General features: G+C 65.3%; 46 protein-coding genes and 1 other RNA gene. 21 read left to right on the top strand and 26 right to left on the bottom strand.

What is annotated here, in order from left to right:
• Together CBW50_RS29440 and CBW50_RS18640 are read left to right on the top strand one after the other, a co-directional pair.
• Positions 1-673 (top strand): hypothetical protein (locus tag CBW50_RS29440; RefSeq protein WP_216356374.1); only part of this gene is annotated, 673 nt, incomplete at its 5' end.
• Positions 674-846: 173 nt separating this feature from the next.
• Positions 847-1176 (top strand): hypothetical protein, encoded by a 330-nt coding sequence (locus CBW50_RS18640; protein ID WP_139842563.1) that lies wholly within the window; start codon positions 847-849, stop codon positions 1174-1176.
• A 69-nt stretch (positions 1177-1245) separates the two neighbouring features.
• Here CBW50_RS18640 and CBW50_RS18635 read toward each other — a convergent pair whose 3' ends face one another.
• The 5 genes from CBW50_RS18635 to CBW50_RS30210 form a co-directional block, all read right to left on the bottom strand.
• Positions 1246-3309: a GGDEF domain-containing protein gene (locus CBW50_RS18635; protein ID WP_367301829.1), complete on the bottom strand. Its 2064-nt coding sequence runs from the start codon at positions 3307-3309 to the stop codon at positions 1246-1248.
• 165 nt (positions 3310-3474) lie between these two features.
• Positions 3475-5175 carry a methyl-accepting chemotaxis protein gene (locus CBW50_RS18630; RefSeq protein ID WP_086146936.1) on the bottom strand — a complete coding sequence of 567 codons (1701 nt, stop codon included), beginning with the start codon at positions 5173-5175 and terminating at the stop codon, positions 3475-3477.
• A 126-nt stretch (positions 5176-5301) separates the two neighbouring features.
• On the bottom strand, positions 5302-7113 hold the full coding sequence (locus CBW50_RS18625; RefSeq protein WP_086146935.1) for an ABC transporter transmembrane domain-containing protein: 1812 nt from the start codon (positions 7111-7113) through the stop codon (positions 5302-5304).
• Positions 7103-8854, bottom strand: coding sequence for an ABC transporter transmembrane domain-containing protein (locus CBW50_RS18620; protein WP_086146934.1), 1752 nt, complete (start codon positions 8852-8854; stop codon positions 7103-7105). The genes CBW50_RS18625 and CBW50_RS18620 overlap by 11 nt, the downstream gene beginning before the upstream one ends.
• Before the next feature lie 164 nt (positions 8855-9018).
• On the bottom strand, positions 9019-9858 hold the full coding sequence (locus CBW50_RS30210; protein WP_086146933.1) for a phasin family protein: 840 nt from the start codon (positions 9856-9858) through the stop codon (positions 9019-9021).
• 384 nt (positions 9859-10242) lie between these two features.
• On the opposite strand from CBW50_RS30210, the gene CBW50_RS18610 reads away from it, so the two are divergent.
• From CBW50_RS18610 to CBW50_RS18585, 6 genes are all read left to right on the top strand, one after another.
• Positions 10243-11517 (top strand): amidohydrolase family protein, encoded by a 1275-nt coding sequence (locus CBW50_RS18610; RefSeq protein ID WP_086146932.1) that lies wholly within the window; start codon positions 10243-10245, stop codon positions 11515-11517.
• 36 nt (positions 11518-11553) lie between these two features.
• Positions 11554-12072, top strand: a complete 519-nt coding sequence (locus tag CBW50_RS18605) for a GNAT family N-acetyltransferase (protein WP_086146931.1) — start codon at positions 11554-11556, stop codon at positions 12070-12072.
• An 8-nt stretch (positions 12073-12080) separates the two neighbouring features.
• A complete protein-coding gene (locus tag CBW50_RS18600; RefSeq protein ID WP_226935392.1) occupies positions 12081-12626 on the top strand; it encodes a GNAT family N-acetyltransferase in 546 nt (181 codons plus the stop codon).
• A gap of 130 nt (positions 12627-12756) precedes the next feature.
• Positions 12757-14232 carry a xylulokinase gene (xylB, locus tag CBW50_RS18595; protein ID WP_086146929.1) on the top strand — a complete coding sequence of 492 codons (1476 nt, stop codon included), beginning with the start codon at positions 12757-12759 and terminating at the stop codon, positions 14230-14232.
• A gap of 220 nt (positions 14233-14452) precedes the next feature.
• Entirely contained in the window at positions 14453-16081 is a 1629-nt protein-coding gene (locus CBW50_RS18590; RefSeq protein WP_086146928.1) for a methyl-accepting chemotaxis protein, read from the top strand.
• A gap of 168 nt (positions 16082-16249) precedes the next feature.
• Positions 16250-18058, top strand: coding sequence for an EAL domain-containing protein (locus CBW50_RS18585; protein ID WP_086146927.1), 1809 nt, complete (start codon positions 16250-16252; stop codon positions 18056-18058).
• Position 18059: 1 nt separating this feature from the next.
• On the opposite strand, the gene CBW50_RS18580 is transcribed toward CBW50_RS18585, so the two are convergent.
• The 8 genes from CBW50_RS18580 to CBW50_RS18545 all read right to left on the bottom strand — a co-directional run bounded on the left by CBW50_RS18580 (position 18060) and on the right by CBW50_RS18545 (position 28104).
• Positions 18060-18425, bottom strand: coding sequence for a DUF3325 domain-containing protein (locus CBW50_RS18580; RefSeq protein WP_086146926.1), 366 nt, complete (start codon positions 18423-18425; stop codon positions 18060-18062).
• Positions 18425-20044, bottom strand: coding sequence for a PepSY domain-containing protein (locus CBW50_RS18575; protein WP_086146925.1), 1620 nt, complete (start codon positions 20042-20044; stop codon positions 18425-18427). The genes CBW50_RS18580 and CBW50_RS18575 overlap by 1 nt, the downstream gene beginning before the upstream one ends.
• The gene (locus CBW50_RS18570) at positions 20041-20379 is read right to left on the bottom strand and encodes a DUF3649 domain-containing protein (RefSeq protein WP_086146924.1); all 339 of its coding nucleotides are present in this window, start codon (positions 20377-20379) and stop codon (positions 20041-20043) included. Before CBW50_RS18570 ends, CBW50_RS18575 begins: the two co-directional genes overlap by 4 nt.
• A 2-nt stretch (positions 20380-20381) precedes the next feature.
• On the bottom strand, positions 20382-21128 hold the full coding sequence (locus tag CBW50_RS18565; protein WP_086146923.1) for a DUF4198 domain-containing protein: 747 nt from the start codon (positions 21126-21128) through the stop codon (positions 20382-20384).
• A 372-nt stretch (positions 21129-21500) separates the two neighbouring features.
• The gene (locus tag CBW50_RS18560; protein ID WP_086146922.1) at positions 21501-23891 is read right to left on the bottom strand and encodes a TonB-dependent receptor; all 2391 of its coding nucleotides are present in this window, start codon (positions 23889-23891) and stop codon (positions 21501-21503) included.
• A gap of 51 nt (positions 23892-23942) precedes the next feature.
• Positions 23943-26366, bottom strand: coding sequence for a TonB-dependent receptor (locus CBW50_RS18555; protein ID WP_086146921.1), 2424 nt, complete (start codon positions 26364-26366; stop codon positions 23943-23945).
• Between the two features lie 56 nt (positions 26367-26422).
• Positions 26423-27553 (bottom strand): FecR domain-containing protein, encoded by a 1131-nt coding sequence (locus CBW50_RS18550; RefSeq protein ID WP_216356373.1) that lies wholly within the window; start codon positions 27551-27553, stop codon positions 26423-26425.
• A gap of 8 nt (positions 27554-27561) precedes the next feature.
• Entirely contained in the window at positions 27562-28104 is a 543-nt protein-coding gene (locus tag CBW50_RS18545) for a sigma-70 family RNA polymerase sigma factor (protein ID WP_086146919.1), read from the bottom strand.
• A gap of 129 nt (positions 28105-28233) precedes the next feature.
• Here CBW50_RS18545 and CBW50_RS18540 point away from each other — a divergent pair, with 129 nt between their 5' ends.
• On the top strand, positions 28234-29865 hold the full coding sequence (locus tag CBW50_RS18540; RefSeq protein ID WP_086146918.1) for an alpha-D-glucose phosphate-specific phosphoglucomutase: 1632 nt from the start codon (positions 28234-28236) through the stop codon (positions 29863-29865).
• A gap of 53 nt (positions 29866-29918) precedes the next feature.
• Here CBW50_RS18540 and CBW50_RS18535 read toward each other — a convergent pair whose 3' ends face one another.
• Both CBW50_RS18535 and CBW50_RS18530 read right to left on the bottom strand, forming a co-directional pair.
• Positions 29919-31457 (bottom strand): oligopeptide:H+ symporter, encoded by a 1539-nt coding sequence (locus tag CBW50_RS18535; RefSeq protein WP_172404807.1) that lies wholly within the window; start codon positions 31455-31457, stop codon positions 29919-29921.
• A gap of 118 nt (positions 31458-31575) precedes the next feature.
• The gene (locus tag CBW50_RS18530) at positions 31576-32133 is read right to left on the bottom strand and encodes a GNAT family N-acetyltransferase (RefSeq protein ID WP_086146916.1); all 558 of its coding nucleotides are present in this window, start codon (positions 32131-32133) and stop codon (positions 31576-31578) included.
• 99 nt (positions 32134-32232) lie between these two features.
• Between CBW50_RS18530 and CBW50_RS18525 the strand changes: the two genes are divergently transcribed.
• Complete coding sequence (locus CBW50_RS18525) at positions 32233-32796, top strand: PadR family transcriptional regulator (RefSeq protein ID WP_226935390.1); 564 nt, start codon at positions 32233-32235, stop codon at positions 32794-32796.
• Between the two features lie 44 nt (positions 32797-32840).
• Positions 32841-34031 (top strand): MFS transporter, encoded by a 1191-nt coding sequence (locus CBW50_RS18520; protein WP_226935486.1) that lies wholly within the window; start codon positions 32841-32843, stop codon positions 34029-34031.
• Positions 34032-34035: 4 nt separating this feature from the next.
• Here the strand turns inward: CBW50_RS18520 and CBW50_RS18515 are convergent, their stop codons facing one another.
• From CBW50_RS18515 to groES, 3 genes are all read right to left on the bottom strand, one after another.
• Positions 34036-34548, bottom strand: coding sequence for a hypothetical protein (locus CBW50_RS18515; RefSeq protein WP_226935388.1), 513 nt, complete (start codon positions 34546-34548; stop codon positions 34036-34038).
• Positions 34549-34769: 221 nt separating this feature from the next.
• A complete protein-coding gene (gene groL, locus CBW50_RS18510; RefSeq protein WP_086146914.1) occupies positions 34770-36419 on the bottom strand; it encodes a chaperonin GroEL in 1650 nt (549 codons plus the stop codon).
• 50 nt (positions 36420-36469) lie between these two features.
• Positions 36470-36760, bottom strand: a complete 291-nt coding sequence (gene groES, locus CBW50_RS18505) for a co-chaperone GroES (RefSeq protein ID WP_010400979.1) — start codon at positions 36758-36760, stop codon at positions 36470-36472.
• Positions 36761-37285: 525 nt separating this feature from the next.
• On the opposite strand from groES, the gene CBW50_RS18500 reads away from it, so the two are divergent.
• The 5 genes from CBW50_RS18500 (at position 37286) to CBW50_RS18480 (ending at position 39696) form a co-directional block, all read left to right on the top strand.
• Entirely contained in the window at positions 37286-38032 is a 747-nt protein-coding gene (locus CBW50_RS18500) for a hypothetical protein (RefSeq protein WP_139842562.1), read from the top strand.
• A gap of 156 nt (positions 38033-38188) precedes the next feature.
• Positions 38189-38452: a DUF904 domain-containing protein gene (locus tag CBW50_RS18495; protein ID WP_086146912.1), complete on the top strand. Its 264-nt coding sequence runs from the start codon at positions 38189-38191 to the stop codon at positions 38450-38452.
• Positions 38452-38763, top strand: coding sequence for a cell division protein ZapA (locus CBW50_RS18490; protein ID WP_034747344.1), 312 nt, complete (start codon positions 38452-38454; stop codon positions 38761-38763). Before CBW50_RS18495 ends, CBW50_RS18490 begins: the two co-directional genes overlap by 1 nt.
• Before the next feature lie 201 nt (positions 38764-38964).
• Positions 38965-39142: non-coding RNA, 6S RNA (gene ssrS / locus CBW50_RS18485), on the top strand.
• Positions 39143-39231: 89 nt separating this feature from the next.
• Positions 39232-39696 carry an EVE domain-containing protein gene (locus CBW50_RS18480; protein WP_086146911.1) on the top strand — a complete coding sequence of 155 codons (465 nt, stop codon included), beginning with the start codon at positions 39232-39234 and terminating at the stop codon, positions 39694-39696.
• A 7-nt stretch (positions 39697-39703) separates the two neighbouring features.
• Here the strand turns inward: CBW50_RS18480 and lgt are convergent, their stop codons facing one another.
• The gene (gene lgt, locus CBW50_RS18475; protein ID WP_086146910.1) at positions 39704-40528 is read right to left on the bottom strand and encodes a prolipoprotein diacylglyceryl transferase; all 825 of its coding nucleotides are present in this window, start codon (positions 40526-40528) and stop codon (positions 39704-39706) included.
• Positions 40529-40591: 63 nt separating this feature from the next.
• Positions 40592-41518, bottom strand: a complete 927-nt coding sequence (locus CBW50_RS18470; RefSeq protein ID WP_086146939.1) for a LysR family transcriptional regulator — start codon at positions 41516-41518, stop codon at positions 40592-40594.
• A gap of 173 nt (positions 41519-41691) precedes the next feature.
• Here CBW50_RS18470 and ilvD point away from each other — a divergent pair, with 173 nt between their 5' ends.
• Positions 41692-43557, top strand: a complete 1866-nt coding sequence (gene ilvD / locus CBW50_RS18465) for a dihydroxy-acid dehydratase (protein ID WP_086146909.1) — start codon at positions 41692-41694, stop codon at positions 43555-43557.
• 220 nt (positions 43558-43777) lie between these two features.
• Positions 43778-44089, top strand: a complete 312-nt coding sequence (locus CBW50_RS18460) for a c-type cytochrome (protein WP_076567973.1) — start codon at positions 43778-43780, stop codon at positions 44087-44089.
• Between the two features lie 29 nt (positions 44090-44118).
• On the opposite strand, the gene CBW50_RS18455 is transcribed toward CBW50_RS18460, so the two are convergent.
• Entirely contained in the window at positions 44119-45135 is a 1017-nt protein-coding gene (locus CBW50_RS18455; RefSeq protein ID WP_086146938.1) for an NAD-dependent epimerase/dehydratase family protein, read from the bottom strand.
• Positions 45136-45226: 91 nt separating this feature from the next.
• Between CBW50_RS18455 and CBW50_RS18450 the strand changes: the two genes are divergently transcribed.
• A complete protein-coding gene (locus CBW50_RS18450; protein ID WP_086146908.1) occupies positions 45227-46129 on the top strand; it encodes a LysR family transcriptional regulator in 903 nt (300 codons plus the stop codon).
• Here the strand turns inward: CBW50_RS18450 and CBW50_RS18445 are convergent.
• The 5 genes from CBW50_RS18445 to folD form a co-directional block, all read right to left on the bottom strand.
• Entirely contained in the window at positions 46122-47264 is a 1143-nt protein-coding gene (locus tag CBW50_RS18445) for a branched-chain amino acid ABC transporter substrate-binding protein (protein WP_086146907.1), read from the bottom strand. The two genes, CBW50_RS18450 and CBW50_RS18445, sit on opposite strands and share 8 nt — an antisense overlap.
• Positions 47265-47571: 307 nt before the next feature.
• Complete coding sequence (locus tag CBW50_RS18440; RefSeq protein WP_086146906.1) at positions 47572-47946, bottom strand: hypothetical protein; 375 nt, start codon at positions 47944-47946, stop codon at positions 47572-47574.
• Positions 47943-48368 carry a DNA polymerase III subunit chi gene (locus tag CBW50_RS18435; protein ID WP_086146905.1) on the bottom strand — a complete coding sequence of 142 codons (426 nt, stop codon included), beginning with the start codon at positions 48366-48368 and terminating at the stop codon, positions 47943-47945. Before CBW50_RS18435 ends, CBW50_RS18440 begins: the two co-directional genes overlap by 4 nt.
• A gap of 8 nt (positions 48369-48376) precedes the next feature.
• Complete coding sequence (locus CBW50_RS18430; RefSeq protein WP_172404806.1) at positions 48377-50458, bottom strand: M3 family metallopeptidase; 2082 nt, start codon at positions 50456-50458, stop codon at positions 48377-48379.
• A 36-nt stretch (positions 50459-50494) separates the two neighbouring features.
• Positions 50495-51340 carry a bifunctional methylenetetrahydrofolate dehydrogenase/methenyltetrahydrofolate cyclohydrolase FolD gene (folD, locus tag CBW50_RS18425; RefSeq protein WP_086146903.1) on the bottom strand — a complete coding sequence of 282 codons (846 nt, stop codon included), beginning with the start codon at positions 51338-51340 and terminating at the stop codon, positions 50495-50497.
• 745 nt (positions 51341-52085) lie between these two features.
• On the opposite strand from folD, the gene aceE reads away from it, so the two are divergent.
• Complete coding sequence (gene aceE, locus CBW50_RS18420; protein WP_086146902.1) at positions 52086-54782, top strand: pyruvate dehydrogenase (acetyl-transferring), homodimeric type; 2697 nt, start codon at positions 52086-52088, stop codon at positions 54780-54782.
• Between the two features lie 94 nt (positions 54783-54876).
• Positions 54877-55509, top strand: a 633-nt coding sequence (locus CBW50_RS18415) for a biotin/lipoyl-containing protein (RefSeq protein ID WP_301178816.1), incomplete at its 3' end; no start/stop codon positions are given.

Raw genomic sequence — 55509 nt, 5'->3', positions numbered from 1 at the left:
CGCGCCGCCGCCAGCGCCAGCCAAGGCGCCGCCCGCGAAGCCGGCCGTCAGGGGCTCGGTGCCGCCGCCGCGTCCGCCCGTGCGCTTGCGCACGTGGATCGCCGCGGCCGTGGTGCTGACCGGCATCTGGTTTTATAACAAGCCGGCCGATAAGCCGGCCAGCGTGGCGGAACAGGTCGAGGCCGCCACTGCGCTGGCGGCGCAATGCGACCTGGACGGGGCGCGCAGCGCGCTGGCCGTGCTGAAAAGCGCCAGGGCGCCCGCCGCGCAGATCAAACGCTTGCAGGCGAACATTACCAAATCCGCCGCCGCGTGCGAGCGGCAACAGCAGCGGGCGCAGGCCTGGCTGGCGCTGCAAGGCAGCGTCAACCAGGCGCTCGACGCGGGTGAGCCTGACCTGGCCGCCACGCGCCTGGCCGCGCACGTCAAGCGCTGGGGCGACGACGCGGACAGCCTGGAACTCGATGCCAGGGTGAAAGTGGCGCAAGCGGGCGCCCGGCTCGACGCTGCCGACGCTTGCCTGGCCAAGGGGGAGCGTATCTGCCTGGAAAGCAACCTGATCGCCGCCGAGCGCTACAAGCGGCCGGAACTGGCGGCGCGTACGCAGGCGCTGCGCGCGGCGTTGTCGCAATTGCTCGAACGTTCGCTGCTCGACGCCGCGCCGGGCCAGTAGCGTACAGCAACATTGGCCACCGTGAAAGGCGCCATGACGATGTCAAGATACTATTGCTTACAACTACGCCACAAAAGCCTGTTTTTATGTGCGTTAGCGCACGCTGGAAAATTTTAGGCAGGTGTATATTGCGAACTGATCTGTGTCTTTTGATAACAATGAAAGGGAATATCATGAAAGTAAGCAAAAATTGGGTGACTGTGTGCGCCGCCGGGATGATGGTCGTGGCACTGGCTGCCTGCCAGAAGAAGAGCGATGTCGCCGCCGGTCCTGCGGAACAGGCGGGCCAGAAGATCGATGCGGCTGCCGCCAAGGCTGAAGCCGACATCAAGGCCGCCGCGACCAAGGCCGACGATGCCATGAGCAAGGCTGCTGCCGACACGGGTGCCAAGATGGACCAGGTTGCCGCTGACGCCGACAAGAAAATGAGCGAAGCGGCCGATGCGGTCGGTAAAAAAGTGGAAAAAGCGGGCGAAAAGATGCAGGACGCCGCGCACAAGTAATCACCGCGATACAGGCACGGGCCGGTTTCGCCGGCCCGTCCCGCCGCCGCCGGCGACATGCGCGCTCTGTCAGCTGGCGGTGGCCGTACCGCAGGCGCCCTTGGCGCCATCTGCCGCCGCTGCCGGCGCGCTCCCCGCATGGCCCTTCCCATCGGCCGCACCCAGTACCACGCTCAAGTCGACATAGCCGTCGCGCCACGCCCGCTCCAGGTCCTGCTCCACCGCTTCGAGGGTCGTGCGTTCCACATGCCGGAAGCCGCGCAAGCCATAGGCCCGGTTGCGTCCGTGCGCCTTGGCCAGGTACAGCGCCATGTCGATCAGGTTGACGCTGCGCTCCCACGTCAGAGGCAGGCCCAGCGGCGCCAGCGGATACGGCGCGAAGCCGACGGAGACGTGCACGCCGATGGCTTGTCCCTGGTAGGCAATGCTTTGCGCGGCCACGCCATTGAGGATGCGCAAGGCGATGTCGTCGAGCCCGTCGCGCGCGACGGCTGGCAGGAAGGCGAGGAATTCCTCGCCGCCCCAGCGCACGATCATGTCTGTTTCGCGCAACACGTCGTGCAAGGTTTCGGCGATCGTCGTCAGTACCAGGTCGCCCGCCGCATGGCCGTAACGGTCATTGATATGCTTGAAATGGTCGACGTCGAGCAGGAACAGGGCGCCCACCACCTCGCTCCCGGCCGGGGGATGCACGGGCTTGCCCGCATGGCTGCGCATGAATTCCTGGAAATGCCTGCGGTTGTACAGGGCCGTCAGGGGGTCGCGCGAACTCTGGCGCTTGAGTTCCTGGTTCTTCACCTTCAGTTGCACGTTGGCATGGCGCACTTTGCGATACAGCAAGCCGACGATGGCCGAGCCCATGGCCAGCACCAGCGCCAGCAGCCACCACACGCGCTGCTGCAGGCGGCGGTTGTCGATCTCCGTGCTCTTGAGCTGATTCTCGCGGCTCAGCAGCTCGATCTGCCGCTGTTTCTTTTCCGCCTCATACTTTTCCTGCAATTCATACACGGCCTTTTGCCGCTGCTTCTCGAACAGCTGGTTGGAAATGCCCCGTTCGCGGTGGTAGGCCGTCACGGCGCCGCGCAGGTCGCCCGCCTTTTCCAGCGCCAGGCCGTATTCCAGCAGCACGGCCTGCATATCCGGCTGGTTGGCAGTGCGCTCGTAGTAATCGAGACCCGTGGCCACGCTTTGCTTGCCTTCCTGCAGCCGTCCCTGGCCGATCAGCGCCTGGCCGATGTTCAGGCGCGCCGTCGCCTCCACCTGCGCGTTGTTGACCAGGCGCGCCGCCGTGATGGCTTCATTCGCGTAGCGCAGGGTGCGCGCATAGTCGCCCTGTTTCAGATAGCTGTCCGACAGGTTGACCAGGGTGGTGGCCACCATGCCGCGCGCGCCCAGCTGGCGCTCCAGCGCCAGCGCCGCCAGCAGGGCGCGCTGGCCCCGCTGCGGCTGCTGCGCGTCGAGCGCCAGGCCGTATTCCGTATTCTTGGCCTGCGCCATGCGGCCCGGCGACTCCAGCGTCGCGGAGACGGCCAGCAACTCGTCGAGCACCTCGAAGCCCTTGTCGTATTCGCGCATCTGCGTGTACAGCTGGGTAAGGGCATTCAGGGCGGCGGCCAGGCTGGAGGGGGAATTGCTCTGGCGCGCCAGGTCGACGGCCGCCTGCAGCTTGGACAACGCAAACGGGAAATTGCCTTCCTCGGCCCAGGATTGCCCCGCGCTGATGGTGGCCTGCACGCGCACGGGCAGGTCCTCCGTGCGGTTGGCGATGCGTTCCGCTTCAAAGGCCAGCAGGTGCGAGGCGCGGCGCTCGTTCATGGCGAACGTGATGTAGGCCTTGTTGAGCATGCCCTTTGCCAGCGCCACGTCGCTGTTCTGCTGGCGCGCGTAGGCGATCAGCTCCTCGGCCAGCTGCATGGCGATGTCGTTCTGCCCCAGGCGCATGCGGGCGTTGCTCAGCTGGGTGAGGAATTCCGCGCGTACCAGCAGGGACGCGCCGCGCGCCTGCGTTTCCACCTCCTGCAGGCGCAGCAGGGCGCGTTCCGGCACGAAGCGGCCATCTTCGCGCACGGCGGCGATGCGCTGTTCCAGATTGTCTTCCTGGGCGCGCGCGCCAGGCGCCAGCAGGCAGGCCAATACCAGCAGCCACTGCGCCCTTCGCCATGATGCCCGTTTCTGTCTGCCTGCCAACGTCCCGCCCCCGCAATGACCACGCTTGTCTGCAGCGATTATATGATGTTGCAATCAAGAAATATCATGGCACACACAGAAATTTGCGAAAGTGCACACTTTGGCTGCGGATCAGCGCCGGGTCAGGGCCGCCGGTGCTGGCGCGCTGCCTTTCAGGCGGAAGATGGCGACCGCCCCGATCAGGGCTTGCGCCTGTTCCTGCAGGCTCTCGGCGGCGGCGGCCGCCTGCTCGACGAGGGCGGCGTTCTGTTGCGTGATGTTGTCCATCTGCGTGACCGCCTGGTTGACCTCGCTGATCCCGGCGCTCTGCTCATGGCTGGCGCTGGTGATCTCGCTCATGATGGCCGCCACCTTCTGGATCGATCCCACCACCAGCGCCATGGTGCGTCCCGCCTCGTCGACGAGCTTGCTGCCGGCGTCGACCCGTTCCACGGAGGCGCCGATCAGGGTCTTGATTTCCTGGGCGGCCGCAGCGCTGCGGTGGGCCAGGCTGCGCACCTCGCCGGCGACGACGGCGAAGCCGCGCCCCTGTTCTCCCGCCCGCGCCGCCTCGACGGCCGCGTTCAGGGCCAGGATGTTGGTCTGGAAGGCGATGCCGTCGATGACGCCGATGATGTCGGCGATCTGGCTGGAACTTTCCTTGATGGCGCCCATCGTGCTGACCACCTGGGCGACGACGGCGCCGCCCTGCACGGCGACGGCCGAGGCGGTGGCGGCCAGCTGGTTCGCCTCGCCGGCGTTGCTGGCGTTTTGCCGCACGGTGGCCGTCAGCGTTTCCATCGAACTGGCCGTCTCTTCGAGGGAACTGGCTTGCGCTTCAGTACGCGCCGACAGGTCGGCATTGCCCAGCGCAATTTCGTGCGTGGCCACCGACATTTCGCCGGTGCTGCTGCGGATGTCGCCTATGAGCCCCGTCAGGTTGGCGTTAATGGTGTTCATCGCGTGCAGCAGCACGCCGATTTCGTCGGCCCTTTCGATGACGGCGTCAATGCTCAGGTCGCCGCCGGCGATCAGCTGCGCCGTGGCGATCGCCTGGTCCAGGCTGCGCTTGATGTGGCGGTACACGAGGAACAGGCACAGCAGCGAGACCATGACCGACACCAGCAGCACGCCGACCGTGACGGAATAGGCGGCCATGGTGCCGCTCATCGCCGTCTGCACGGCCGCGCTCGTGCGCTGGTCCAGCAGCGTGAGGAATTCATTTACCGGCTGCATGATCCTGGCCTTGTTGCTGTGGTAGGCGGCGTCGTGCATGATGGCGCGCGCCATTTCCAGGTCCGGCGGGCCGGTCCTGGTGAAGTTGCCGCTGCCGTCGTCGAAGCGGCCCTTGACGGCGTTCATGGCGATCACCTCGGTCTTGACCAGGCCGTCCGAATTGGCTTGCGCTTCGCGCAGCTTGGCGAATTCCTGCTCGCTGAAGCCGGCCTTGCGCATCAGTTCGGCCAGGGGCACGGCGGGTCCCGTCGACGCCGGCACGGGCACGCCTGCCGCCACGAAGTCCCAGTAGATGCGCTCGTAGTGGGCGGGGCGCGGCTTCTTGCCGTTGCGGATGTCGAGGATGTCCAGGTATTGCTGCTCGTACCTGGCGTCGCCGGTGACGACGTAGGTGCGGGCCAGCCGGGTCAGGTCGTCCGAGCTTTGCCGCAGTTCGTCGGCCAGCAGGTAGGACTGGTAGCGCGTTTCAGTGACGCGGTTCGCCTCGGCCTGCTTGCCCGCCACGCGGAACAGCGCCCACAGGCTGATGACGGAGAGCGCCAGGCTGAGCAGAAAAATGGCGGTGAAGATATTCCTGATCGACAGTTTGCTGCGCATGGCGTCCCCCGCAAGTGTAGTTGGGGCCGTCGGCGCTGCCCGCCAGATGAATATACTCCCGTCTGTACGGCATTTTTAATGCCGCACAGAAAAAAAGTGGCGCCATGCAACGGCGCCCCGTGCCTATCAAACTGCCAGTTGCTGCAGCAGATACAGGCGCTGGTACAGGCCGCCTTCTATCTGCATCAGGGCGTCGTGCGGGCCCGCCTCCGTGATGCGGCCATGGTTGAGCACGATGATCCGGTCCGCGTCGCGGATGGTCGACAGGCGGTGGGCGATGGCGATGACCGTCACCTTGCCGCGCAATTCGTTGAGGGCCGTCTGCACGATCTGCTCCGTCTGGCTATCGATGCGCGACGTCGCTTCGTCGAGCAGCAGGATGCGCGGCTGGCCGGCCAGCGCGCGGGCAATGGCGATCAGCTGCTTCTGCCCCGACGACAGGCGCGAGCCGCCTTCGCCCAGCGGCGTGTCGTAGCCGTGTTCCAGCGCGGCGATGAAGTCGTGCGCATGCGCGGCGCGCGCGGCCGTTTCGATCTGCTGCTGCGTGTAGCCGCGGCCCATGTCGATGTTTTCGCGCGCCGAGGCGGCCAGCAGGAAGGGGTCTTGCGGCACCAGGCCCACGTCGGCGCGGAAGTGCTCGTTGTCGATGCTGTCGAGGGGCACGCCGTTGATGGCGATGCTGCCCTGCGTGACGGGGTAAAAGCGCAGCAGCAGGGACAGCAGGGTCGACTTGCCGCTGCCCGTGTGGCCGACGATGCCGAAAAACGCGCCCTGGGGAATCGTCAGCGACAGCTCGTGCAGCACGGGCTGGTTTTCCACGTAGGCGAAGGTCAGGCGGGCGATGTCGACGGCGGGCGCGTCGCTGCCCGTTTTTGCCTGCCGCAGGGCCGGAGTCTCCCTTCCCTGCGCGTGTTCCAGCGCCTGCGCTTCATCCAGCAGGGCCGAGACGCGCGCCGTCGCCACCACAGATTGCTGCAATTGGCTGAATTGCATGGTGATCTGGATCAAGGGTTCGATCACGCGCGCGATGTAGCTGATGAACGCATACAGCACGCCCACTTCCACGGCGCCCATCTCGCGCCGGCCGAAGCTGAAGATAACGACGGCCAGCAGCACGATGTTGAGCATGTCGAGCGCGGGGCGCAGCAGCCAGGCGTTGGCGCGCAATTCCTGCATGCGCGCCGTGTAGTGGTCCTGGTTGATGCCCGTGAAGCGCGCGCCGAAGCGCTTTTCCGCGTTATTCGCCTGCAGCACGCTCATGCCGCCTATCGATTCGGCGATCTGGCCATTGATCTCGCTGCGCAGGGCGCGCGCGCGCGTGACGGCCGGCGCGCTCCAGCGCTGGTACAAAAAGACGATGGCCAGCACGGCCGGCAGCAGGGCCAGCACGATGAGCATCAATCGCCAGTCGAGGAAGGCCATGGCGGCCATGGTGCCGACGAGGACGATGGAGCTGTCGAGGATGACGAACAGCACCTGCACGTATAGCGACTTCACGGCTTCCGTGTCGTTGGTGACGCGGCTGACCAGCTGCCCCGTGATGGCGCGGTCAAAAAACGCCATCGGCAGGCGCAGCACGTGCTGATACACGGTTTCGCGCAGGCGCTGCACCGAGCGCATGGCCAGGCCGGACAGGCGCACCAGCTGCAAATAGCGCAGGCCGGAAGCGACCCAGCCCGTCAGCAGGCAGCCGCCCAGCAGCAGGGACATGCGCGTCCAGTCCAGGTGGCGCGGCAGCAGGTGCTGGTCGATCAGGGCCTTGCCCAGGATCGGCCCCGTCACTTCGAGGGCGGCGGCGAGGATCAGCCAGAACGTGGCCCAATATAAATGGCGCAGGTCGGGCGCGGCGGCGTGGCGCAGCAGGCCGACGGCTTGCGCGGCCTGGCGGCGCACGGATGGCGTGGCGCTGGCGGCTTGGTCGGTCTTATTAGATGGCATCGAGGCTGGCCTCCAGTTGTTGATAGCGCCACTGGCTGGCGTACCAGCCGTCGCGCTGCATCAGCGCGTCGTGGTTGCCCGTTTCCGTGACGTGGCCGTCGCGCAGCACGAGGATCAGGTCCGCGTTGACGACGGCGCTCAGGCGGTGGCTGGCGATGATGGCGCTGCGCTCGGGGCGCTTGCGGCGCAATGCTTCCAGGTGCTGCAGGATGCGCGTTTCCGTGCCCGTATCGACGGCCGACAGCGCATCATCCAAGAGCAGCAGGCCGTTGTCGGCCAGCAGGGCGCGGGCAATCGCCACGCGCTGGCGCTGGCCGCCGGACAGGGTGATGCCTTTTTCGCCCACATGCGTCTGATAACCGTCCGGGAACTGCAGGATGTCGGCATGGATGTCGGCCAGCTGCGCCGCCCGCTCCACCTCCCCGCGCGTGGCGCCGGGGCGGGCCAGGGCGATATTGTCGGCGATGGTGGCGGAGAATAAAAAGGACTCCTGCGGCACCCAGCTGATGGCCGCGCGCAGCGCATGCAGGGTGTAGGCGTCCAGCGGCTGGCCGCTCCAGGTGGCCGCGCCCGATTGCGGCGTGACCTGGCGCAGCAGCACGCGCAGCAGGGTCGATTTGCCGCTGCCCGTGGGCCCCACCAAACCGAGGGTCTGGCCAGGCAGCAAGCGCAGCGAAATGCCGGACAGCGCCGGCGCCGTCTGGCCCGCATAGGCGTAGCCGATGTCCTGCAAGTGCAGGGGGCCGGGCGTCAGCGTGGCGATGCTGCCATGGTCGTCGATGGCCAGCGGCGCATCTAACATGGGTTGCAGCCGCTGCCAGGCGGCGCGGCCCCGTTCGATCAGGGACAACACCCAGCCGGCGGCGAACATGGGCCAGATCAGCTGGCCCAGGTACATGGAAAAGCTCGTCAGCGCGCCGATGGTCAGCTGGTCTTGCCACACGAGGTAGCCGCCCAGGCCCAGGGTCAGCGCCGTGGCCGCCGTCAGGGTCAGGCCGACGGCCGGCTCGTACGCCGCCTCCCAGCGCTGCGCCGTCAGGCTGGCGTTGGCCGCGTGGCCGGCCAGGATGGAGAACTGCTTGCTGCTGCGCTCTTCCAGGCCCAGCGCGCGCAGGGTGCGCACGCCCGACAAGGACTCTTGCACGTGGTCGTTCAGCGCGGAAAAGCGTTTCAGCGAATCCGTCGACGCCGTGTGGATATGGCTGGAGATGCGCCAGAAGGCCAGTCCCATCAGCGGGAAGGGCAGGAGGGAGATGCAGGCCAGGCGCCAGTCCACGCCCAGCAGCATGATGCCGAGCACCATCAGCAGGGTCAATGTGCCGTCGAAACCGGCCAGCATGGCTTCGCCGGCGGCCATTTCGATGGCGTCGATGTCGTTCGTCGCCAGCGCCATCAGGTCGCCCGTGCGCTGGTTCTGGTAAAACGACGCGCCCTGCTGCGACATGCGCGTGTAGAAGCGCGTGCGCAGCATCACGCCCAGCTGGTAGGCGGCCTTGAACAGGGTGATGCGCCAGCCCACGCGCAGGAAATAGATGACGACGCCGACGGCGAGCAGGGTCAGCAGCTCCAGCCACAGTTCGGCGGCCGTCATGCGGTGCGCGGCCAGCGCGTCGATGATGGCGCCCACGCGGCGCGGTATCCAGACGGTCAGTGTTGCCACGCCTGTCAGCATGACGGCGGCGGCGGCATACGCCGGCCAATGCTGACGCACGAAGCCGGCGATGAGCCTCGATAAACTCATGGTTACCTTTTGTTTTGCAGTAATGGGGTGTCGCGGGGCGGAAGGGCGGGCACGCGGACGGAAAGTACGCGTAGGATACAACAAGGCGGAAAAGCGCGCTGTGCATGGGCACGCAAAAAACGGGCCGTAGCCCGTTGTTTTGCTGCGCCAGTGCTTTGCGCGGCTTACTTGCGGCTGCTGCCTTTGCCGCCGCCCAGCATGTCGAGCTGTTTCGACGGCGCACCCTTGGGCGCTGTCTTGGCTGCCGGCTTGGCGGCTGGCGCAGCGGCGTGCTTCACGGCGGCCCTGGCTACGGTATTGCCGGCGGCGCTGGCCGGCTTGGCGGCCGGTTTGCTCGAAGGAAGTACTTTCGCGGCCGGCTTGGCCGGTGCTGGCGCGGCGGCGGGTGCCGCTGCTGGCTTGGCCGCTGGCTTGACTTCCGCCGCCTTCACGGCGGGCTTGTCGGCGGCCTTCTCGGCAACCTTGGCCGGCGCTGCCGCTGGCTTGGCGGCCGGCGCGGCAACAGCGGCGGGCGCGGCCTTGGCTACTTCAGCGGGCCTGGTCACTTCGGCCGGCTTGGCGGCAACGGGCGCAGGCGCTGCTGCAGGGGCAGGTGCGGCGGCGGGCGCGACGACGGCCGGCGCGGGCTTGGCTGCGGCAGGAGCCGGAGCCGTTGCGACGGCAGGGGCGGCCTCATCGAGGCGGGCCTTGGCCGAGGCCAGCAATTCGGCCTGGGTGCTCGAGGCGATGCCGAACAGCTGGCGGCTGTAGGCCAGCACGCTTTCGATATTCGGCTGCGCCTGGCTGGTGCTGTAGCTGAAGAAGTCGCGCGGGTCCTGCGTTTCCAGCAGATGCTGGGCCGTCTCGGCTGTCTGCGAGATGGCGGCCTTGCCGGCGTTCAGGTTCAGCGCGATGATTTTCTCGGCGCTTTCAAAGACTTTGCTGGTGAGATTGCTGAAGATTTGCAGCTGGTTTTCCAGTTGCGACTTGGCGGCGCTGGAAATGTGTTCTGGAAGCGGAAACATATTTACTCCTTTGTACGGATTAAAATGCTGGCAAAACGCTCTGCAAAATCCCGAAAACCAGAGTTGGCCGCGTTTTGTAAAGTGGGTAGCGTGCTGAACAGCTGATCATAGACTTTTTATGATGCAACGCAATATGAATATTCTAGCGGTGATTCGAGTTGGTTGAAAGTTATTTTATTCTGCTCGCGTGGCATGTGCTTGCGCTATTCATGCGCCTGGCAGCATTTGCGGGAAGTTTGCGCGCGCGCAAAGCGTTGCCAAGGAATCTATGGCTATGCTTTTGCGAGTGGCTGAGTTCGTGCACTGCAGCATCCCCGAAAAAATGTATAAAATGGCAATCAACTTGAAGCGCCAGGCACCGTAGTCAACTGAAGGAGTGTCCGCATGGACCTTGTCATCCGCAACGCCAGCCTGCCCGACGGGCGCCGCGCCACCGATATCGCCATCGAGGATGGCCGCATCGCCGCCGTCGGCCCCGCCCTGCCGGTACAGGGCGCGCAGGAGATCGACGCGCAGGGCGACCTGGTCACGCCGCCCTTCGTCGACGCCCACTTCCACATGGACGCCACGCTCAGTTACGGCTTGCCGCGCGTCAACGCTTCCGGCACCTTGCTCGAAGGTATCGCCCTGTGGGGCGAGCTGAAGCCGCAGCTGACGCAGGACGCGCTGGTGGAACGCGCCCTGCAATATTGCGACTGGGCCGTGGCGCGCGGCTTGCTGGCCATCCGCTCGCACGTGGATATCTGCGATCCGCGCCTGCTGGCCGTCGAAGCGCTGCTCGACGTGAAACGCCAGGTGGCGCCGTATCTCGATTTGCAGCTGGTGGCCTTTCCGCAGGACGGCATCCTGCGCAGTCCCGGCGCCTTTGATAATTTAAAGCGGGCGATCGCCATGGGCGTCGACGTGGTAGGCGGCATTCCCCATTTCGAGCGCACGATGGCCGACGGCGCCGAATCCGTGCGCCTGCTGTGCGAATTTGCCTGCGAGCGTGGCCTGATGGTCGACATGCATTGCGACGAGTCGGACGACCCGCTGTCGCGCCATATCGAAACCCTGGCCTTCCATAGCCAGCGTCTTGGCATGCAGGGCAGGGTGACGGGCTCGCACCTGACCTCCATGCACTCGATGGACAATTATTATGTGAGCAAACTGCTGCCCCTGATCCGCGAGGCAGGCGTGGCGGCCATCGCCAACCCCCTCATCAACATCACCCTGCAGGCGCGCCACGACACGTATCCGAAGCGCCGCGGCATGACGCGCGTGCCCGAAATGCTGGCCGCCGGCATTCCCGTCGCCTTCGGCCACGACTGCGTGATGGACCCGTGGTACAGCCTGGGGTCGGGCGACATGCTGGAAGTGGCGCACATGGGACTGCACGTGGCGCAGATGACGGGCCAGCAGGCCATGCACGACTGCTTCCTGGCGGTGACAGAGACGCCGGCGACCATCCTGGGACTGGACGGCTACGGCATCGCGCCCGGCTGCCACGCCGACTTGCTGATTCTCGATTGCGGCAGTACCGTGGAAGCGCTGCGCCTGCGCGCGGCGCGGCGCCTGGTGCTGCGGCGCGGGAAAGTCGTCAGCGAGGCGCCGCGCGCGCAATCGCGCCTGCACCTGCCGGGGCGGCCCGGGAGTGTGAACTTCCGCCTGGGGCGCTGATACAATTGGCCATCACTTGTTATCGGGAGCACCGCCTTGAAAGAAATTGATATCCGCCCGGCCAACGAAGCCGATTTTGACGCTATGTGGCCGATTTTCCAGACCCTGGTGGCCGGCGGCGACACCTACACCTTCCCCGCCGATACCACGCGCGAAGCGTGCCACGCCTACTGGTTCGGCCCCGGCGTGCAAAGCTTTGTCGCCGTGATGGGCAGCGAGCGCCTGCTGGGCATGTACAAGCTGGTGGCGAACCAGCCTGGCCATGGATCGCATGTGGCCAATGCCTCGTTCATGGTCGATCCGGCCGCGCAGGGCGTGGGCGTGGGCCGCCTGATGGGCGTGCACTGCATGGAAGAGGCGCGCCGCGCGGGCTATCTGGCGATGCAGTTCAACTTCGTCGTCAGCACCAACCTGGCCGCCGTCACCCTGTGGAAAAAGCTGGGCTTCACTGTGGTCGCTACCCTGCCGCTGGCCTACCGCCACGCGCAGCTGGGCTATGTCGACGCCTACGTGATGTACCAGCTGCTCACCGATCCGATGCAGTGGCCGGCATGAGCGGCGCCATGACCGGACTGACAATCGAGCCGATCACCGTCATCGATACGCCGCGCCTGCGCCTGCGCACCGTCACGCCCGACGATGCGGCGTTCTATCTGGCGCTGGTCAACGAACCGTCATGGATCGCGCATATCGGCCAGCGCAACCTGCACACTGTGGAGGCGGCCCGCGCGGCGCTGGAGTCGGGAGCGATGGCGCAGTTTCGCCAGCATGGCTATGCCTTCTGCATCGTCGAACGGCGCAGCGACGGCGTCGCCATGGGCATCTGCGGCCTGATACTGCGCGCCAGCCTGCCCGGTCCCGACATCGGCTACGCGTTGCTGCCCGCGTATTGGGGCCAGGGCTATGCCTGGGAGGCGGCCGCTGCCGTCATGCGCCATGCGCAGCACGTGTTGCGCCTGCCCACCGTGTACGGCATCACTTCGCAGCAGAACCAGGCGTCGATCAATCTGCTCAACAAGCTGGGCTTGCGCTTCGAGCGTTTTGCGCGGCTGCCGCCGGATGGCAAGGACACGAATGTCTACCGCCGCGACTTCCGCCAGCATGGCTAGCTTGGCCGGCGCGTACCGGCAAAGCGGGGAAAAGTATGCGGAAAAGCCCGCTGCCGGCGGCGCCGGGCCATTACCATAGCGTGACATCGCCGCCGCACGCGGCGGCCCATACACTTTTCATGGAACCATCGTGAGCTATCTCGGCATCGATATCGGCACTTCCGAAGTCAAGGCCATCCTTACCGATGACGCGCAAACCATCCTCGCCAGCAGCGGCGTGGCCCTGCCCGTATCGACTCCCCATCCCGGCTGGTCGGAACAGCATCCCGAGCACTGGTGGCAGGCCACGCTGGACGTGATCGCCGCCATCCGCAGCGCCCAGCCGCTGGCGTTTTCCGGCTTGCGCGGCATCGCCCTGTCGGGGCAGATGCATGGCGCCACCCTGCTCGACGAGCGGCAGCGCGTGCTGCGCCCGGCGATGCTGTGGAACGACACGCGCGCCTTTGCCGAATGCGCGGAACTCGAGGCACTGGTGCCCGAGTCGCGCGCCATCACGGGCAACCAGGCCATGCCGGGCTTCACGGCGCCCAAGCTGCTGTGGCTGCAAAAGCACGAACCGGCGCTGTTCCGCGCCATCAGTAAAGTCCTGCTGCCCAAGGATTACGTGGCCCTGCGCCTGTCGGGGGAAGATGTCTCCGACATGTCCGACGCTTCCGGCACCCTGTGGCTGGACGTGGCCAGGCGCGACTGGTCCGAGCGCATGCTGGCCGCGACCGGTTTGTCGCGCGAGCACATGCCGCGCCTGGTCGAGGGCAGCGCCGTCGCCGCGCAGGTGCGCCCGGCCCTGTGCCGGGAGTGGGGCATCGCGCATGCGGTGCTGCTGGCCGGCGGCGCGGGCGACAACGCGGCCGCCGCCGTGGGCCTGGGCGTGGTCGAAGCGGGCGCGGGCCTGCTGTCACTGGGGACGTCCGGCGTGCTGTTTGCCGGCAGCGACGGCTTCGCGCCGAATCCGGGCCAGGGCGTGCACGCGTTCTGCCATTGCCTTCCCGGACGCTGGCACCAGATGAGCGTGATCCTCAGCGCCGCGTCCAGCCTCGCCTGGGTGGCGCGGCTGACGCAGTCGAACGACATCGGAGAATTGGTGACACTGGCGGAAAGCGTCGAGGCGCGCAAGGCGCCCATCTTCCTGCCGTATTTGAGCGGCGAGCGCACGCCGCACAACGATGCGGCAGCGCGCGGCGTGTTTTTCGGCCTGTCGACGGAACACGGGCGCGCGGAGCTGGCCTACAGCGTGATGGAAGGCGTGGCCTTTGCCATGGCCGACGGCAATGCGGCCCTGCGCAGCGCCGGCACGCGGTTGACGGAGGCCTCGTTCGTGGGCGGCGGCTCGCGCAGCCGCTTCTGGGCGCAGCTGTGCGCGAACGCCTCGGGCTTGCAGGTGCTGCGCCACGACCACGGCGTGGCCGGCGGCACCCTGGGCGCGGCGCGCCTGGCGCAGATGGCGGTGACGGGCTTGTCGCCCGCCCAGGTGTGCGCGCGCCCGCCCGTGCAGGCAACGGTCGCGCCGCAGCCGTCCGGCGCGCTGGACGAGCGCCTGGCCCGCTACCGGCGTTTATACCCGCTGCTGCGCGAGGAATTCGCGGGAGCGGCCGCGACGGCGCGCTGACGGCAAGATTGCCGGCCCGACCATGCTGCGAGGGCGCCAATATGGCCAGACAGTCAACCTTCCCGTGTAATTTGTTGTTTCTATGCTGAAAGTGTTTCTCTAACGAAAGCGCCGCTTGGTTTTTCATGGGGCGCGCTGCATGATTTCTTCATTTGGTGAGAATTGGATAGATTCGGCGGCGCCTTTGTTGCCATCCTGTTCTTGCCGCCGGGAGAAACATATGCAACTCGCGAATCTGAAAATCTCCGTCCGCCTGGGTCTGTTGGGCGCCTTCTTCTTTCTTGCGCTGGTGTTCGTCGGCGCGCGCGGCTGGAGCGCGCTCGACGCGGCCAGCGCGCGCAGCGCCGACGCCATGCAGCGCGCCGTGGCCTTGACGGAAGCCGTCGATGCGGCGCGCAGCGCGCAGGTGGAATTCAAGATCCAGGTGCAGGAATGGAAAAACATCCTGCTGCGCGGCGGCGACGCGGCCGCCTTCCAGCGCTACCGCGAAGCGTTTGTCGCCAGCGGCGCGCAGACGCGCAAGGAATTGAAAGGCTTGCAGGCCATGATGGAAGCCTTGAAACTCGACACGGCGCCCGTCGAGCGTGCGTTGCAGGCGCACGATGCGCTTGGCGTGAGCTACCTGGCGGCGCTGCAACAGTATGACGGCGCGCGCGCCGACAGCGCCCACACGGTCGACGCGCTGGTCAAGGGCATGGACCGCGAACCGACGCGCCAGATCGACGCCATCGTCGCTGCCATCGGCAAGCAGTCGCACAGCCTGATGGCGCAGATGAAGGAGCAGGATGACGCCGCGCACCGCAGCGCCAGCATCGTCATGCTGGCCACTGTGCTGGTGACGCTCGTCGTCGGCAGCGTCACGGTCTGGTGGCTGATCCGCAGCATCACCGTGCCGCTGGGCGCGGCCGTCGGCATCGCCCAGCAGGTGGCGGCCGGCGACCTGCGCGCCGTGGTGGCCGACGGCAGCCGCGATGAAATCGGCGACCTGCTGCGGGCCCTGAAAGCGATGAGCGGCAACCTGGCGGCCATCGTGGGCCGGGTGCGCGCCGGCACGGACGCCATCGCCACGGCGTCGGGCGAGATCGCCAGCGGCAATATGGACCTGTCTTCGCGCACGGAGGAGCAGGCCAGTTCGCTGGAACAGACGGCCGCCTCGATGATCGAGCTGACGTCCACCGTGCGGCAGAACAACGACAACGCCGACCAGGCGCGCCAGCTGGCCGGCGGCGCTTCCGACGTGGCGCAGCGCGGCGGCGAGGCCGTGGCGCAGGTAGTGCAGACCATGAGCCATATCAACGCTTCGTCCAGGCGCATCGTCGACATCATCGCCGTCATCGACGGCATCGCCTTCCAGACGAATATCCTGGCCCTGAATGCGGCCGTGGAAGCGGCGCGCGCCGGCGAGCAGGGGCGCGGTTTCGCCGTCGTCGCCACCGAGGTGCGCAGCCTCGCGCACCGCTCGGCAGCAGCGGCCATGGAAATCAAGCAGCTGATCGGCGAATCCGTGCGCACGGTGGAAGAGGGCAGCGTGCTGGCCGGCCAGGCGGGGCGCACGATGGATGAGGTGGTGGGCAGCGTGCAGCGCGTGAACGCCATCATCGGCGAGATCGCCGTGGCCAGCGTGGAGCAGCGCGACGGCATTGAGCAGATCAGCATCGCCATCAGCCAGATGGATGGCGTGACGCAGCAGAACGCGGCCCTGGTGGAGCAGGCCGCCGCCGCCGCGGATGCGCTGCAGCAGCAGGCGGCCAGCCTGGCCGACGCCGTCAGCATCTTCCAGCTGCACGGGACGCCCGGCGTGGCCGCGCCGGCTGGCGCCGCGCAGGCCCGCAGGCTGTCGCTGGCCTGAGGCGGGCGTGCCCAGCGCCGCTTGATGCCAGTCAAGCGGCGCTTCATCAGGCAAAATTCTTGCCGAAATTCTTATACTATTTCCTTTCCGCATGGATCTGCGCCCGGCCGCATGGCGCGCGTTGCAAAGGAAAAGCATGTCTTCCATCTCCTGCCTGCCGGGTGACGTATGACGGCGCTGCTGCTGGCGCTGTGCCTGACCCTGGCCGTGATGCTGAGCGTGCTGCTGGCTTGCCAGTGGCAGACGGCCCGTGCATGGCGCATGCGCCATGCGGCCGGCGCGGTGCTGCAGGCGGCGCAGGCGCAGCGCATGGCCGATGCGCTGGCGCTGCTGCACGCGCTGCCGGCCGCCGTCATCGGCACCGACCAGGATGGCGTGGTGCGGTATCTGAATCCGCGCGCCGGCGTGCTGGGAGGGCTGCTGCCGGGCGACGGGCCGGGCCAGCCCGTGACCGGGCTGCTGCCCCTGTTCCACGACGGCGCGCCCGTCGACGCGGCGCGCCAGGTGCGCGACTGCGTGGCGCGCCAGGAAGTGCTGGAAGTGGCGCGCGGCGCCGTGCTGCTGCGCCCTCTCGACGGCAAGCGCATCGACGTGCAGTACAGCTGCGCGCCGCTGGCGCAGGGCGGCGCCGTCTTGCTGCTGCATGATGTGTCGGCGCGCCGGCGCGCGGAGCAGCAGCTGGAATTCATCGCCCACCACGACGGCCTGACGGGGCTGCCGAACCGCCTGCATTTTCAGATCCGCTTCGAGCATGGCATCGCGTATGCGCGCCGCCACCAGGGCTTGCTGGCCGTGCTGTTCGTCGACATCGACCGCTTCAAGTCCATCAACGACAGCCTGGGACACGACGTGGGCGACCAGGTGCTGACGGAATTCGCGCGCCGCGTGCAGCAATGCGTGCGCAAGGTCGATACGGTGGCGCGCCAGGGCGGCGATGAATTCATCATCCTGCTGACGGAGCTGCGCGTGGCGCAGGATGCCGAGCGGGTGGCCGAGAAAATCGTCTGCGCCATCGCCGCGCCCTTCGTCATCGGCGAGTACAGCCTGGCGGTGGCGGCCAGCGTGGGCGTGGCCCTGTACCCCGATGACGACGACGACGTCAATGCGCTGATCGAGAAGGCCGACCTGGCCATGTATGCGGCCAAGCGCCACGCGCCCGGCACCTGCTTGCGCTATGCCTCGCGCATGCAGGCGCAGTCGTATTCGCGCACCATCCTCGAGACGGCCCTGCGGCATGCGCTCGAACGCAACGAGTTCGTGCTGTATTACCAGCCCAGGATGGACCTGAAGACGCGCAGCATCACGGGCGTGAAGGCGCTGCTGCGCTGGAAGCATCCGGAACTGGGCCTGATGATGCCGCTCGACTTCCTGCACGTGCTGGAGGAGAGCGCCCTGATCCTGCCGGTGGGGGCGTGGGTGCTGGCCACGGCCGTCGAGCAGGCGCGCAGCTGGATTGCGCAGGGCCAGCCGCTGACGGTGTCCGTCAGCCTGTCGGCGCGCCAGTTCTACCAGCGCGACATCGCGCACAATTTTGCCGCCGCGCTGGAGGCGGCCGGGGTGCCGGGGCACTGCATCGAACTGGAAATCGCGGCGGCCATCCTGATCGACCGCAACCAGAATTGCGAGCTGATACTGCGCCAGTTCCGCCAGCTGGGCATGGCAATTGCCATCAGCGATTTCGGCACGGGCGACGCGTCGCTCAATTACCTGAAGCGCTTTCCCGCCGACGCCGTGAAGATCGAAAAATGCTTTATCGACGACCTGGGCAAGCCGGGCGGCGACAGCGCCATGGTGCGCGCCATCGTGGCCATGGCGCACACGCTGGGGCTGCGCACCATCGCCGGCGGCGTGGAAAACGGCGAGCAGCTGGAACTGCTGGCCGAGATGGGCTGCGACGAGGCGTTCGGCTACTTTCTTGGCCGCGCCATGGGACCGGAAGGCATCGAAGCGCTGCTCAGGTGCGGCGCCCCGGCCTAGTTCACAGGACGGCGAGGGCCACGGCCGCCAGCACGGCCGCCCCGCCGGCGCCGCGCGCCAGGCGCATGGCCTGGCGGGGCATATATGGCAGCAGCCAGATGAGCAGCAGGCCGCAGCCCGTCAGGCTGCCGACCCACGCCACCAGGCCGTAGCCATAGCCGGCGCTGTGCATGGCCCAGGCCAGGCCCAGGGCCAGCGCCAGCCAGCCCGTCCAGCGCAGGCGGCGGCGCAGCGGCGCGGGCGGCTCGGCGCCGCGGCCGTGCAGGTCGGCGTAGTGCCGGTCCATGGCCAGGCACAGCGAGGACAGGCCCGCATAGCACAGGGCGAAGACCAGAAAATTCGCGAGGAAGGTCGACAGCTGCTCCATCACGCGGCCTCCATGGTTGTTGCCGGCTTGACGGGGGCAGCCTTGGCCGCTTTTACGGGCAGGGGCTTGAGCTTGAACGCCGCATACGCGAGGCCCAGGCCCAGCACCAGCACCACCAGGTCGAAGGCGGCCACCGCCACGGGGCCGCGGCCCAGGAACAGGGTCGCGCCCAGGTGGGCACCGCCGGTCAAGACGTTCAGCACGGGCAGGGCGCACAGCAGGAAGGCGCCGGCGGCCAGCTGCATGCGCCACATGGCGCGCGAGGGGCGCAGCTGGGCGATGATGGCGGCCAGGGCCCAGGCGCCGAAGAAGCAGGCGATTTCCTCTTTCGGGCGTTCCTCCATCGCCACCGGCAGCAGGCGGTTGGCCCAGAAGTAGGCGCCGAAGGCGATCGGGATGCCGGCGATGGCGCCGATGTTGAGCGCTTCGACCAGGCGCAGGCCGAAGCTGGCGCGCTTGCCGGCGGCCAGCGCCTTGGCCTGCTTCTGGCGCGTCTTGACGGCCCACAGCAGGGCGCCCGTGGCGACCATGGCGCAGCCGGCCAGGCCGGACAGGAAGAACAGGGCGCGCAGCAGCGGTCCGCCGAAATGCGCGACGTGCAGTCCGACCATCACGCCCTGCGTGGCGGCGGCGCCGGGCAGCGCGTCGCCGTCGGTAGCCAGCAGCTTGCCGGACACGCCATCGAACTCCATCGATGGCTGCTTCGACGACATGTCGCGTCCGCCGGCGCGCGTCAGCGTGATGGTGGCGTTGGCGTCGCCCGGGTGATTCACGGAGATGCGTTCGACCTTGCCGCCCCATTGCTGCTCCGCCTGGCGCACCAGGGGCGCGAACGGCGTCAGCGGCGCGGCCACGCCGGCCGGCTTGCTGTCGCCCGAGCGGCCGGGAAACGCTTCGGCGAAGAAGGCATCCTGGTCGCCCTTGTAGGCGGCCGTGACGCCGGACGGCATGTACAGGAACATCAATGTGACCAGGCCCGTGTAGGTAATCATGATGTGGTAGGGCAGGGCCAGCACGGCCGTCACGTTGTGCGCGTCGAGCCACGAGCGCTGGCCCTTTTTCGGACGGAAGGTAAACAGGTCCTTGAAAATGCGCTTGTGCGTGACGATGCCGCTGATGATGGAGACGAACATGAACATGGCGCAGAAACCCACGATCCAGCGGCCCCAGATGGCCGACATGTAGTGCAGGTCGAAATGCAGGCGGTAGAGGAATTCGCCGCCGCGCGTCTCGCGCGGCTTGGACAGCACTTCGCCCGTGGCCGGGTCGGCTTTTTCGCTATGAAAATTGCCGCGCCGTCCGCGCTTCTTTTCGCCCGGTTGCGACGGCTTGCTCCAGCCCAGCTGGGTGGCGGGATTGCGCTCGCCGGGCAGGCTGATGAACCAGCGCGTGGCGCCCGTGGCGCGCTCTTGCATCGCGTGTTGCGCGACCCTGGCCGCTTCCTCGGTGCTCACCTGGCTGGCTGCGGCGCCGTGCAGTTCGGGCTGCATCCATAGCGTGATTTCATTGCGGTAGTAGCTGGCCGTGCCGGCGCAAAACACCAGCAGCAGGATCCAGCAGACGAGCAGGCCGGACCAGGTGTGCAGCCATGCCATCGACTGGCGGAAACCTTCTTTCATGCGAGACTCCAGGATAGTGCGTCCATCAATTGCAGGATGGCGGCGATGACGGCGGCGGGAATCAACAGGCCCAGCCAGGCGCGCAGGGCGCTGCGCGTGGCGAAGACCCACATCACGGCGCAGGTGTAGATGGCAAACGACAGCAGGGTGGCCGTCATGACGGCTTCGGAACGGGCCATGGGCAGGCTCACCGACAGCAGCATGGTGACCATCGCTGCCAGCACGTAGCCGCCAGCGATGGCCGCGACGCTGCGCGACGCCACGCCGAGGCGGTACACGGCCCCGGCGGAGAGTCGCAGGCGCGCGATTTTTTCAGGTAGGGCAGGCGCTTGCATGGTCAGTCGTGATCCTTGCTCGGTGGCAGGACCGGGCCGGCCGGCAGCGGCGTCACGCCTTGCGGCTGCAGCAGGCTCAGGGTGGTCACGAACATGGCCTTGTCATAGGCTTGCGTGCCGCGCTGGCCGGCCGTCCTGTCCGTATGCTGCACTTCCAGCACATAGGTGCCTTTCCACGGCAGCGCGAAGCTGACCAGGCCTTGCGCATCGCTCCACGCTTCCTTGCCCCAGCCCGATTGCACCACGGCATTGACCTTCGCTTGCGCCAGCGGCTTGCCCTGGTAGCTGACCTGGAACTGGCCGGGTTTGCCGGTCGGCACCAGGTCCAGGGTCAGCACGGGCGCTTGCGCCTTGCCGTCGGCGACCAGGCGCGCGGCGGGAATCCACACGGTGCGCGTGCTCTTGCCATCCTTTTTCTCTTCCCACGACGGGTAGTTGTCTTCCTCGACGATGATGCTTTCGCCGGCGCCCACCTTGCCGTTCAGGATGAAGGCGCCGGCCGTCTTGCTTGCCTGCAGCGGCTGCGCGCCCTTGGCCGACACCCACGTCACGTTCGTGATGCTGAACTTGTCCAGCAGGCCGGGCGACGCTTCGCGCAGGTTGTCGCCGAACTCGCCGAAGTACACGCTGGCCGCGTTGCCGTCCTGCTGCAGCCAGATCTGGTGCGCGCTGGCCGAGCCAGAAGCGAGGGCTGCGCCCAGCAGGGCGGTGGCGAGGGCGCCGGGGCGCGCGATGGAAGTGATGTGCATGGTGTATGCCTTAGTTTGTGGTGAGAACCGTGGTTGTCGCAGCGTTGCAAAGTACTGGAAAGTGGCGGCGGCAGCGCCGGCCAGCGAACGTGCTCGCGCCATGAAACGACCTTTTTTCGTTATTGATAGGGGGAGGCTTGCTTGGCGGGGATGCCTGGCTGGCGCAGCGTGTCATCCAGCTGCGCATCAGCCATGCCGTCCTGGCCGGTCGATGGCAGGCGGGACATGCGGGATGCGGACTCCGAATGGAATCCAAATGTGAATGAGAACTATTATTATTATAGTGCGGAGTTGCGAGACATGCAAGAGTGCGATGTTGTAAACGGGGACGGCCGCCCCATTGCTGGCGGCGGCCGTCCTGTTGTGCAAGCGTTACAGCTGGCCGCGCAGGGTCAGCATGGCGTTGCGTGGTTCGCCGTAGAAGTTGGAACCATAGGCGGCCCACACGCGCGTGTAGTACTTCTTGTCGAACAGGTTGTTCACCGTCAGCGACAGCTCCAGCTTGGGACTGAGGCGGTAGCCCGCCTGCAAGCCCACCGTGGTGACGGGCCCCTGCCCGAATTTCACGGGGCCGTTCAGGCGGTACATGCTGCTGACGCTGCGCAAGCCGCCGCCCACGCTGATCTTGTCGAGCGCGCCGGCCAGCCGGTAATTGGTCCACAGATTGAAGTTGTGGCGTGGCGCGATGAAGGAATACAGTTGCGCCTTCTGGTCATCGCTGCCTTCGAGGGTGCGCGTGCTGGTGTAGGAATAGCCGCTCGTGATGTTCCAGCCCGGCAGGGGGCTGCCGCTCAGTTCAGTTTCTACGCCCTGGCTGCGCATCTTGCCCGCGCCGATGGAAAACAGCGGGTTGGCTGGATCGGGCATGACGCGGTGCTCGTCTTCCATGCGGAACAGGGCCGCATGCGCGTTGACATTCTTGTCGAACAGCTCCGCCTTCAGGCCCAGCTCGAATTGCTGGCCCGTGCGCGGTTTCAGGGTCTGGCCGGCAGAGTCCGTGGTGCTCTGGGGCGAGAAGATGCGCGTGTAGCTGCCGTAGGCCGACACCTGCTTGTCGAGTTCGTAGACCAGGCCCGCATACGGCGTGAATTTCGCCTTGATGGTGTTGCTGACATCGGTGAACTGGTTGAAATAGGCGTTGCGGTTGACGGTGTGGTTGTTCCAGTGCGTCAGGCGCCCGCCCAGGTTGATGGCCAGCCGGTCCGTCGCTTGCAGGCGGGTGCGCGCGTACAGGCCGAACTGTTTGGTGCGGTTATCGTTGCCGTTGGAAAAGGTGTAGCTGGGCTGGGCGATATTGTTATCTGGATGGAAGATGTTGATCGGCGCATTGTTGCCGCCGCCATACTGGAAATTCTTGTGTACCTGGCGGTAGTCGGCGCCCACGATCAGGTCGTGGCTGCGGCCAAACGCCTGGAACGGCGTGGCCAGCCAGGCGTCGAGTCCCTGCGTCTTCCAGTGGCTGCGGTAGTTCCAGCTGATCAGGCAGCTGTCGCCCGTGACGGGATCGGCCGAGCAGTCGGACCAGCCGAAGTTGCGCGATGGCTCGTCCTGCTCGCGGTACAGGGCCGTCACCTTGACCTGGCCGCCGTTGTCCAGCTTATGCTCGAGTTCGGCAAAGTATTCCGTGACCTTTTCCGTGATGTGGTTCCAGGCGGGGTCGAGGTAGGTCGAGCGGGGCACATCGAGCAGGCGCCCGTCTTCATAGGCGGGCAGGCCAAAGGCGGGACGGCCCTTGTATTCCTGCCAGGTGACGCCACCCGTCAGCACGGTGCCCGGCGCCACGTCGACGGCAACGGTGCCATACAGCAGCGGTTTTTCCGCATACACATGGTCGACGAAGGAGCGCCGGTGTTCGTAGGCCGCCACCAGGCGGCCGCGCACCTTGCCGTCCGCGCTCAGGGGGCCGGTCACGTCCGCTTCCGCATAGTAGCGGTCCCAGGAACCTGCGCTGAGCACGCCGCTGGCGGCGAAGGTGTCGCGCGCCCGCTTGCGCACCAGGTTGATGGTGCCGCCCGGATCTCCCGCGCCCTGGAACAGGCCGGCCGGGCCGCGCAGCACTTCCACGCGGTCATAGATGGCCAGGCCGAAGCCGGCCGACAGGTCGTTGCCCGTGCTGGCGGGCGTCATCACGCCATCGACCTGCACCGCATCGAGCGCATAGCCGCGCGAGTAAAAGTTGCCGTGGTTGCCGCCCGTGCTGCTCGCTTCGACGGTGATGCCCGTCACCCCGCGCATGGCGTCTTCCAGGCTCAGCAAATTCTGATCGTTCAGTTGCTGGCGCGTCAGCACGGAGACGGACTGGGGAATCTCGCGCAGGCTTTGCCGGCCCTTGCCGATGCTCACCGCCTGCGCCGCATACGACTTCGTCAGCTCGCTGTCTGGCGTGGCCTCCTGGCGCGCGCTGACGGTGATTTCCGCCAGGGTCGCCACCTTGCCCGTGGCGGCGGGCGCCGGACGGATGATGACGCTGTTGCCGTCGATGCTGGCGGCCAGGCCGCTGCCGGCCAGCAGGCGCTCGAGGCTGTCGGCCACGCTGAGGGTGCCGCTGACGGCGGGCGCCGCCTTGCCGGCCACGAGGTCGGGTGAAAACAGCAATTGCAGATTGGCTTGCCGCGCCAGTTCATTCAGGGCTTGCCCCAGCGGCTGGGCGGCGATGGCCAGTTTGACGGTGGGCGCCGTTTGCGCCTGTGCCAGGGGGATGTTGCCCAGGGCCAGCATGGCGGCCAGGGCGAGGGGGGTAACTTGAAAACGGAAATGTTGCATCGGATATCTTTATCGAGAGTGGAAAAGTGTAGCGCCGGAAACCTGCCTGGATTACAAAGTCGGCGTATAGCGCACGGTCAGGATGAGGTTGCGCGGTTCGCCGAAGTAATTGCCGCGACGCAATTCGCCCGTGGCGGCCCAATAGGCCTTGTCCGTCACATTGGCGATGCTGAGATTGGCGCTCCAGTTGCGGTTGAACACGTACGAAGCGCGCACATCCCACACCGTGCGTCCGCCGTTGCGGAAACGCACGTCGGGGTTGTCATCGGCCCGATAGACATAGCCGCTTTGCGCCGAGACGCCGCCGCCCACCGTCCAGTGGTTCCACGCGCCGGGCAGGCGGTAGCTGGTCGACAGGCGCAGCATGTGCTTGGGCGTGACGGTGGGCGGCGTTTCGTCGCCTTCGCCGCGCGCGATGTTGTAGGTGTAGCCGGACGATAACTGCCAGCCCGGCAGCACTTCGCCGCTGGCGTCCGCGTCGATGCCCGTGCTGCGGATGGGGCGGCCATTGCGGTAGCAGCTGCCCGTCACGTCCCACTTCAGGCAATCGTCATTGCTGGCCTCGTCGTACACGGCCGTGTCGCGCTTGTTGATGCGAAAGGCGGCCAGCGCCACGTTCAGGCGGCCGTCGTACAGCTCGCCCTTCACGCCCGCTTCATAGGTGTCGCCCACGACGGGTTTCAACGGTTGTCCGCCCAGCGTGTAGTACAGGCTCTGCGGCTGGAAGATGCTGGCGTAGCTGCCGTACACGGACCATTGCTTGCCCAGGTCGTGCACCAGGCCCGCGTACGGCGTGAATTCGCGGCTTTCCTTGTAGCGGCTGACGGGATCGGTGGCCAGCTTGCCCGTGGTTTGCTTGTCGAACCAGCTCAGGCGCCCGCCCAGCAGCAGATGCAGGTCCGGGCGCAGTTCCCAGCGCGTGCTGGCGTAGGCGCCGTAATGCTGCTCGTTCAGGTGCGGCAGCGAGTCCCAGGCCGGATGCGCGGGCTGCGCGAGCAGCGTATTGTTCGGGTGGAAGACGTCGAAGGGCAGGCCCGGCGAGGTCGAGGCCGCGTGATCGTCGGTGAGGGCGCGCGAGGCATTCATGCCCAGCAACACCTCATGCCTGCCGCCCCAGGCCTGGAAGCTGCCGGCCGCGTTGGCGTCCAGGCCCGTGGTGACGATATCCTGCTTGCGGTAATTGACCGTGTACAGGCGCGCCCCCTGTTGCGTGGCGGGATTGATGCTGCCGCGCACGATGGCCGCCTGCTGGTCGAAGGCCCCATACGTGCGGTTGATGGCAAGCTTGGCCTTCCAGTCGCCGCCAAAACGGTGTTCGAGGTCGGCGAACAGTTCGCCGATGGTGGCGTCGTGGCGGTTCCAGTCCTGCGCCAGCGACGTCGAGCGGCGTACCGGCAAGGTGGCGCCGTCGCTGTAGCGGGGCAGGCCGAACAGCCAGTAGCCGTGCGTCACCGTGTGCTGGCGGCGCGCGCCGGCGCGCACGGTGGTGGCGGCGTCGAGGTCCGCCTCGACGATGCCGTAGAACAATGGCATGCGGCTGTGCGCCGCATCATAAAAGTAATCGCGGTCTTCATAGGCGACCAGCGCGCGCCCGCGCACCGTGCCGGCCCCGTTCAGCGGCGCGCCCGCGTCGAGTTCCACGCGGCGCTGCTGCCAGCTGCCCACGGTGGCCGTCGCGTCCGCATGGGCTTCGGCGCGGGGCCGCTTGCGCACCAGGTTGGCCACACCGCCCGGCGTGCCGGCGCCGACGATCAGGCCGGCCGAACCGCGCAGGATTTCCACGCGGTCATACACGGCCATGTCGGGGATCAGCCAGCCCGTGGCATTGTCGGAAATGCCGGGCATGCCGTCGATCAGGTAAGACAAGGCATTGCCGCGCGACAGGAATTCATGCGAGCCGAAGCTGCGGTTCATGCGCGTCAGGCCCGTGCTTTGTTCCAGCACCTGGTCCAAGGTGAACAGGTTCTTGTCGTCCATCTGCTGGCGCGTGACCACGGACACCGATTGCGGCGTGTCGCGCAGCGAGCGCTCCGCGCCCGCCAGGGTCACGGCGCGCGTCGTGTAGGCGCCCGTGCCTTCGCTGGCGGCCGTGCGCTCGCCATTGGCCGTCACCGTGATTTCCGACAGGGTAGCCGCTTCGCCCGTGGCCTTGGGCGCGGCCTTGATGATGACGGCATTGCCGTCCATCGATGCTTGCAGCCCGCTGCCGGCCAGCAGGCGCTCCAGGCCGTCGCGCACGCTGAGGGTGGCGCTGACGGCGGGCGCCGTCTTGCCGGCCACGAGGTCCGGTGCAAACAGCAGTTGCAGATTGGCTTGCCGCGCCAGCTCATTCAGGGCTTGCCCCAGCGGCTGGGCGGCGATGGCCAGTTTGACGGTGGGCGCCGTTTGCGCCTGCGCCAGGGGGATGCTGCCCAGGGCCAGCATGGCGGCCAGGGCGAGGGGGGCGGGTGTCAGATTGAGGCGGGGGGACCACATGTTGCATTTCTCCAGGTTAATTTGTTGTCGGTTCACCTGGTAGACGCGGCAGCGGTCTAAATCCTCACCTGCGAATAAGAATTATTTGTATTTATTTTTTTGGGCAGTTGTATTGACGGCGCCTGCTGCTGCAATTTCGGCGCCATGCGGATCTCGCTGGCGGCGCCGTCGCGGACGATTTGCACGGGCAGCAGCTGGGGCAGGGCGGCGGCGAAGCGGTCGAGCTGGGTCAGGCTGAAGCTGCCGCCGATGCGCAGCCGCGCCACGGCGGGATCGCGCACGAGCAGGCCCGTGTCGCCATAGCGCTCGAATTCGGCCAGCGCCGCGCCCAGCGGCACGTTGTCGAAAGTGATCCTGCCGTCGCGCCACGGCGCCACGCTGCCGGGGGCCAGGCTGGCGACGGCCGACAAATTCCCGGCGGCATCGGCCGTCACGCCCTGGCCGGCCGTCAGCTCGGCCTGCTCTTGCCGCGCCCCCGCCACGCGCACGTGGCCATGCTGCACGGCCACGCGCAACTGGCCGTCCTGGGCAAGGGTGTTGCGCACGGAAAACTGCGTGCCCACCACCGTCACCGTCACAGGGCCGCTGAACACGTTGAACGGCTGCCCTTGCTTTGCTTGCACCAGGAACAGCGCTTCGCCATGCGCCAGGCGCACTTCGCGGCGCTGGCGGTACAGGGTCACGTGCAGCTGCGTGGCCGTGTCCAGCTGCAGCTTGCTGCCGTCGGGCAGGGCGACGGCCAGGCGCTGGCCGCGCGCCGTGGCGTACGACTGGCTGAACACGGCTTGCTGCTGCCACCACCGGTAGCCGCCCGCGCCCACGCCGAGCAGCAGCATGGCGGCGGCCGCATACGGCAGCGCGCGCAGCCAGTGCCGGCGGGGAGCGGACACTGGCGCAGGGGCGGCCGTGGGCACCGTCCAGCGCGCGGCGACATGCGCGGGAATCCGGCGTACTGCGCGGTGGGTGCCCTGCAACTGCGCATACGCTTGCGCGTGCAGCGGGTCGGCGGCCAGCCAGGCGGCAAACCCGGCCTGGCCTTGCGCATCGAGGTCATTGCGCCGGCTGAACCAGGTGGCCGCCGCCAGTGCCAGCGGGTCTTGTGTGGCGGCAAAAGCGGCATGCCCGCGCAAGTCCGCCTCGTCCTGGGCGGAGGGGCCGAAATCATGGCGGGGCGGGAGGGCGGTCATGGGCGCCATTATGTGGCTTTGCGCAAAGAATGCAACTGCGCCTGGCAACTGAGCATGCCCCGCGCGATGTGTTTTTCCACCATGCTCACGGATATGCCCATGCGCGCGGCGATCTGCGCGTGCGGCAATTCCTCGAACACGTGCAGCACGAAGGCGTCGCGGCAGCGGGGCGGCAGGGCGTCGATGGCGGCCACGCACGCTTGCCAGTCCTGGCTGCCTTCCAGCGCCTGTTCCGGCTGCAAATGCAGGGGCGCGGCCGGATGCGCCGCTTCCGGCAGGACGTCGAGCGCGTCGTGCCGGCGCAGGGCGGCGCGGCGGTGCTGGTCGATCAGCAGATTGCGCGCCGTGCGGTACAGCAGCGCGCGCGGTTCGCGCACGGCCGGTTCACGCGCACCGTCCTGCGCGCCCAGCACGCGCACATAGCTTTCCTGCACCAGATCAAAGGCAGCCTCGCGGTTGCGCAAGCTGCGCCAGCAAAAGTTCAACAGTTCTTGGTAATAGCGTGCAACCACGGCGTCCGATGTCTGAGTCCGCAGCCAGGAATGCCGCATATGAGAATGATTCTCATTATACAGAATGCCGGGATGCTGCGCTAAGCGGCTTGCCGCACCGTGGCAGGCGTACAACGCTTTGCCTGGCGGCCCGCATGCATTAACATGGGAAGTTAACAGGGAGGCAACATGTCTATTCAAATCATCAACACGGCGCCGATTGCCGGCCAGCGGCCCGGCACCTCGGGCCTGCGCAAGAAGGTGGCGGTCTTCAGCGCCCCGCAATACCTGGAAAACTTCGTGCAGAGCGTGTTCGATAGCGTGGGCGACTGCCGCGGCCAGACCCTGGTGCTGGGCGGCGACGGGCGTTACTACAACCGCGCGGCGATCCAGACGGTGCTGCGCATGGCGGCCGCGCACGGCTACGCGCGCGTGCTGCTGGGACAGGGCGGCATCCTGTCGACGCCCGCCGTCAGCTGCGTGATCCGCAAGCATGGCGCCGGCGGCGGCATCATCCTGTCGGCCAGCCACAATCCCGGCGGGCCCGATGGCGATTTCGGCATCAAGTACAACATCGCCAATGGCGGCCCGGCGCCCGAAAAGGTCACCGAGGCCATCTACGCCCGTACGCAAGCCATCCGCGAATACCGCATCAGCGACGCTGCCGACATCGACCTCGATACCTTGGGCGCGATACGCATCGAGCAGATGACGGTCGAAGTGATCGACCCGGTTCTTGACTACGCTGAACTGATGCAGCAGCTGTTCGACTTCGACGCCATCCGCGCCCTGCTCGCGGGCGGCCTGCGCATCTGCTTTGACGGCATGCACGCCGTCTCCGGCCCGTATGCGGCGGCCATCCTGGAAGGCATGCTGGGCGCGACCAAGGGCAGCGTGATCAACGGCGTGCCCCTGGAAGACTTCGGCGGCGGCCACCCGGACCCGAATCCCGTCAACGCGCGGGAACTGATCGCCATCATGGCGGCTGATGATGCCCCCGATTTTGGCGCCGCCTCGGACGGCGACGGCGACCGCAACATGATCGTCGGCCGGCGCTTCGACGTCACGCCCTCGGACAGCCTGGCCATCCTGGCCGCCAACGCCGCCGTGGCGCCCGGCTACCGCGCCGGCCTGGCCGGCATCGCCCGCTCGATGCCGACGTCCGGGGCGGCCGACCGGGTCGCCAGCGCGCTGGGCATCCCGTGCTACGAGGCGCCGACGGGCTGGAAGTTCTTCGGCACCCTGCTCGACGCCGGCCTGGCCACCCTGTGCGGCGAAGAGAGCTACGGCACGGGCTCGAACCATGTGCGCGAAAAGGATGGCGTGTGGGCCGTCTTGTTCTGGCTCAACCTGCTGGCGGAAAAAAAGCAATCGGTGGAAGCCATCGTGCGCGCGCACTGGGCCGCCCATGGCCGCAACTACTACTCGCGCCACGATTACGAAGACATCGACAGCGCTTGCGCGGCGCAGCTGATGGACGCCGTGCGCGGCCGGCTGGCCACCCTGCCTGGCCAGGTATTCGATGGCTACACGGTGGCGCTGGCCGACGATTTCAGCTACACGGACCCCGTTGACGGCTCGGTGGCGACGCAGCAGGGCATCCGCATCATCATGACGGACGGCGCGCGCATCGTGCTGCGCCTGTCGGGCACGGGCACCGAGGGCGCCACCCTGCGCCTGTACCTGGAGCGCTATGAAGCCGATCCCGCGCAGCACGCCATCCCGACCCGGCAAGCGCTGGCGGGATTGACAGGCGTGGCGGAGCAGGTGGCGCAGATCCGCGCGCGCACGGGGCGCGACGCGCCGACGGTGACGACATAACGAAAAAGGGCGCCCGAGGGCGCCCTTCTGCATTGCGTTACATCAAACCGTCATCATGCTTTTGCCGGGACGGCCACCTGGCGGTAGTTGTCGACCATCTTGTAGCGCTTCGCATACAGGCCGAAGGCCAGCATGGCGACGGCGGCAAAGGCGGCGAAGAAGAACATCTGGAAAGCCGTCACGCTGATGCCGCTTTCGGCGATCTTGCCGATTACGCCTTCGTTCATGACGCTGCGGTTGACGATCAGCACCCACAGGTTGCCCACCGTGGTCGACAGATTCCAGAAGCTCATGATGGCGCCCTTCATCGACACGGGCGCCTGGCTGTACGCAAACTCCAGGCCAGTGGCCGAGACCAGCACTTCGCCGAACGTCAGCAGGGCGTAGGGCAGGATCTGCCACATGATGGAGACGGCGTTGCCGCTGTCGAGGGCCAGCTGCAGCAAGCCGATGACGATCCACGCCAGCGAGGAAAAGCCGATGCCGGCCGTCATGCGGCGCAGTGCCGTCGCTTCCAGGCCGAAGCGGTTGAGCATCGGGTACAGCACCAGGTTGTTGAACGGGATCAGGAGCATCACCAGCATCGGGTTCAGCGCCTGCATCTGCGCTGGCAGGAACCAGCTCGGTTTTTCCATGGTGTTCGCCTGCACGATCCACGTCGAAGCCTTCTGGTCGAACAGCGAGAAGAACGGCGTGACGAGGGCGAAGATGACGAGGATGCGCAGCACGGCGCGCACGCCTTCGACAGCTTCGTCCGGGTGGATGCCGCGCGCGCGCTCGAGCTGCATGGCCGTGCCGATGCTGCCGAAGGCCAGCAGCAGGACCAGCGCCGTACACGCGGAAATCACGAAGCCCCACTCGGGAATGCTGTAGAACGCATACAGGGCGCCGATCACGCCGACGTAGGCCACGTACAGGCCCGGGCGCGAACCGCCGTCGACGCGGGCCAGCAGGGCCGTGCGGGCGACGCGGGTGAAGGAATCGGGATTCGGCGGCGCCGGCGGCACGTGCACGTACTTCTTGGCGCCCATCCAGAAGACGATGGTGGCGGCCAGCATCATCAGGCCGGGAATGCCGAAGGCGATCGACGGACCGAAGTCGCGCAGGAACATCGGCATCAGCAGCGAAGCGAAGAAGGAGCCGAAGTTGATGATCCAGTAGAACAGGTCGAACACCAGCTTGGCCTTGTGCTTGTTGGTCTGGTCGAACTGGTCGCCGACAAACGAGGCGACGAGCGGCTTGATGCCGCCGGAACCGAAGGCGATCAGGAACAGGCCGAAATAGAAGCCGTTGACGCTGTTTTCAAACAGGGCCAGGCAGGCATGGCCGGCGCAATACACGAGGCTGAGCCAGAAGATGGTGTTGTACTTGCCGAAGAAGCGGTCGGCCAGCCAGCCGCCCAGCAGCGGGAAGAAATACACGCCGATGACGAAGGTGTGGAACACGTGCTTGGCTTCGCCCGTGCGCTGGTCGATCGGGATCATCAGCAGCAGGGTGCTGATGAGGAATGGCGTCAGGATATTGCGCATGCCATAAAAGCTGAAGCGTTCGCAGCCTTCGTTGGCAATGATGTACGGTATTTGCCGCGGCATTTTGCCGTTGGCGGTTTGTGTCTCGGCCGATGACATTGGCTCTCCCCCAAGTTTTTTTTGTAAGCCGCGATGCTAAGGCCTGCCGCGTTTGCTTGCAACAGAAAAAACGGCCTGTCCGCTATTTCGCAGGGATTTGTAAGGTATTGATTTTCATAAAGACATCATTTTTCGTCGTTGCGATGGCGGGCCGCGGCAGCATGCATTGCATTTGCAGCATGTCGCCCGATGCCGTCTCGTCGGCCAGGGCAAAACCGCAGCCCAGGTAGAGGCTCAAGGCCGCATGGTTGTCCAGCGCCACGGCCAGGCGCACGCGCGCCAGCTCGGGCACGCCGCAGGCATGGGCGATGGCCGCTTGCACGAGTTGCCGCGCCACGCCCCGGCCGCGCGCCGGCGGCGCCACGTAGACGCCCCACAGGCTGGCCTTGTCCTGCACGACGGCAATCGGTTCGCGGCGCAGGCCGGCAATGGCGATCAATTGTCCATCTTCGAAAGTGCCAAACATTATTTGGTGCGGCGTGGCGCGCAGGCGCGCGGCCATCTGCGCCAGCGGCACGGCGCTTTCCGCCGCCTGCGTGGTGCAGAAGGCGCCCGGCAGTTCGGCGATGCCGGCCAGGCGCAGCGCGCGGTAGGCGGGCGCGTCGTCGGGCGTGAGCGGGCGGACGGTCGGGGCGGGCATGTGGCCGAGTATCGGGCTTTGATGCCGGAAAGTAAACCTTGCGCCGCAGCGGTGTGAAACATAAGATATATCTCGCTGCGATATATCTTAAGGAGTGCCATGTCCCTTGTTCTTTACGGCGCGCATCCGCTGCGCGCGGCAATCCGCGGCCATGGCGATGCGCCCGGCGCCGCTGCCGGCGCTGCCGGCGCTGCCCATCCTGTTTCCGCCGCGCGCGGGCCGAAAATGTTTGACGCGGGCACCTTGCGCTACCTGGTGCTGCAATTGATCGCCGACAAGCCGCGCCACGGCTACGACATCATCAAGGCCATCGCCCGGCGCGCCGGGGGCGCCTATGCGCCCAGCCCCGGCGCCATCTATCCGCTCATGCACGGCCTCGTGGGCCACGGTTACGTGGCCGTCTGCCTCGACGGCAACAAGAAGCTGCACAGCATCACGCCCGAAGGACAGGCTTTCCTGGCGGCGAACCGCGCCTATGTCGACGCCGTTGCCGCCAGGATCGACGCCCCGGCCGGCGCGGAAGACGATTTGCGCCAGCTGATGCACGAACTGAAGGCGGCCGTGCTGGCGCGCGGACGCGCGGGCGAGCCGGACGCTGGCCGCCTCGATGCCATCCGCGCCATCCTGCGCCAGGCCCGCAGCGCTGTCGAGGCGTTGGCGTGAAGGCCGCGCCCGCGCCCCTGCTGACGCCGGCGCGCGAGCGCGCGATGCTGTGGCTGCTTGCGTTGACGCAATTTACCGTCATCATGGATTTCATGGTGATGATGCCGCTGGCGCCGCAGCTGATGCAGGCCTTCCATATCGGCCCGGCCGCCGTTTCGGGCGCCGTCTCGGCCTATGCCTGGTGCGCGGGCCTGTCCGGCCTGCTGGCGGCCACGTATATCGACCGCTTCGACCGCAAGACGCTGCTGTTGACGATGTTTTGCCTGTTCACCGTGTCGAACCTCGCTTGCGCGCTGGCGCCGAACTTCCAGGTGCTGCTGTGGTCGCGCGCGTTTGCGGGGCTGACGGGCGGCGTGCTGGGCGCCATCGTCATGGCCATCGTCGGCGACGTGATTCCCGCCGAGCGGCGCGGCGCGGCCACGGGCGTCGTCATGACCTCGTTTGCCATGGCAGCCGTGGGCGGCGTGCCCATCGGCGTGGTGCTGGCCGCGCACTTTGGCTGGGCTTCGCCGTTTTTCCTGCTGGTCGCGCTGTCGCTGCTGGTCTGGCTCGGCGCGGCGCGCGTGCTGCCGTCGCTGACGGCGCACATGGGCGCCGCCCCCACGCCGCTGCGCCAGGTGCTGCCGAACCTGCTGGCGCTGTTCCGCGAGCGGCGCCACCTGCAAGCGTTTTCCTTGTCCATTGTCAACATGACGGCGGGCATGCTGGTCATTCCCTTCATTTCGCCCGTGCTGGTGGGCAATATGGGGCTGGCGCCGGCCGACGTCACCTGGGTCTATCTGGCGGGCGGCTGCGCCACGATCTTCACGGCGCGCCTGATCGGGCGCTGGGCGGACCGGGCCGGCAAGCAGCAGGTGTACCGCTGGGTGTCCTTGCTGTCGATCGCGCCGCTGCTGTTCATGACGCACTTGCCCCAGCTGCCGCTGCTGGCGCTGATGCTGGCGTTTCCCTTCTTCATGGCCCTCGTCTCTGGCCGCATGGTGCCACTGCAGGCGCTGCTGACGACCATTCCCGAGCCGCACAAGCGGGGCGCGTTTCTCAGCGCCAATTCGGCCCTGCAAAGCCTGGGCAGCGGCCTGGGCGCCTGGCTGGGCGGCCTGACCCTGCAGACGGACGCGGCCGGCCACATCAGCGGCTATGGCATCAATGGCTGGCTGGCGGCGGGCTTGTCGCTGTGGACGGTATGGTGGGTGGCGCGCGTGCGCGGCGCGGCGCCGCAGGGGGCGCCGGCGTAGGGAGTTACTGGGTGGCGATGCGCTGCATGGGCGCATTGTCCTTGCGCCATTGTTCCAGGCTGATCAGCTCACCGCTGACGACGTCGTCGACGAGGATGCGCTTGCCATCCTGGGATACGACGAAACTCTCCCAGCGGTGCGCCGCATCCGGCGTGTTTTCCACAAAGCTCAGGTCATGGTAGGGCTTGCCATCGATGAGACGCACATCGGGCGACGTTTCCATCACGGCGCCGTGGGCGCGGCCGCCGGAAGCCTTTTCGATATGCGCCGACCATGCCTTGATTTCCGGCAATGCCATCAGCGCATCGACGGCGCGCGCGCTCTGCTCTTCGGCGACCGTCCGGCTGCTCGAGGCCGTAGCGTTGCTGCCTTGCTGTGCGGGCGGCTGCAGCAGGTAAAAAGCGGCCAGGGCGGCGGCCAGCAAGCCGGCCAGGGTGCCGGCGATGACGGCGGTTTTGGAGGAAGAGGCGCGTGGCGGCATGGTGGTGGCGTAAGAAAGAAGGACGATGGCGGCCATGCTAAAGCAAAACGCGCGGGCGGGCAATCGCCGGGCTTGCCAACGGCTTTGCCAAACGGGGTTGTCAAGCGGGATTGTCAAATCAATAGGCGAAAAAAAGCCACCTTCCGTAGAAGATGGCTCTCGGGGCTGCCGGGCAGGCGCTGGCAGCTTTTGGTCTGCCTGTCCTGTCCCGGCTGTGCGGCCGCGCGCGCCGTTGCCTGCGCGCGCGGCCGCGGACATTACATCATGCCGTCCATGCCGCCCATGCCGCCCATACCACCCATGCCGCCGCCCATGCCGCCGGCTGCCTTGTCGTCAGCGATTTCGCAGACCATGCAGTCGGTCGTCAGCATCAGCGAAGCGATCGAAGCGGCGTTTTGCAGCGCCGAACGGGTCACTTTGGCTGGGTCCAGAACGCCCATTTCCACCATGTCGCCATACGTGCCGTTGGCAGCGTTGTAGCCGTAGTTGCCCGCGCCAGCCAGGACGGCTGCCACGACGACCGAAGCTTCTTCGCCAGCGTTTTGCACGATCATGCGCAGCGGCTCTTCCATTGCGCGCAGGACGATCTTGATACCGGCGTCCTGGTCAGCATTGTCGCCCTTGACCGTGATGTTGGCGCGTGCGCGCAGCAGGGCTACGCCGCCGCCTGGCACGATGCCTTCTTCCACGGCAGCGCGGGTAGCGTGCAGTGCATCTTCAACGCGGGCTTTTTTCTCTTTCATTTCGACTTCGGTGGCTGCGCCAACCTTGATCACGGCAACGCCGCCAGCCAGTTTGGCGACGCGCTCTTGCAGTTTTTCACGGTCGTAGTCCGAGCTCGCTTCTTCGATCTGTACGCGCACTTGTTTCACGCGCGCTTCGATCGAGGCAGCTTCGCCGGCGCCATCGATGACGATGGTGTTTTCCTTGCCCACTTCGATGCGTTTTGCCTGGCCCAGTTCGGCCAGGGTCACTTTTTCCAGGGTCAGGCCGACTTCTTCAGCGATCACCTGGCCGCCGGTCAGGACAGCGATGTCTTCCAGCATGGCTTTGCGGCGGTCGCCGAAGCCTGGTGCTTTCACTGCGCAGGTTTTCAGGATGCCGCGGATGTTGTTCACAACCAGGGTCGCCAGCGCTTCGCCTTCGATGTCTTCCGCGATGATCAGCAGTGGACGGCCAGCTTTCGCGACTTGTTCCAGTACCGGCAGCAGGTCACGGATGTTCGAGATTTTCTTGTCGCACAGCAGGACGAATGGGCTGTCCAGGACGGCAACTTGTTTCTCTGGGTTGTTGATGAAGTACGGCGACAGGTAGCCGCGGTCGAACTGCATGCCTTCAACGATGTCCAGCTCGTCGTTCAGCGACTTGCCGTCTTCGACGGTGATGACGCCTTCCTTGCCGACTTTTTCCATCGCTTCAGCGATGCGCTCGCCGATCGAGTAGTCGGAGTTGGCCGAGATCGCGCCAACCTGGGCGATTTCCTTGGTCGTGGTGCAAGGACGGGCGATTTTCGCCAGTTCTTCGACGGTGGCAGCAACTGCCTTGTCGATACCGCGCTTCAGGTCCATCGGGTTCATGCCGGCGGCAACGAACTTCATGCCTTCGCGCACGATGGCTTGTGCCAGCACGGTGGCGGTGGTGGTGCCGTCGCCGGCGTTGTCGCTGGTGCGGGAAGCAACTTCCTTGACCATTTGCGCGCCCATGTTCATGAGCTTGTCTTTGAGTTCAACTTCTTTCGCTACCGACACACCATCCTTGGTGACGGTAGGGGCGCCGAACGAGCGCTCCAGCACGACGTTGCGGCCTTTCGGGCCCAAGGTGACTTTGACTGCGTTGGCGAGGATGTTAACGCCTTCGACCATCTTGGCGCGCGCTGCGTCGCCGAATACTACTTCTTTAGCTGCCATGTTCAATTCTCCTGAGTTTCGGGATGTATCTGTCTACAACGTGGAAACAATTACTTGACGACGATCGCCATGATGTCTTCTTCGCGCATGACCAGCAGCTCATCGCCGTCAACTTTGACGGTTTGGCCGGCGTACTTGCCGAACAGGACGCGGTCGCCCACTTTGACATCCAGAGGACGGACTTTGCCGTCGTCGAGAATCTTGCCATTGCCTACGGCAAGGACTTCGCCTTGATCCGGTTTTTCAGCAGCTGCATCAGGAATGATGAGGCCGGACGCAGTCTTGGTTTCCTGGTCGAGGCGTTTGACGATGACGCGATCGTTCAATGGGCGCAGATTCATACAAAACTCCTTAAAGTTCAATGGATAGGTGTTGCTAAATGAATACATGCCTGGCACAGCGCCAGGCGTGCAGTCAGTGACCGCCGTTGAAGGCAGCCCGCAACGGTCAAGCAAACCCCATGTCATCGTGTGCATGCCGGCGCTGGGCAGTGGTGCATCGCGGCGTCGCCCGCCGCGTAGCGTTCCCTGCTGTTGCCCGGCATACACCATCATGTCCTGAGGATTGCTACGAAAGAGTTTGTTAGCACTCTCTACTAACGAGTGCTAATTATAGGGACGGTAGGGGGCTTATTCAAGGGCTTATTCACCGGGAAGATATGCATACACGTTCTGCGCAGCCTGCATTTACGCAGGGTTTGCGCTGGCGCAAGCCAACTTCCCGGGCGTCAGCAACAGGCGCGACTCTAGCATGCCCGCCAGGGGAGGGGCGTTCCTGTACGCACAGGAAACAGGGTTTTGCTATGAACTTTGATAAGATGATTGCAATTGCATATCAATATCGCCACCTGCGCCAGAAAGCACACCATGCCATTGACACTTTCCCGTTCCGCCCTGCGCCTGCTGGGCGCCGCCGCCATCGGCCTCGCCTGCCTGGGCCATGCCGCCGCGCAAACGCCCACCATTCTCGACGAAATCACCGTGGCGACCCTGACGCCGCTGGAAAAGGACATGCTGCTCAATGAGCTGTTCAATGACCTCAACAAGGATGACGACGACCAGGAAGCGCACGTGTGGGACAACGGCGGCGACAGCGGCGTGCGGGTGAAGGTCACATATAACTTCAGCAACTCCGGCATGACGGAACACAGCCTGAAGGCGCACATCTGCCGCGACCTGAAATTCGTCGTCACGGCGGGCGACAAGTCGCAGGACCTGAGTCGCCGCACCTGTTCGCAGAACAGCGGCCGTTGGGATGTGCAGGGCAAGGACCCGGCGCCCGTCGTGTATCCGCCCTTCCTGTCCGACGTGACGGTCGCCAAGCTGAATGCAAAGGAACAGAAATCCTTGCTGACGGCCGCCGTGCGCACCTTGAAAGATGAAGAGGATGGCAAGACGCGCCAGTGGAGCAACAAAGGCTTGGGTAATGCGGCGCCGCTGGCAGTGCGCCTGACGCCTTCGCGGACGGACGCCAAACCTGGCAGTTACCACCGTACTTGCCGCGACTTGACGATGGTGCTTGACGGCAAGGGCGGCCAACAGACGCTGACGCGCCGCTCTTGCGAAAACCGCTATGGCGGACTCGATATCGAACCCGATTACGTCGACGAGTAAAACGCTGCCATCGCGGCGCTGGCGGATGCGTGCAGATGGCGAAAAGCGCCGGGAAAAGCGTGTATTTCACGGCAACTGACCTGCATTGATGTAAATATGTGTGACAGCGGCGTGATTCGATTGACGCCCATGGAGCGTCCGCCCTATAGTGGCGGGATGATTTYCGAATTCAATGAATTATCCGACAAAATAGGCCTGCTGGCCGAAATGACCCATGCGCTGCGCCGTGAAAACGCGCAATTGCGCAAGGACAATGCCGCGCTGGCCGCCGAGAACGCCCTGTATGTGCAACGCATGCGCGAGGCGCAGGAGCGGGTGGAGGCGTTGCTGGAAAAAATTCCCGAACTGGTGCAAGCTGGCCTGGAGCAAGCCGCTTCGGAAGCGGGCGCCTATATTGCCGAGAACGAGAAGGAAGCGTAATGCCGCGTGTCGATGTCAATATCATGGGCCAGTCCTACAGCATGGTGTGCCGCGACGGCGAGGAGCGCGCGCTGCGCGAAGCGGCGATTTATCTCGATAGCAAGATGAAGGCCATCCGCGACGCGGGCAAGGTCAAGGGCAACGACCGCATCGCCGTGCTGGCCGCCCTGGGCGTGGCCGCGGAGTTCCTCTCCGTGAAGTCGCCGCAAGGTCCGCTGTCGGAACTGACGATCCTGGAAGTGAAGCAGAAAATCTCGGCCATGCACACGGTTCTGGACAGCGCACTGACGCCCCAGGAAAACCTGTTTTAAACACCGAACCGAACCTGCTGCGCGTCGCGACTTGCGGCCTGCGATGCTCGCTGCCTCGGCGGCCCCGTGCAAGCACAGCTGCGCTTCTTAGCCACAATTCATCGCCGCTCGCTACGGCTTTGTTCGGTGTTATTAATTGGGTTTTAAGCGGGCACGCTACGATTTGTCTTTGCGATGCGCGCTCAAAGGAGTAAACTTGGGTCTACCCTGCGGTGTTCGCGATTGCCATATATTCCTTGAACCATTTATGCGCATCGGTTGCGAATTTTGTTTGATGGGAGTGAGCGTCGCTCGTTCGACGAACCCGAAATTGAACTAACGTGACCACCTTGAACCGTTTGGTTCGGGATGCCGGCATAGCGGCACAGGCGGGGCCCAATTTGCAGTAGCTTGTAGTACAACTGAAAACGGTTGCAGCATTGATGCGCAACCGTTTTTTTACGCCTGTTGCTTTGATACGGAGTCTAGATGAAACAATACTGGCTGATGAAGTCCGAACCCGACGAAGTGAGCATCGATGACCTGATGGCCGCGCCGCAGCACACCATGCCCTGGTTCGGCGTGCGCAACTACCAGGCGCGCAACTTCATGCGCGACGGCATGCAGGTCGGCGACGGCGTGCTGTTCTATCACTCGAGTTGCCCGCAGCCGGGCGTGGCGGGCGTGGCCGAAGTGGCCAGCGGCGCGTATCCCGATCACAGCCAGTTTGAAGAGGGTGGCAAGTATTTCGACCCAAAAGCCACGCCTGAACAGCCGCGCTGGATCAGCGTCGACGTGCGCGGCCTGAAGAAGACGGCGCTGCTGCCCCTGTCCGAGATGCGCCAGATGCCGGAGCTGGAAGACATGCTGCTGCTCAAGAAGGGCAGCCGCCTGTCCATCACGCCCGTGACGCCGGCGCAATGGAAAGTGATTACAAGCAAGTTACAGGCTTAACTGTTGCTCAGGCTGCGCGCGCCTTGGTGGGCGGCGTGCCCATCACCTGGCTTTTATACGCCCACACGAGCAGGGCGATGGCGCCGACGATCATCGGCAGGGACAGCATCTGGCCCGACGTGATCGGCACGCCCAGCCACACGACTTCCCAGTCCGGTGTGCGGAAGTATTCCGTGAAGAAGCGCGCGCAGCCGTACAGCAGGGTGAACATGGCGCCCACGGCCATGCGCGGACGTTGCTTGCGCGCAAACAGCCACAGGATGATGAAGACCAAAATGCCGTCGACCAGCATCTGGTAGATCGGCGACGGGTGCACGGGATACGGAATGCCCGGCCATTGCATGGCCCACGGCAGGGTGTCCGGCGCGATGCGGCCCGGCAGTTCGGCATTGATGAAGTTGCCCAGGCGGCCCGCGGCATAGCCGAGCGGCACCAGCGGGGCGATGAAGTCGAGCACGTCGAACAGGTTGCGGCCCGCCTTGCGGCTCCACAGGTACATGGCCAGGATGACGCCGAGGAAGCCGCCATGGAAGGACATGCCGCCATGCCAGACCATGAAGATCTCCAGCGGATTGTGCAGGAAGTATTCGGGGCGGTAGAACAGCACTTCGCCCAGGCGACCGCCGATCACCACGCCCAGCATGCCGTAGAACAGCATGTCATCGAGGTCTTCCTTCTGCCAGCCCAGCACGGCGATATGCGGCTGCCTGATGCGCACGCGGCCCAGGAGAATGAACAGGGCAAAGGCCAGCACATACATCAGGCCGTACCAGTGCACGGCGAGCGGGCCGATTTGTATGGCGATCGGGTCGGGCATCGGGTGTATCAGCATCGGTTTTCTTTCATTATTTGAAACTTGGGTTGCGTAGTATGACCTTGCGGCAAGTTTTTTGCCTTAGCGGCCACTTAATAATTGACCGGTATTGCATATTTGCGTGCGCAGCAGGGCCAGAAAACCCTGCAGCACGGCGGATGGATTGTCGCGGCGCCAGGCCAGGCCCGTTTCCACCAGCGGCGTGGCGTCCTGCAGCGGCCTGTATTCTACGCCCGGGCGCATCAGATTCGATACCGATTGTGGCACAAGCGCGATGCCCATGCCAGCCGAGACGAGGCTGACGATGGTCTGCATCTGGATCGCTTCCTGGCCGATCTGCGGCGTCACGCCGGCCGCGCGGAACACGCCGAGGATGGCGTCGTGCAGGGCGGGGGATATTGCACGCGGGAAAATGATCAGGGGCAGCGGCGGCACGTCGCGCAGGCGCACGGGGCCGGGCGCATTCAATATGGCGAGGCCGGACGGCGCGGCCAGCACCAGCGGCTCGGCCAGCACGGGCAGGTAGTCGAGTTCGCCCTTCGCCTTGTCGGGCAGGGGCGGGATCAGCAGGCCAGCATCGATGCGCCCGGCCAGCAATTCGTCGAGCTGTAAATCGGAGGTAGCTTCCTGCAACTGGATCTGCACCTGCGGGCAGGCGGCGCGGTAGGCGCGCAGCAGGGGCGGCAGCACGCTGTAGTCGGCCGTCGAGACGAACGCCAGGCTCAATCGTCCCGCTTCGCCCTGCGCGGCGCGCCGCACCAGCGCGGGCAGCTCCTGCGCCTGCGCCAGCAGCCGGCGCGCCTCGGGCAGCAGGGCCGTGCCGGCCGGCGTCAGCTGCACCTCGCGGCGCGTGCGCACGAACAGGGGCGCGCCCAGCTGTTCTTCCAGCGCCATGATGGTCTGCGACAAGGGCGGCTGCGTCATGTGCAGGCGCGCGGCGGCGCGGCCGAAGTGCAATTCCTCGGCGACGGTGACGAAATAGCGCAGCTGGCGCAGTTCAAGGTTCATATGCGTTTCCATGCAGATTGAATACTGTGATATGCAAAACGACTCACAGACGCGTGCATCATATATTTGACAGTGGCGCGCGCGCAAGGCAATCTGGCGTACCCCCACTGTATGCAGGGTTTTGTTGAAAATCCGCGCAGTCAGGCATCAATCATCGTTGGAAGGACCCCATCATGCCGCAATACCGCTCCCGCACCACCACCCACGGCCGCAACATGGCTGGCGCCCGCGCCCTGTGGCGCGCCACCGGCATGAAGGACGGCGACTTCGACAAGCCGATCATCGCCGTCGTCAACTCGTTCACCCAGTTCGTGCCCGGCCACGTGCACCTGAAAGACCTGGGACAGATGGTGGCGCGCGAGATCGAGGCGGCCGGCGGCGTGGCCAAGGAATTCAACACCATCGCCGTCGATGACGGCATCGCCATGGGCCACGGCGGCATGCTGTATTCGCTGCCCTCGCGCGACCTGATCGCCGATTCCGTCGAATACATGGTCAACGCCCACTGCGCCGACGCCATGGTCTGCATCTCGAACTGCGACAAGATCACGCCGGGCATGCTGATGGCCGCCATGCGCATCAACATCCCCGTCGTGTTTATTTCCGGCGGGCCGATGGAAGCGGGCAAGGTCGTCAAGGTGGTCAACGGCGCGCAAAAGATCATCAAGCTGGACCTGGTCGACGCCATGATCAAGGCCGGCGACAGCAGCGTGTCCGACGCCGACGTGGCCGAGATCGAGCGCTCGGCCTGCCCCACCTGCGGTTCCTGCTCCGGCATGTTTACGGCCAACTCGATGAACTGCCTGACCGAGGCGCTGGGCCTGGCGCTGCCCGGCAACGGCACGATTCTGGCCACGCACTCGGACCGCCAGCAGCTGTTCCTGCGCGCGGGCCGTCTGATCGTGGAACTGGCCAAGCGCCACTACGAGCAGGACGATTACACCGTGCTGCCACGCTCGATCGCCACCAAGGCGGCGTTTGAAAACGCCATGGCGCTCGACGTCTCCATGGGCGGTTCGACCAACACCGTGCTGCACCTGCTTGCCGCCGCGCACGAGGCGGAAGTGGCATTCACGATGGCCGACATCGACCGCATTTCGCGCAAGGTGCCCTGCCTGTGCAAGGTCGCGCCGATGACGGACAAATACCATATCGAGGACGTGCACCGCGCCGGCGGCATCGTGGGCATCCTGGGCGAACTGGCGCGCGCCGGCCTGCTCGACACCACCCTGCCGACGATCCACGCGGCCACGATGGCCGACGCCATCGCGCAAAACGACATCATGTGCACCGACAACCCTGCCGTGCATGAACTGTTCCGCGCCGCGCCGGGCGGCGTGCCGACGCAGACGGCGTTTTCGCAGTCGGAGCGCTTCGCCGCCGTCGACAAGGACCGCAGCACGGGCTGCATCCGCGACAGGGCCCATGCGTACTCGCAGGACGGCGGCCTGGCCGTCTTGTACGGCAACCTGGCGGAAAAAGGCTGCATCGTCAAGACGGCGGGCGTCGACGAAAGCATTTTGACATTCTCGGGCAAGGCGCGCGTGTTCGAAAGCCAGGATGCGGCCGTTGCTGCCATCCTGGAAGACACCGTGCACGAGGGCGACGTCGTCATCATCCGCTACGAAGGCCCGAAAGGCGGTCCCGGCATGCAGGAAATGCTGTACCCGACGTCCTACATCAAGTCGAAGGGCCTGGGCAAGGCGTGCGCGCTGTTCACGGACGGGCGCTTCTCGGGCGGTTCATCGGGCCTGGTGATCGGCCACGCCTCGCCGGAAGCGGCCGAAGGGGGCGCCATCGGCCTGGTGGAAGAGGGCGACTTCATCGACATCGACATCCCCGCGCGCCGCATCAACCTGCGCGTGACGGACCTTGACCTGGCCGCGCGCCGCGCCGCCATGGAAGCGAAGGGCGACGCCGCCTGGCTGCCCGTCAACCGCGACCGTTACGTATCGCAGGCACTGCAGGCCTATGCGGCGCTGACGACGTCGGCCGACCGCGGCGCCGTGCGCGACCTGTCGCAGCTGAAGAAGCGCTGATCTGTTGCGCAGGTAAGACAGCCGGCCCTGATCCACTGCGCGGGGCCGGCTGTCGTTACATCGCCTTACAAACAACATGGTCATGGGCGTGCAGATGGGGCAGAATAGCTATGCCTCCTGACTATATTGCGTTACTACATTGAAACGCTTGATCTGGGCTCGTGGTGCATCTGCGGAAACACAGTAAAATGCCGCAGGAAGTAACTTTGGAGAAAAGACAATGAAACGTTTTATGTTGGTGAGTGTATTGGCCGTTTCGGCTCTGGCATCGCAAGCAGCGTTGGCCAATCCTGATTTGGCGAAAGCCAAGAATTGCATGGCTTGCCACGCGGTCAGCACGAAACTGGTGGGTCCTGCGTATAAAGACGTGGCGGCCAAGTATGCCGGTCAAAAAGACGCGGAAGCCAAGCTCGTGGCGAAAGTCATGAAGGGCGGTTCCGGCACCTGGGGCGCGATCCCGATGCCAGCGAACCCGCAAGTGAGCGAGGCGGAAGCCCGCACGCTCGTGAAATGGGTGCTGGCACAGAAATAATCTGTGCCGCGGCACCTGTAACACCGCAATCAGCGCGCCGGCAATCCCGGCGCGTTTTTTTTGCCTGTCACGTTCAGGTTGCCCATCCCTTCCAGGGTGGCTTTTACGGCCTCATCGAGGGGCGTATGGGCTTCCCTGCCCAGCACGGCCAGCAGTTGCGTATTGTCCATGGGCAAGGGCGTTCGCCACAGGTAGCGCATCTCGCGCATTTCGCGCAGGGTCGCCACGAACGGCGACGCCAGGGTCGCCAGCCACCACGGGAAGCGCCGGACAGCGGGCGGCACGCCCGTGGCCAGCTCCGTCACGCGGGCAATCGCGCCGGTCATCTGGCGGCCGTCGTGGTCCCAGTGGCCGGCCATGTGAAAGCGCGCAAATGCCGGCAACGTGCCGCGTACGTCCAGCAACTGCACCATGGTGCGCGCCACGTCCGGCAGGTAGGACCACTGGTGGCCGACGCCGGGCGCGCCCGGATACAGGATGCGGCGCACGGGCCGGCCCGCCTTGACGAGGCCCTGCGAAAACCAGTTATTGCCGGCGCGGGGGCCGAAAAAGTCGCCCGCGCGCACGATCAGCACCCTGGCGCCCCGCGTGCTGGCCCGTTCCAGCCGTGCTTCCATTTCCACGCGGATGGCGCCCTTGCGCGTGAGCGGGCGCTGCGGCGCGTCTTCCGCCAGCAAATCGTGCGGCGCGGGGAAGGCGTCGGGGCCGAAGTTGTAGACGGTGCCGGGCAGCACGATGGTGGCGCCCTCGGCGATGGCAGCGGCGATCGTGTTGTCCAGCATGGGCAGCACCAGCTGGCCCCAGTTGCGGTAGCCGGGCGGGTTGACGGCGTGCACGATGACGGCGCAGCCCCTGGCGGCCGCCAGCACGTCCGTGCGCGACAGCGCGTCGCCGCGCAGCCATTCAATGCCGTCGCCGCGTGGCGACGGTGTTTCTCCCCGCTGCAGGGCGCGCACCCGCCAGCCCGCCGCCAGCAGCTGGCGCAGCATTTCGCCGCCGATGCCGCCTGTTGCGCCCAGCACCAATACCGTTTTCGTGTTTTCCATCATGGCCTCCCTGTGGTTGATGGCATCAGTATCTGCCCCGCAATGCTGGTTGGGAATTGACGAACATCGAGCAGAGGCTATACATTTATGTATGACTACTCCAATCGCCTGGGAATATTACCGTTCGCTGCTGGCCGTGCTCAGGCACGGCTCCCTGTCCGGCGCCGCCCGCGCGCTGGGCATCACGCAGCCCACCGTCGGGCGGCATATCGCCGCCCTGGAACAGGAGCTGGGCGTGACGCTGTTCACGCGCTCCCAGCTGGGCTTGCTGCCCACGGAAGTGGCCCTGGCGCTGCGGCCCCATGCGGAAGCGATGGCGCACACGGCGGCCCTGATGGAGCGGGCGGCCAGCAGCCAGGGGCAGGGCGTGTCTGGCGTCGTGCGCATCTCGGCCAGCGAAGTGGTGGGCGTGGAGGTATTGCCGGGCATACTGGCAGGCCTGCGCGAGCGCCACCCTGGCCTGACCATTGAATTAGTGTTGAGCAACAAGGTGCACGATTTGCTGCGCCGCGAGGCGGACATCGCCGTGCGCATGCTGCGTCCCCGCCAGGAACAGCTGGTGGCGCGCAAGGTGGGCAATATCGAACTGGGCCTGCATGCGCATGCGGATTACCTGGCGCGCCATGGCACGCCGGCTGAGTTGCTTGATCTGGCGCAACACGCCATCATCGGCTATGACGAGGCGAGTCCCTTCGTGCGCAACGCGGGACCGGCCTTCCAGGGATTGACGCGGGAACATTTTGCCTGGCGCAGCGACAGCGACCTGGCGCAGCTGGCCCTGATACGCGCGGGCGCGGGCATCGGCGTGTGCCAGGCGGGCTTGGCGGCGCGCGATCCGGCCCTGCGGCGCGTGCTGCCGCAAGCGTTTTCGCTGCCCATGGAAACCTGGGTCACCATGCATGCAGACTTGCGCGGCAGCCTGCGCTGCCGCGCCACCTTCGACGCGCTGGCCGAGGGTTTACGCGTTTACGTTGCCAGCCAATCGCTTACTTGACCACTTCCATCTTGGTCTTCTTGCCATCCCTGTAGGTGAACAGGGTCAGCGCGCCATCCTTGATGTCGCCGTTGGCATCGAACGAGATCGGCCCCGTCACGCCCTGGTAGTGCACCTTGGCCAGGAAGGGCAGGTAGACGGATGGTTTCGACGATTTCGCATCGGCCATGGCGGTGGCCATGGTCATCACGGCGTCGTACACATAGGGCGCGTACAGTTGCACGTCCATATTGTATTTCTGCTTGTAGCGGGCGCGGAAATCGTCCATGCCTTTTTGCTGCGCGCCCGTGACGCCGCCCGCTTCCGCGCAGGTGACCATGTTTTCGCCCACGGCGTCGCCTGCCAGCTTGCCCAGCGGTTCCGTGCACAGGCCGTCGCCGCCCATGAACTTGGCCTTGATGCCCAGCGCCTTCATCTGGCGCAGCATGGGGCCGCCCACGGAATCCATGCCGCCGAAGAAGATCAGGTCGGGATTCTTCGACTTGATGCTGGTCAAAATGGCGTTGAAGTCCGTCGCGTTGGCATTGGTAAATTCCTTGCCGACAATTTGCACGCCTGGCGCCGCTTTCTTGGCGCCCTTGACGAACTGTTCCGCCACGCCCTGGCCGTAAGCCGTGCGGTCGTCGATGACGGCGATTTTCTTCGCCTGCAGCTTGCCGACGGCATACGCGCCCAAAGTTCCCCCCAGCTTGTTGTCATTGGCGACGACGCGGAAGGCCGTGTTGAATTTCTGCTGGGTATAGGTCGGGTTGGTGGCGGCCGGCGAAATCTGCGGGATGCCGGCATTGAAGTAAATGCGCGAAGCCGGTATCGTCGTGCCCGAATTCAGGTGGCCGACCACGCCGTTGACCTTGGCGTCGACCAGCTTTTGCGCCACGGCCGTGCCCTGTTTCGGATCGGCCGCGTCATCTTCGGGCAACAGCACGAATTTCACGACTTTGCCGTCGATCTTGAAGCCTTTGGCGTTCAAGTCCTCGATGGCCATCTTGGCCGCGTTTTCATTATCCTTGCCCAGGTGGGAGCTGGCGCCAGAGACCGGCGCGACGTGGCCTATCTTGATGATTTCCTGCGCGCCCGCGTGACCGGCAAAAGCGAGGGCAAGGGCGACTGGAAGGACTTTGGTCTTGAGCAGCATAAACATTCTCCAATGGATAAAGATACGGCGGCGTCTCGTGAAACCGCTTCGAATGGCGGTACGTGTGAGGAAAGGTACAACAAAAAACAGGCGGCGCAAAGCCGCATTTCGGGCTTTTTGCATTTTGTCGCAACAATCACCAAAGTGAGGCGCGATGCACCGATTTTATGGGCGCGAGTGCACCAAAGAATGGCGTTGCGAAGGGGAAGGGTGTAGGAATGCCGGCATTAACCCAGCGGCAAGGACCGGGGACGGACCCTCAGGGGCCGACCCCGGCAATTCGCTGTCAGGGGGGGAAGTGGCTTGATTACTGCGCAGGCGGATGCAGGTGACCGAGCTCATGGCTGACCGCATGGGCCACGATCTGTTCCAGCGACTGCTGCAAGTCTGCGCGCAGGGCGCCGCGCATGCCGATCAGGGCGTTCTGCAAGGCCGTCTGCAGGACGTGGGCGATGCGTTCTTCCAGCAGATGATCGATCTTGCCTTGCACTTGATGCAGGATGCGCTGCGTTAGCCGCTGTTCGATGGCGTCCCAGTCGGGCGGCACGTTGCCGGGCGGCGCGACCGGCGCTGCCTCGGCAACAGGCGCTGGCAGGGCGACGGCCGCCGCCGGCGGCTCATCCGGCCCCAGCAGCACTTCCGTCAGCACGGGGATGCCCTGGTCGAAGGGGGGCTGGTTCATGCTTTAGCCGCCACGAAATGCGTCGGTTGCACGTCTTGCTGGCGGTAGTGCATGAAACGCTGGCGGCCCGCCTGCGCATCGTGCTCATCCATGGAAACGATTTCGAAGACGCGCTGGAAATCGGCGTAATTGGCGGGTGGCAACTGCGACAGGTTGACGAGGATGTCGTGGTGCGGCAGCCCGGCCGCCGCGTCATCGGTCAGGATGATGGGCGTTTGCGCAGCCAGCGGGTCGCCGGCCAGCACGTGGGGCAGGAAATCCGTGGCGGAAATAGTCCACATGGCCGTGTTCAGGGCGTCGAGCTGGGCGCCGTCTTGCGCCAGCACGACGACCTTGTTGCCGGCCATATAGGCCTTGCGCGCCAGGCGGCAGGCGTAGGCCAGCTTGTCCGGCACATTCGTATGAAAATCGACGCGCGTCATGTCGTCCCTCAGGCGGCCATGCCGCTGTGGCGCAGCAGGGCGTCGATCGACGGTTCGCGGCCGCGGAAGGCCGTGAACGATTCCAGCGCGGGGCGCGAGCCGCCGACGGACAGGATTTCCTGCAGGTAACGCTTGCCCGCCGCCGTGGTGGCTGCCGGTCCCAGCGCGCGGGCTTCCTCGAAGGCTGCATAGGCGTCGGCGGACAGCACCTCGGCCCATTTGTAGCTGTAGTAGCCGGCCGCGTAGCCGCCGGAGAAGATATGCCCGAAGGAATTCTGGAAGCGGTTGAAGGCGGGCGGGATGATCAGCGCGAATTTGGCGCGCACACCGTCGATCAGCTGCTGCACAGTCTGGCCAGTGCCGGCATCGTAGTCATAGTGCAGATGCATGTCGAGCAAGGAAAATTCCACCTGGCGCAGGGTTTGCAGGCCGGACTGGAAATTCTTGGCCGCCAGCATCTTGTCGTACAGCGCGCGCGGCAGCGGCTCGCCCGTGACGGCGTGCGCTGTCATGTGTTCAAGCACTTCCCATTCCCAGCAGAAGTTCTCCATGAATTGCGACGGCAGTTCCACGGCATCCCATTCGACGCCGGCAATGCCCGACACGCCCAGCTCGTCGACGACGGTCAGCATATGGTGCAGGCCGTGGCCGAACTCGTGGAACAGGGTGATGACTTCATCGTGCGTGAACAGGGCAGGCTGTGCCTTGCCGTCGACCACGGCCGGTTCCGTGAAATTGCAGGTCAGGTAGGCGATCGGCGTTTGCACGTGCTGTGCGTCGGCGCGGCGGCCGCGCGCGTCGTCCATCCAGGCACCGTCGCTCTTGCCCGCGCGCGCATACAGGTCCAGGTAGAACTGGCCGACCAGCTGGCCGTCGCGCTCGATGCGGTAAAAACGCACGTCCGGGTGCCAGACGGGCGCCGTATCGGGCTTGATCTCGACCGCGAACAGGTTCTGGATCTGGCGGAACAGGCCGTCGATCACCTTGTGTTCAGGGAAATACTGTTTGACTTCCTGGGCCGAGAACGCGTAGCGGCGTTCCTGCAGCTTTTCGGAGGCGTACGGCACGTCCCACGCCTGCAGCTCGGCGATGCCCAGCTCTTCCCGGGCGAATTGTTGCAGTTCGGCCAGGTCCTTCTCGGCGAACGGACGCGCGCGCTTGGCCAGGTCTTCCAGGAAGGCGATGACTTGCGCCGGCGAGGTGGCCATCTTGGAGACGAGCGACACTTCGGCGAAATTGGCGTAGCCGAGCAGCTGTGCCTCTTCGTTGCGCAGCCGCAACAAGGTGACGATGTTTTGCGTGTTGTCCCAGTCCTCTTTCTTGCTGAAGACCTCGCCCTGGTCCGATGCCTTGGTGGCGTTGGCGCGGTAGATGGTTTCGCGCAGCGCGCGCTTGTCGGCAAATTGCAGGATCGGGTAATAGGACGGGAAGTGCAGCGAGAATTCATAGCCTGGCTTGCCGGCCTTGTCGGCGGCGGCGCGCGCGGCGGCCTTCACGTCGTCGGGCAGGCCGGCCAGCTCAGCTTCATTGTCGACCAGCAACTTGTAGTCATTGGTGGCGTCGAGCACATTTTCGGAAAACCGCGTAGCGACGGCCGCGTGTTCTTCCTGGATGGCGCCGAAGCGCTCTTTCTTGTCCTCGGGCAATTCGGCGCCGCCCAGGCGGAAGTCGCGCACGGCGTTGTCGACGATGCGCCGGCGCGCCGGCGACAGGCTGGCGAAAGCGGCGCTGGCCTGCAGCTGCTTGTATTTGCCGAACAGCACTTCATTTTGGCCCAGCTCGGTCCAGAATTCCGTCACTTTAGGCAGGTTGGCATTGTAGGCGGCGCGCAGCTCGGGCGTGTCGACCACGCTGTTCAGGTGGTTGACGATGCTCCAGGCGCGGCCCAGGGTTTCGGCGATCTGGTCCTGGGGCGCGACGAAGTTGTCCCAGCTCACTTCTTCCACGGGCGCTTCCAGCCGCGCCACCGTGGCGCGCGCCTGGACCAAGAGGGTGTCGATGGCAGGCGTGACATGCTCGTGCGTGATCGCATCGAAGCGTGGCAGTCCGGAAAAATCAAGCAGGGGATTGGTGTTCATCGTCGGTTCCATATTAATAAGGCGGCAATGCCGCCCCGGGGTGATTCTTTAGATGCGCTCGGCAGCCTCTACTGTGTTCATCAATAACATGGTGATCGTCATCGGACCCACGCCACCCGGTACCGGGGTGATGTGGGAGGCGATTTCTTTCACGCCGGCAAAATCCACGTCGCCGCACAGCTTGCCTTCATCGTCGCGGTTCATGCCCACGTCGATGACGATGGCGCCCGGTTTGACCATGTCGGCCGTCAGGGTGTTGCGGCGGCCGACGGCGGCCACGACCACGTCCGCCTGGCGCGTGTACAGGCCCAGGTCCGGCGTCGCACTATGGCAGATGGTGACGGTAGCGTTCGCTTGCAAGAGCAGCAGGGCCATCGGCTTGCCGACGGTGTTGCTGCGGCCGATGACGACGGCGTGCTTGCCGCGCAGGTCGACGCCCGTGCTTTCGATCAGTTTCATGCAGCCATACGGCGTGCAAGGGCGGAAGCCGGGCAAGCCCGTCATCAGTTCGCCGGCGCTCAGGACCGAATAGCCGTCCACGTCTTTCGTCGTGGCGATCGCTTCGATGACCTTGTGCGGGTTGATGTGCTTGGGCAAGGGCATCTGCACGAGGATGCCGTGGATGGCGGGATCGGCGTTCAGGCTGGCGATGCGCGCCAGCAAGTCGGCTTCTGACAGGTCCGCTTCATATTTTTCCAGCACCGAGTGGAAACCCACGTCGCCGCACGCCTTGACCTTGTTGCGCACGTACACCTGGCTGGCCGGGTCTTCGCCGACGAGGATCACGGCCAGGCCGGGTTGGGTGCCCTTGGCCGTGAGGGCGGCGGCGCGCGTGGCGATCTCGCTGCGCAGTTTTTGGGAGAGGGCGATTCCGTCGATCAGTTGTGCTGGCATGGTAGGGAGGCTGTGTGGGAAGGAAAAGACAGATTATAAAGCCGGGCGGCGCAAAGGGGCGGTTTTGGCGCCAGTGCCGCTAAGTTAAGCAGTGCTATGCATTTATAAGCGCAAGGCTTAACAACAGCGGGCCGGAGACGCGGGCCTGAGAAAATGCCGATGGCGGCGTTGCAGCTCCTTGCCGTACTGGCGTACTGTCTGCGTCGCTGCGCCTGGCCCTCGACATTTTTCAGGCCCGCTTGGCCCGGGGAGCCTGTGCGGGTGACCGGGGTTTTAATTTGGTTTGTTGATGTGCTAAAAGCGGGCCGGAGACGCGGGCCTGAGAAAATGCCGATGGCGGCGTTGCAGCTCCTTGCCGTACTGGCGTACTGTCTGCGTCGCTGCGCCTGGCCCCCGACATTTTTCAGGCCCGCTTGGCCCGGGGAGCCTGTGCGGGCGACCGGGGTTTTAAGTTGGTTTGTTGATGTGCTCTTAGGGCAGGGGCAGCCAGGGCATGCAAGTTTCCCGGTTTCGGCGTTATTTGCCACTCTGCTCACCCTAATTTCCGCACAGAATTTGCGGCAGTGCAGCATAAATTTCATGGGGTAATTTCACTATATGAAATGCTATATCGTAATTTGAAAAATACTAAATACGCTGTTAGAATCCTCACACTAATCCATCTTAATAGTAAATAATCAGCGAAATACCGTCCGACAGCGATCCGGAAAATCGGGGTGGGGCGCTCACAAAGGAGACTCAACAGATGTCAGCTCAACTGAACCAGGTAACGACACAGATCGGCACCGACCCGGACATGCAGGAAACCAAGGAGTGGCTGGACGCGCTCGAAGCCGTGCTGGAAAATGAAGGTCCGGAACGCGCGCATTACCTGATGGAGCGCATGGTTGACCTGGCCCGCCGCCGTGGCGCCCAGATCCCGTTCTCCAGCACCACCGCCTACGTCAATACCATCCCCACCAAACAAGAAGCACACTGCCCCGGCAACCTGGAATACGAAGAGCGCCTGCGCTCGTGGATGCGCTGGAACGCCATGGCCATGGTGGTCAAGGCCAACCGCGCCGACGGCGACCTGGGCGGCCACTTGTCCTCGTTCGCCTCGCTGGCGAACATGCTGGGCATCGGCTTCAACCATTTCTGGCACGCGCCGACGGCCGACCACGGCGGCGACCTGCTGTACATCCAGGGCCACTCCTCGCCCGGCGTCTACGCGCGCGCCTTCCTCGAAGGCCGCTTGACGGAAGAGCAAATGCTGAACTTCCGCAAGGAAGTTGACGGCAAGGGCCTGTCCTCCTACCCGCATCCGAAATTGATGCCTGACTTCTGGCAGTTCCCGACCGTGTCGATGGGCCTGGGCCCGCACATGGCGATCTACCAGGCGCGCTTCCTGAAATACCTGCACGCACGCGGCATCGCCAAGACCGACAACCGCAAGATCTGGGCCTTCTGCGGCGATGGCGAGATGGACGAGCCGGAATCCCTGGGCGCGATCGGCCTGGCCGCGCGCGACATGCTCGACAATCTGGTCATCGTGGTCAACTGCAACCTGCAGCGTCTGGACGGCCCCGTGCGCGGCAACACCAAGATCATCCAGGAGCTGGAAGGCGAATTCCGCGGCGCCGGCTGGAACGTCGTCAAGGTCATCTGGGGTCCGGGCTGGGACGCCCTGCTGGCGCAAGACAAGGAAGGCATCCTGCAGCGCGTGATGATGGAAACCGTCGACGGCGAATATCAGAACTACAAGGCCAAGGATGGCGCCTACGTGCGCAAGCACTTCTTCGGCAAGCATCCGAAGCTGCTGGAAATGGTTGCCAACATGAGCGACGACGACATCTGGCGCCTGACCCGCGGCGGCCACGATCCGCACAAGATCTACGCGGCCTTCAAGATCGCCCAGGAACACAAGGGCCAGCCTACCGTCCTGCTGGTGAAGACCATCAAGGGATACGGCATGGGCAAGTCCGGCGAAGCGCGCAACACGGCGCACCAGACGAAAAAACTGGACGACGAAGCCATCCGTGAAATGCGCGACCGCTTCTCGCTGCCTATCCCCGACGACAAGCTGGCCGACATCCCGTTCTTCAAGCCTGCCGACGACGCGCCGGAAATGCTCTACCTGCACGAGCGCCGCAAGGCCCTGGGTGGCTACCTGCCGCAGCGCCGCCAGAAGTCGGAAGAGACCCTGCCCGTGCCTGGCCTGGACGCGTTCAAGAACGTGCTGGAAGCGACGCCGGAAGGCCGCGAAATCTCGACCACGCAAGCGTTCGTGCGCGTCATTTCGACCCTGCTGAAAGACCCGAACCTGGGCCAGCGCGTCGTGCCTATCCTGGTCGATGAATCGCGTACCTTCGGCATGGAAGGCCTGTTCCGCCAGATCGGCATCTACAACCCGAAAGGCCAGTTGTACGAGCCGGTCGACAAGGACCAGGTGATGTACTACCGCGAAGACAAGGCCGGCCAGATCCTGCAGGAAGGCATCAACGAAGCGGGCGGCATGAGCTCGTGGATCGCCGCGGCGACGTCGTACTCGACCAACGACCGCATCATGATCCCGTTCTACACCTTCTACTCGATGTTCGGCTTCCAGCGCATCGGCGACCAGGTATGGGCTTCGGCCGACATGCGCGCCCGCGGTTTCCTGATGGGCGGCACGGCCGGCCGCACGACGCTGAACGGCGAAGGCTTGCAGCACGAAGATGGCCACAGCCATATCTTCGCCGCCACCATCCCGACCTGCATGCCGTACGACCCGACCTTCAGCCATGAAGTCGCCGTCATCATCCAGGACGGCCTGCGCCGCATGATCGCCAACCAGGAAGATGTGTTCTACTACATCACGATCATGAACGAAAACTATGCCCAGCCAGGCATCAAGCCGGGCCAGGAAGAAGGCATCCTGAAAGGCATGTATAAGTTGCAAGAAGGCAAGGCGGACGCCAAGCTGCGCGTACAGCTGATCGGTTGCGGCACCATCCTGCGCGAATCGATCTTCGCCGCCGAATTGCTGGAAAACGACTGGGGCGTGGCCGCGGACGTGTGGTCGGCGCCGTCGCTGACCCTGGTGGCCCGCGATGGCCAGGATGCGGAACGCTGGAACATGGTCAACCCGTCGAAACAGCAGCGCGTGCCGTACGTGACGTCGCTGATGCAGGACACGGACGGCCCGATCGTCGCCACGACCGACTACATGCGCGCATTTGCAGAACAGATCCGCGCCTTCATGCCGAAGGGCCGCACCTACAAAGTGCTCGGTACCGATGGCTTTGGCCGCTCGGACAGCCGCGCCAAGCTGCGCGAGTTCTTCGAAGTGAACCGTTATTATGTCACCGTGGCCGCGCTCAAATCGCTGGCTGACGAAGGCAAGATCGACGTGTCGGTGGTGGAGCAGGCGATCGCCAAGTACGGCATCGACGCGAACAAACCGAATCCGGTGACCCAGTAATCGTTGTGCGGACCCGATGATGCCAGGGCGGTGCGAAAGTGCCGCCCTGGCGTGTGTGCGGGTCCATCTGACAAATAAAATAACGGAGCAAGCTATGAGCATTGTGGAAGTCAAAGTCCCGGATATCGGCGATTTCAAGGAAGTCGAGATCATTGAACTGATGGTCAAGCCAGGCGACACGGTCAAGGTCGACCAGTCCCTCATCACGGTCGAATCGGACAAGGCCAGCATGGAAATTCCATCGAGCCACGCCGGTGTCGTCAAGGAATTGAAAGTCAACGTGGGCGACAAGATCGCCGAAGGCTCGCTGGTCCTGCTGCTGGAAGTGGCGGACGACGCCTCGGCCCCTGCGCCAGCCGCCGCTGCCGCCCCGGCACCTGCCGCTGAAGCCGCCCCCGCCGCCGCTCCTGCGGCCGCGCCGGCACCCGCCGCCCCTGCCGGCGCGCCGGCCCTGGTCGACGTGACCGTGCCCGATATCGGCGACTTCAAGGAAGTCGAAGTCATCGAGCTGATGGTCAAGGTGGGCGACACGATCAAGGTCGACCAGTCGCTGCTGACGGTCGAATCGGACAAGGCCAGCATGGAAATCCCGTCGAGCCACGCCGGTGTCGTGAAAGAATTGAAGGTCAAGGTCGGCGACAAGGTCGCCAAGGGTAGCTTGGTACTGGTCGTGGAAACGACCGGTGGCGCTGCCCCCGCCGCCGCGCCTGCACCGGCCGCGCAAGCT

It is taken from the genome of Janthinobacterium sp. GW458P, assembly GCF_002127585.1.
Taxonomy (GTDB): Bacteria; Pseudomonadota; Gammaproteobacteria; order Burkholderiales; family Burkholderiaceae_D; genus Janthinobacterium.
This window is presented reverse-complemented; position numbering and strand designations above follow the sequence as displayed.

Coding starts and splice junctions, on each gene's coding strand:
- CBW50_RS18520 (WP_226935486.1), top strand. CDS start 32,841: ATGCTGTGGCTGCTTGCGTTGACGCAATTTACCGTCATCATGGATTTC.
- CBW50_RS18580 (WP_086146926.1), bottom strand. CDS start 18,425: ATGGAGCAGCTGTCGACCTTCCTCGCGAATTTTCTGGTCTTCGCCCTG.
- CBW50_RS18600 (WP_226935392.1), top strand. CDS start 12,081: ATGACCGGACTGACAATCGAGCCGATCACCGTCATCGATACGCCGCGC.
- ilvD (WP_086146909.1), top strand. CDS start 41,692: ATGCCGCAATACCGCTCCCGCACCACCACCCACGGCCGCAACATGGCT.
- CBW50_RS18560 (WP_086146922.1), bottom strand. CDS start 23,891: ATGCAACATTTCCGTTTTCAAGTTACCCCCCTCGCCCTGGCCGCCATG.
- CBW50_RS18470 (WP_086146939.1), bottom strand. CDS start 41,518: ATGAACCTTGAACTGCGCCAGCTGCGCTATTTCGTCACCGTCGCCGAG.
- lgt (WP_086146910.1), bottom strand. CDS start 40,528: ATGCTGATACACCCGATGCCCGACCCGATCGCCATACAAATCGGCCCG.
- CBW50_RS18620 (WP_086146934.1), bottom strand. CDS start 8,854: ATGAGTTTATCGAGGCTCATCGCCGGCTTCGTGCGTCAGCATTGGCCG.
- CBW50_RS18480 (WP_086146911.1), top strand. CDS start 39,232: ATGAAACAATACTGGCTGATGAAGTCCGAACCCGACGAAGTGAGCATC.
- CBW50_RS18625 (WP_086146935.1), bottom strand. CDS start 7,113: ATGCCATCTAATAAGACCGACCAAGCCGCCAGCGCCACGCCATCCGTG.
- CBW50_RS18435 (WP_086146905.1), bottom strand. CDS start 48,368: ATGACGCGCGTCGATTTTCATACGAATGTGCCGGACAAGCTGGCCTAC.
- aceE (WP_086146902.1), top strand. CDS start 52,086: ATGTCAGCTCAACTGAACCAGGTAACGACACAGATCGGCACCGACCCG.
- CBW50_RS18550 (WP_216356373.1), bottom strand. CDS start 27,553: ATGACCGCCCTCCCGCCCCGCCATGATTTCGGCCCCTCCGCCCAGGAC.
- CBW50_RS18565 (WP_086146923.1), bottom strand. CDS start 21,128: ATGCACATCACTTCCATCGCGCGCCCCGGCGCCCTCGCCACCGCCCTG.
- CBW50_RS18610 (WP_086146932.1), top strand. CDS start 10,243: ATGGACCTTGTCATCCGCAACGCCAGCCTGCCCGACGGGCGCCGCGCC.
- folD (WP_086146903.1), bottom strand. CDS start 51,340: ATGCCAGCACAACTGATCGACGGAATCGCCCTCTCCCAAAAACTGCGC.
- CBW50_RS18630 (WP_086146936.1), bottom strand. CDS start 5,175: ATGCGCAGCAAACTGTCGATCAGGAATATCTTCACCGCCATTTTTCTG.
- CBW50_RS18640 (WP_139842563.1), top strand. CDS start 847: ATGAAAGTAAGCAAAAATTGGGTGACTGTGTGCGCCGCCGGGATGATG.
- CBW50_RS18525 (WP_226935390.1), top strand. CDS start 32,233: ATGTCCCTTGTTCTTTACGGCGCGCATCCGCTGCGCGCGGCAATCCGC.
- CBW50_RS18450 (WP_086146908.1), top strand. CDS start 45,227: ATGACTACTCCAATCGCCTGGGAATATTACCGTTCGCTGCTGGCCGTG.
- CBW50_RS18585 (WP_086146927.1), top strand. CDS start 16,250: ATGACGGCGCTGCTGCTGGCGCTGTGCCTGACCCTGGCCGTGATGCTG.
- CBW50_RS18490 (WP_034747344.1), top strand. CDS start 38,452: ATGCCGCGTGTCGATGTCAATATCATGGGCCAGTCCTACAGCATGGTG.
- CBW50_RS18500 (WP_139842562.1), top strand. CDS start 37,286: ATGCCATTGACACTTTCCCGTTCCGCCCTGCGCCTGCTGGGCGCCGCC.
- CBW50_RS18590 (WP_086146928.1), top strand. CDS start 14,453: ATGCAACTCGCGAATCTGAAAATCTCCGTCCGCCTGGGTCTGTTGGGC.
- CBW50_RS18515 (WP_226935388.1), bottom strand. CDS start 34,548: ATGGCCGCCATCGTCCTTCTTTCTTACGCCACCACCATGCCGCCACGC.
- CBW50_RS18555 (WP_086146921.1), bottom strand. CDS start 26,366: ATGTGGTCCCCCCGCCTCAATCTGACACCCGCCCCCCTCGCCCTGGCC.
- CBW50_RS18570 (WP_086146924.1), bottom strand. CDS start 20,379: ATGCAAGCGCCTGCCCTACCTGAAAAAATCGCGCGCCTGCGACTCTCC.
- CBW50_RS18445 (WP_086146907.1), bottom strand. CDS start 47,264: ATGCTGCTCAAGACCAAAGTCCTTCCAGTCGCCCTTGCCCTCGCTTTT.
- groL (WP_086146914.1), bottom strand. CDS start 36,419: ATGGCAGCTAAAGAAGTAGTATTCGGCGACGCAGCGCGCGCCAAGATG.
- CBW50_RS18545 (WP_086146919.1), bottom strand. CDS start 28,104: ATGCGGCATTCCTGGCTGCGGACTCAGACATCGGACGCCGTGGTTGCA.
- CBW50_RS18540 (WP_086146918.1), top strand. CDS start 28,234: ATGTCTATTCAAATCATCAACACGGCGCCGATTGCCGGCCAGCGGCCC.
- CBW50_RS18530 (WP_086146916.1), bottom strand. CDS start 32,133: ATGCCCGCCCCGACCGTCCGCCCGCTCACGCCCGACGACGCGCCCGCC.
- CBW50_RS18575 (WP_086146925.1), bottom strand. CDS start 20,044: ATGAAAGAAGGTTTCCGCCAGTCGATGGCATGGCTGCACACCTGGTCC.
- CBW50_RS18440 (WP_086146906.1), bottom strand. CDS start 47,946: ATGAACCAGCCCCCCTTCGACCAGGGCATCCCCGTGCTGACGGAAGTG.
- CBW50_RS18430 (WP_172404806.1), bottom strand. CDS start 50,458: ATGGAACCGACGATGAACACCAATCCCCTGCTTGATTTTTCCGGACTG.
- CBW50_RS30210 (WP_086146933.1), bottom strand. CDS start 9,858: ATGTTTCCGCTTCCAGAACACATTTCCAGCGCCGCCAAGTCGCAACTG.
- CBW50_RS18460 (WP_076567973.1), top strand. CDS start 43,778: ATGAAACGTTTTATGTTGGTGAGTGTATTGGCCGTTTCGGCTCTGGCA.
- CBW50_RS18535 (WP_172404807.1), bottom strand. CDS start 31,457: ATGCCGCGGCAAATACCGTACATCATTGCCAACGAAGGCTGCGAACGC.
- groES (WP_010400979.1), bottom strand. CDS start 36,760: ATGAATCTGCGCCCATTGAACGATCGCGTCATCGTCAAACGCCTCGAC.
- CBW50_RS18455 (WP_086146938.1), bottom strand. CDS start 45,135: ATGGAAAACACGAAAACGGTATTGGTGCTGGGCGCAACAGGCGGCATC.